This is a genomic window from Roseovarius sp. 10 (assembly GCF_033100315.1).
Taxonomy (GTDB): Bacteria; Pseudomonadota; Alphaproteobacteria; order Rhodobacterales; family Rhodobacteraceae; genus M30B80.
The window spans coordinates 404,820-461,190 of record NZ_JAWLVH010000003.1 but is presented as its reverse complement, the minus strand read 5'-3'; the positions used below and the strand labels follow the sequence as shown (position 1 = coordinate 461,190).

Sequence of the window (56,371 nt, the reverse complement as noted above, 5' to 3'; positions counted from 1 at the left end):
CCCGCGCATGGGGGGCGCATCGCGCGAATTTGCCCGCCGATGCCTGTGCCGCGCTGACCCAAAGCCCTAATTTGCCACCACAAATCATAGGCCCTGACTACGTTTTGCAGCTTGTTTTCGGGGATGCGCGCATGACATTACCCCAATGGGATGGGGTCGCAGATGCGTGGTTTCTTGACGGGTTTTCACCTGCCCAAAACCCCGAGCTTTGGGAAGATGATCTTATGCAAGCCGTGGCAGAGCATACCAAGCAGGGCGGCACTTGTGCGACCTACACCGCCGCAGGCGCAGTGCGCCGCGCCCTTGAGCGCGCGGGGTTTTCTATCACGAGGGCGCAAGGGTTTGGCCGCAAACGCCATATGACGAAGGGGCGCAAGAATTGATCGAGCAGAACACCCGCAAGGGCATTTTCCTAATGATTGCCACGACCATCGTCTTTGCAATTCAAGACGGGATCAGCCGCCATTTGGCGGGTGAATATAATGTCATGATGGTCGTGATGATCCGCTATTGGTTCTTTGCGGCATTCGTCATCGCCATATCCGCCCGCAAGGCAGGCGGGCTCAAGGCGGCTGCCGCCACCAACCAACCTTTTTTGCAGGCCTTCCGTGGGATTCTGTTAGCAGCCGAAATTTGCGTGGCGGTGTTGTCCTTCACGCTTCTCGGTCTGGTCGAAAGCCACGCGATCTTTGCGTGCTATCCGCTTTTGGTTGCGGCCCTATCTGGGCCAATCCTTGGGGAAAAGGTGGGCTGGCGTAGATGGGCGGCCATTGGCACGGGCTTTATCGGCATCCTCATCATCTTGGAGCCTGGCGTGACTGTTTTTGCCATTGAGGCGCTAATCCCATTGGCATCGGCGCTGATGTTCGCGGTCTATGGGCTTTTGACGCGCTATGTGTCCCGCCAAGACAGCGCGGCAACCAGTTTCTTTTGGACGGGGATCACGGGTGCGATCTTTATGACCGCAGTTGGCATCTGGTTTTGGGAGGCCATGGCCCCAACCGATTGGATCTGGATGGGGTTTTTGTGCATGACAGGCGCGCTTGGGCATTATTTGCTGATCCGCGCTTATGAGGTGGCCGAAGCCAGTGCCGTGCAGCCTTTCGCCTACTTGCAGATGCCGTTTTCCTCGATCATCGGGATATTAATCTTCGGCGATGTGCTGAGGGAAAACGTGGCACTGGGCGCAGGGCTTGTGGTTGCGGCAGGGTTGTTCACCCTCTTCCGCGCCCGCGCCAAAGAAAAAGCAGAGCAAATCAACGCCGTTGCAGCAGTTCCGACAAATGCGGACGCTGCAACGCCCCCGTCAGACGCGCCTCGTAAATCTGAAGGCTCTCCGTGACGCGCATGATGTAATTGCGCGTTTCGGTAAAAGGCACGGCTTCGATCCAATCCACAATATCAACGGAGGGATCGCGCGGATCACCAAATCGCTCGATCCAAGCGGTCGCGCGTGAAGGCCCCGCATTATAGGCGACAGCCAAAAGCACGGGGTTCGTCCCGAAATCTTCGCTAAGATATTGCAAATATCCCGCGCCAAGCCGCGCGTTATAGGCGGGGTCGCTCAGCAAGCGCTGCTCTTCATAAGCAATGCCTTGTCGGCGCGCCTCGGATTGGGCGGTTCGCGGCATCACCTGCATCAAACCGCGCGCACCTGCAGGGCTGATAACTGTGGGGTTAAACTCAGACTCGCGCCGCGCGATTGACAGAACAAAAGCAGGGTCAAACCCCAAATCTGCCGATGCCAAATCGGTCACGGGGAAATAGGCAGGCATGATCTCATGCCCATCCAAAGCCGCGCGTTTTGCAATCATGACCGCATAATGCGGCTCGCGCAGTTCAAGCGCGAATTGGGCCAGCGCACCTGCCTCGGCACGGCTCAGGCTTTCGGTCAAATGGGTCATAAAGCGTTCCGCCAAATCCCCCTCGCCGGCCTGATGTAACAACAACGCCGCGTGAAACACCGAAGAATTCGCAAAGGAAGCCTGCCGCCAATCGCCAAATTGCTCGCGGCCTAGGAACCCTTCATCTTGCGGGAAACCTCCGCGCTCTGCGGCCAATTGACCATAAAAACTCGATTGGAATTCAGCGCCATAGGCATAGGCAGAACGGGCCGCCTCTGTGTTGCCCAAGGCCTCATGCGCGCGCCCAATCCAATAGCCCGCACGCCCTGACGAAATGGGTGAATCTACAACCGATCTCATAGCCTCAAAATGGGTCAAGGCGCGGGCGGCATTGCCAGATTTCAGGGCATTATATCCTGCCAACCATTCCAATTCCGCGTAATCGCTTGCATCGCGTTCGGGCGAGAGGAAATGCGGCGCGGCCAATTGATAGGCCTGCGCAAAATCCCCTTCGCGCATCACATCGCGGGCCAATGAGGCACGCCGCCACGACCAATATTCAGGGCGACCCAATCCGTCTTGCGAGGTTGAGCGCGCCAACATCATCTCACGCGCGCCATCCCAAAGCCCCGCCTCCATGCGCCATCGAAACCGCTCAAAAGCAAGCCCCGCATCATCTGCATATTGTGCTGGAACAGCATCAATCAGCGCATTGATCCCATCACTGCGCCCAGCCCGAAGGGCCAAACGCGCCACCGCCAAGGCACGCGCCCCACTCTCCACTTCGGCCATCATCTGCTCGGCAAGGGCGGTTTCACCCTCCCAGAGCAACATATCAAGCCGCGCAAAATTCAGCGCGGCTAGATCCGAACGATGCCGCGCCAAGAGATCTGCAACCAAATCGCGGGACAGTGGCATGGTCACCCAAGCCTCACGCAGCACTTGTTGATAGGCTGTGTTGTTTCCACGCGCCTCATGGGCCGCCAACAAACCGCGCAGCCCATCGGTGGTCAGGGGCATAGCACCGCCAAAATAGGCAATAACCTGATCAGGGCTGCCCCCCTCGGCCATGGCCCCCTCACCTTGTTGGTGAAGATATGGCAGACCTGGCCAATCGCTACGGCGCTCTAGAAAATCGGGGTATTCTGCCGCTGTGCCCCCTTGGGCGCGCAAAATAACCCATTGCACAACATCGCGGGCAACAGCGTCAGCCAGACCCGATTGAAGCGCGCGCGCACGCTCAAAATCGCGCTCTGTTGCCGCCGCGATTGCCTCGCTGAGGGGGCTTTGGGCCAACGCAGCGCGAATTGGCATCACCAATGCGACCAAAGCCAAACCCACGGCCACAATGATCTTATGCCATCTACGTCCTGTGCCTATCGCGCCTGTCACGGGTGAACCCCTAAATTTTAAAAGTCAAAACCTGCTCGGGCGCTATTATGCGCCTCTTTGACCCCCAAGCTATATCTTCCCTCGACATCTGCAAGAGAGGAACTTGGCAATTCTGTCGAAGATCGCTAGTGTCCGCGCGGTCTTGCGCTTATGTTGGGATGGCAAGGCAGATCATCTGTCCAGAAACGAAAAAAGGAAGCGTGTCATGTTCAAAGGCTCTATGCCCGCATTGGTAACGCCGTTCACAAACGGCGCTGTTGATTTCGGCACGCTTGAAAAACTCGTGGAGTGGCAGATCACTGAAGGCAGCCACGGGCTTGTGCCTGTTGGCACCACAGGCGAAAGCCCAACCCTGAGCCATGAAGAACATGAGGCCGTGATCAAGGCGGTTGTGAAAACCGCCGCAGGGCGCGTGCCCGTTATTGCAGGGGCAGGATCCAACAACACAGTCGAGGCATTGCGCTTTGTGCAATTCGCCAAGGATGTGGGGGCGGAGGCCGCTTTGGTGGTAACACCCTATTACAACAAGCCCACGCAAAGAGGCATGATTGCCCATTTCGAGGCATTAAATGAAGTCGGCATTCCGATCATTATTTATAACATTCCACCCCGCTCTGTGGTGGATATGATGCCTGATACGATGGGCGCACTCGCCAAGTTGCCAAATATTATCGGGGTGAAGGATGCCACTGGTGATCTCAGCCGTGTGCCCAAGCAACGCATTACCTGTGGCACGGATTTCGTGCAGTTGTCAGGTGAGGATGCCACTGCGATAGGCTTTAACGCACAAGGCGGCGTGGGCTGTATTTCCGTCACAGCGAATGTTGCGCCCGCGCTCTGTGCCGCGATGCAAGAGGCAACTCTCCGCGGCGATTATGCGGCAGCGCTTGAATATCAAGACAAGCTCATGCCGCTGCATGAGGCCATTTTCCTTGAGCCAGGTGTCGCTGGTGCAAAATATGGGCTGTCTCTGTTGGGGCGCGCAAATGATGAGGTGCGGCTGCCATTGACCACGCTGAGCGATGCGACAAAAGCGCGGATCAAATCGGCCATGCAGCACGCGGGTCTGATCGCCTGATCGGCAAGAAGGGCCGATATGGCAAAGAAAGACGAAAATAAAAACTACAAGGTCATTGCTGAGAACCGCCGCGCGCGGTTTGACTATGCTATTGAATCTGACCTTGAGGTTGGAATCGTCTTGCAAGGCTCCGAGGTGAAGTCACTGCGCCAAGGCCAATCCAATATCGCCGACAGCTATGCGGCGGTTGAGGATGGCGAATTGTGGTTGGTGGCCGCCTATATCGCACCATATGCCCAAGCCAAAACTTGGGGTCATGAAGAGCGGCGCAAACGCAAACTTCTTTGCTCGAAGCGGGAGGTCGCGCGTCTTTGGAACGCCTCGCAACGCGAAGGCATGACCCTTGTGCCCTTGGTCATGTATTTCAACGATCGTGGCATTGTGAAGCTCAAGATTGGTATCGCCAAAGGTAAAAAAGTCGCCGATAAGCGCGAAACCAGCGCCAAGCGTGATTGGAACCGCCAAAAGCAGCGGATTCTTAAACAAAACGGGTAAGCTGTCATGCGCCCTTTGCCTGATCACCAATTTGGGCTAGGTCTTTTTGAAGGTCGCCTTGACCAACCGCGCCGTGGAGTTTGCTATGACTGATGATCCTAAAACCCTTGTCTCAACCGAATGGCTTGCGGCCCATCTGTCGGATCCTGACCTGCGGATTTTGGATGCATCTTGGTATTTGCCCGATATGAACCGCGATGCCCGCGCGGAATATGACGCGGGCCATATTCCCGGTGCTCGTTTCTTTGATATTGACGAGATTAGCGACACCCAATCTGCCTTGCCCCATATGGCACCACCCTCTGAGAAATTCATGTCGCGGATGCGCGCGATGGGTGTGGGTGATGGGCATCAGGTCGTGGTCTATGACGGGGCGGGCATATTTTCAGCCGCCCGCGTGTGGTGGCTTTTCCGCCTGATGGGCAAAACGGACATCGCCGTTCTTGATGGAGGATTAAAAAAATGGAAGGCCGAGGGTCGCCCCTTGGAGGATATGGCACCAATCCTGCGCGACCGCCACATGACCGCACAACGCCAAGCAAATTTGGTCAAGGATGTGACCCAAGTCGCTGCTGCCGTGAAATTGCGCGATTGGCAGATTGTTGATGCGCGCGGCCCCGCGCGGTTCCGCGGTGAGGAACCTGAACCGCGGGCAGGACTGCGCGCTGGCCATATTCCAGGCGCATTGAACGTGCATTATGCCACGCTGCTCAATTCCGATGGCACCATGAAAAAAGGCGAGGCTTTGCGCGCCGCTTTTACCGATCAAGGCGTTGATCTGGAGCGGCGGATTATCACAAGCTGCGGCTCTGGCGTAACGGCGGCTATTTTGTCCTTGGGGCTAGAGATCCTTGGGCATCGCGATCATGCGCTTTATGATGGATCTTGGGCCGAATGGGGCCAATTCGATCAGCTGAAAGTTGAGACGGGATGAGCCTGATTAAGGCAGGAACCAAGGTTCCCTATCGCGTCACTTTTTTGCGTATGACCGCGCGGCCTGATACCCAAACCGCGCTGCCCCAAGACATCACGCTTGAGCGCGCTATGGATCCGCCCCTTTGGTATTTTTTTGCGATCTATGACGCGGTGGGACGCGATTACGAATGGGTAGATCAACATAATCGCCCCGAGGCTGAACTGCGCGCCTTTCTCGAAAGCCCCTTGGTCGAGCTGTGGGTCGCCAAACGTGGCGGCGTGCCGCAAGGGTTTTTCATGCTTGATTTCACCGACCCGCCGATCTGCGATCTGGCGTATTTTGGCCTTATGCCAAATGCCGTTGGCCAAGGGTTGGGCCGCGCCCTTCTGAACCAAGCATTGGCGCAAGCCTGGGAGGGCGCAGGCGTCACATCCGTCACAATAAACACCTGCACGCTTGACCATCCGCGCGCTCTGGCGCTCTATCAATCGGCGGGTTTCGTGGCTGAGCGGTTCGAAGATCGCAGTCGCATCCTGACCCGCGACAGAGACACATCGCTTCACCCTGCCTAAAGGCCTATGATGTTTGAAACGCTGACCGCCCCCGAAGCTGATAAAATCATCCGTCTGATGGGAATTTTTGCAGCTGATCCGCGCCCTGAAAAAATCGACCTTGGCGTAGGGGTCTACAGAAACGGCCAAGGACAGACCCCAATCATGGCAGCGGTCAAAGAGGCCGAGCGGCGGATTTGGGACGCACAGAACAGCAAATCCTACGTCTCGCTTGCAGGCGATAAAGCCTATCTTGGGGCGGTCGAAGAGTTGCTATTTTCCACACGCGGGGCCAAAGCCACGATTGCAACACCTGGTGGAACGGGGGCGTTGCGCCAATGTTTTGAGGCGCTCAAATATCTGCGCCCAAACCTGACGGTATGGCTGCCAGAACCAACATGGCCCAACCACGCCTCAATCCTGCGCTATTTGGGTCTGCAGGTTCAGACCTATCGCTTCCGCGATGAGGCAACAGGCGGGTTGGATCACGCAGGCCTGATGGCGGATCTGGCACAAGTGGCACAAGGGGATGCCGTGGTCATCCACGGTTGCTGTCACAATCCAACGGGGATTGAACCAACCCCAGACACATGGCGCGAGATCGCCATTACACTGGCCAAGCGCGGGGCCTTGCCCGTGATTGACATGGCCTATCTGGGATTTGGCAGTGGGATAGAACAAGATCGCGCGGGTTTAGATGTGATCTGCACTGAATGCCCTGAAGTTTTGGTGGGATTTTCCGCCTCTAAATCCTTTGGGCTGTATCGGGATCGCGTGGGTGCGGTTCTGGCTCAATGCCACAGCCCTGCCATTCAATCTGAGATGCAAGGCTTGCTGACATGGCTTAATCGCCAGAATTATGCCTTTCCCCCAGATCATGGGGCGCGGGTGGTGCAAGTGATTTTGGATGATCCCGAACTGCGTGCCAACTGGGTGGCCGAGCTATCGGCGATGCGCCAAGAGATTGACGCGAACCGCCAATGCTTTGCCAATGATTTGCGTCAGCACCAAATGGGTCGCCTCGCAGATCAAATCGCGGAACAACGCGGGATGTTCTCGCTGCTGGGCCTCAGCCCCAATGACGTGCGTCAGTTGCGCGAAACGCGGGGGATTTATCTGGTTGAGGACAGCCGCATCAATCTTGCAGCAATGACACCCACGGCCAGCCGCATCGTGGCCGAAGCCATTTCAGCGCTTGCACAAGCTGGGCAATCAGCATAGAGCGCGCCCTGTCCCGCGATGCGCGCGGGGCCAAGTCTCCGACTACCTTGTCAAAACGGATGAACATTATGAAATCTTCCTATCTTCCTGGCATCCTTGCCATGGCGGCCATCGTTTTGGCCTCAAATATCCTTGTGCAGTTTCTATTCGGCAATTGGCTGACATGGGGTGCCTTTACCTATCCACTGGCCTTTTTGGTCACTGACATCATGAACCGCGTCTATGGTGTCGCAGCCGCGCGGCGCGTTGTGTTTGCGGGTTTTGTGACGGGCGTGATCTGCTCTCTGATCGGCACGCAAATCATGGGCGAGTTTGGGCCATTGGTGACGTTGCGTATTGCTCTTGGTTCTGGCCTTGCGTTCCTCGTGGCGCAGTTGATGGATGTGGCCATATTTGACCGCCTGCGCGCAGGCGCATGGTGGCGCGCGCCTGTCGTCTCGACCTTGGTTGGGTCTAGCCTTGATACCGCGCTGTTCTTCACCATCGCGTTTTCAGCAAGCCTCAGCTTCCTTGAACCTGCCAATGATGTCTCTTGGGCGGGCGATATCTTGCCCATCTTGGGCCACGGCCCCGAAGCGCCGCTGTGGGTATCCCTTGCCATTGCTGACTGGTTGGTCAAGCTCGCGCTCGCGCTGATCGCACTTGTGCCATTCCGCTTGATTACCCGCAAAGTTTTGGCACAGGTTGCGTAAAAACTTTTGACAAACACAAAATATGTGGCAACCTGTGGATAACAGCAACGTAATGAAAGGAGGTGATCCAGTGTCTAGAGAGGTATTGGAGAAAGGGTTCGGGACAGCGATGGAGGTGCGCCTTTAAGCAGCCTTAAGGGCGATAACCGAAATGGCTGGGCGATGATTTCCTAACCGCGCCCACCTCCTGATTTCTCGAAGGGCCGCTTGCAAGAGCGGCCCTTTTCGATGAGAGGTTTCCCATGACTGAGATAGATCATCTTGCATTGGCCCACCGCGAGGGCCTGCCCGATGCGCTGCGCATTCTGTTGCAGGATTACCCGCGCGAGACATGGCAAGCGCATCCAAATTTTGGAGGCTTGGTCGCATTCTGGTTGGATCGCCACCTTATGTTCCGCAGACTTGACGCCATGTTGACCGATGCAGTGCAACAGGCGCTAGATCGCAATAATGATCCGCAAAACTTTGCGCGCAACCTGTCGCGCTTTGGTGGGATGCTTCTTGAGCAATTGCACGGCCATCACATGATCGAAGATCAGCATTATTTTCCGTTGCTTGTGCAAAAAGAGCCCAAACTTGAACGTGGTTTTGATATTCTTGACCGTGACCACCACGCGCTTGATCCGCTGTTGACGGATTTTGCTACGGCAGCAAATGGGGCGATTACGGGCGCGCTTGCGGGTAAAGGGCCAGATGCAATTGCCCCTCTTGAGCGAGAGATGGCCCGCCTGTCCCGTCTGTTAGATCGGCATTTGCAAGATGAAGAAGAACTGGTGGTTCCCGTCATTCTAAAATTCGGCCCTTCGGGCCTAGACGGATAACCCAAAGCCCCCGCCAATGAGGGGCTTTGGGGGAAAGTTTAGAAATCTAAGTTCTCAACACTCAGAGCGTTGGCTTGGATGAATTCGCGGCGGGGTTCTACGACATCGCCCATCAGTTTGGTGAAAATGTCATCCGCATCGGCCAGATCGTCAATTTTGACCTGCAACAAGGTGCGCGCCTCTGGATCGAGGGTGGTTTCCCACAGCTGGCTTGGGTTCATCTCACCCAAGCCTTTATAGCGTTGCAGGGTCAGGCCCTTTTCACCCTCCGCCAAAATGGCATCCAGCAATTCGGTCGGGCCATGGATGATCTGGTTGCGTTCTTTACGGGCAAGATGCGCTGGCTTTGCAAAAATCTCGCGTGTTTCAGCGCTGACGGAGGAGAGCTTGCGCGCCTCACCAGACCGCAGAACCGCACCATCAAGGTTTCTGATTTCTTCCACCCCGCGCAAAACGCGGCTAAGGCGGATCCCATGATCTTGGGTGATACGCCCTTGCCATCCGCGCTCGTATTCCACGGCGACCAAGTCAAGGCGCGCCGCGATTTGATCCGCAACACCCTGAAGATCGCTGTTCAAGCGGTCTTGGTCAAAGCCGCCCGCAAGCGCGGCCTGTTCAAGGATGTGACGGGGATAATGGGTTGGGAAGGCCTCAAGAACACGGCGGAAGGCACGCGCGCCCTCAACAACACGCGCTAAATCTGCGCCTGCAATTTCTTCGCCAGAAGGCATACGCAGAACCGCGCCATCAACGCCCATTTGGATCAGGTAATCTTCAAGCGCTGCTTGATCTTTCAAATAGACCTCGGATTTACCGCGCGCCACCTTGTAAAGCGGCGGCTGCGCAATAAAGAGATTTCCCGCCTCAATGATCTGCGGCATCTGGCGGAAGAAGAAGGTCAACAACAGCGTGCGGATATGCGCGCCATCAACATCGGCATCTGTCATGATGACGATCTTGTGGTAGCGCAGTTTTGATAGGTCAAACTCGTCCCGGCCGATGCCTGTGCCAAGCGCGGTGATCAGCGTGCCGATCTCTTGGCTTGACAACATGCGATCAAAGCGCGCGCGCTCTACGTTAAGGATTTTCCCGCGCAGAGGCAGAACCGCCTGATTGTGCCGCGACCGGCCCTGTTTGGCGGAACCGCCGGCGCTGTCGCCCTCGACCAAGAACAATTCAGATTTGGCGGGATCTTTTTCCTGACAATCCGCCAATTTACCGGGCAGGCTGGCCACATCCATTGCCGTTTTGCGGCGGGTCAACTCGCGCGCTTTACGCGCAGCTTCGCGGGCCAAAGCCGCTTCGACAATCTTGCCCACGATATTACGGGCCTCTTGGGGATGTTCTTCAAACCATTCGCCAAGCTTTTCGTTGACCAAATTCTCCACCGCAGGGCGCACTTCTGAGGACACCAATTTGTCCTTGGTCTGGCTTGAGAATTTTGGATCAGGCACTTTGACAGATAACACGCAGGTCAGCCCCTCGCGCGCATCATCGCCGGTGAAATTAACCTTTTCGCGCTTAGCGATACCCGATGTATTGGCGTAGTGATTGATCGTGCGGGTCAGCGCACCACGAAAACCTGCCAAATGCGTACCGCCATCACGTTGTGGGATGTTATTGGTGAAGGGCAGCACGTTCTCATGATAGCTGTCATTCCACCACATCGCGACCTCAACGCCGATGCCATCGCGTTCGCCCGACATAAAAATTGGATCTTCCAGCATTCCTGATTTGGAGCGGTCGATATATTTCACGAATTCGCGCACACCGCCCTCATAGACCATCTCGCTGCGCAAAGGTTCGGCGGGGCGTTCATCCTCAAGCACGATTTTCACGCCCGAGTTCAAAAACGCCAATTCACGCAGACGCGTCTCTAGGGTTTTGAAACTATAGTCCAAGTTCGAAAATGTGGTCAGCGAGGCGAGAAAACGCACTTCCGTGCCCTTTTCACCATCGGAGTCCCCAACAACGCGCAAATGCTCGACCGTTTCGCCACGTTCAAACTTGGCGTAATGCTCTTTGCCATTGCGCCAAATGCGCAGTTCCAGCCAATCGGAAAGGGCGTTTACAACCGACACGCCGACACCATGCAGACCGCCAGACACCTTATAGGAGTTCTGGTCGAATTTGCCGCCTGCGTGCAACTGGGTCATAATCACTTCGGCAGCAGATACGCCTTCCTCAGCATGCATATCCACAGGGATACCACGGCCATTATCGCGCACGGAAACCGAATTATCGGCATGAATTTTGACGGATACTTGCGTGGCGTGACCTGCCAATGCCTCGTCAATGCCGTTATCGACAACCTCATACACCATATGGTGCAGGCCAGAGCCATCATCAGTGTCACCGATATACATACCGGGACGCTTGCGAACCGCCTCTAAGCCTTTGAGAACTTTGATAGAATCTGCGCCGTATTCCTGCGGCGCGGGCGCGTTTTCGGCCATGGGGACCTCTGCCTGTTTCTTATGCGGTTTTATAACGCGTTGTTGTGGGAATGTCACGCCTTTGCCACAATATTTAGCGGTTGAACACCGCAATCGCTATGGCCACCAAGATCAACAGGCCGCCCGCGATCTTGTTGATCCGTGTCAGCGCCACTGGGTTCGTCACAAGGCGGCGCGCACGATCCACAAAAAGCGCAAAAAACGTATTTCCAACCAATGGCACAAACATGGAGATGGCCCCAATCAGCGCGATATCGGTCGCGGTAATCGTGCTGAGATCAAAGAACCCCGGTAGCATCCCCATGTAGAACAAAATCGCTTTGGGGTTGGCTAAAATCACCGCAAGGCCTGCAATGAATCCTGCCCAGACCCCTCTGCGATTAAGGCGGCTATCAGCGCTGATTTGGTGGCCTGCATGACGGATCAGCATGACCCCCATACCTACAAAAACAACCACAGCGAGCCAACGCAGCGCCTCCATCACCCAATCATAGCTTGCGACAATCCATGCAAGCCCGACCAAGGCCAGAACTGACCATGCAGTATCGCCTAGTGCCACACCAAGCATCAGGGGAAACGCCCCGCGCATCCCATGTGCCAATGTGCGCGCGGTCAAGGCCAACCACACAGGGCCAGGGGTGAGAAAAAGCACGAAAAGCGCGCCCGCATAGAGCGCCATTTGGGCCAGCGTTATTGTCATTGTCCTACCTAATTGGCCGCTTCCACTCCGAGCGGCACCTCTTGCGCACGCGCGCCGAATTCCATGAACAATTCTGCGCCCGTGCCTGTCAAGAAAGCTTGGGCATTCAGCGCGCATATTTCGTCAAAGAGGGCTGCTCGCCTGTCTGCATCAAGATGTGCCGCCACTTCATCCAACAGCACCAAAGGGGCGCGGCCCGTGTCCTGCTTTAACGCGCGGGCATTGGCCAAAATCAGAGAGACCAAAAGGGCCTTTTGCTCACCCGTGGAGCATTGCCGCGCTGGAGCATCCTTGACGCGATAAATCGCACCAAGATCAGTGCGATGCGGCCCAACCAACGTGCGCCCTGCTGCCATGTCCCGTGACCGCGTGTCAGACCACAACGTGACCAAATCGGCGGGCGCGGTAAAACCCTCTCCCTCCTCTAAGGTCAGATCTGCGATAGGGAAACTGGTTTCCGCCTCCTCTTGCGCGGCAGCAATGCGGGTCAAGGCGGCGCTGCGATTGGCACATATTTGCTCTGCGGCACTCATCATCTGACGTTCAAGCGCTGCATACCAACCCGCATCGCGCACCTGATCCTTCAGCAAGCGATTGCGATCCCGCATGGATTTTTCATAGGCCAGAACCGCCTCACCATGATCTGGAAAGACGCTCAGCGTAATGCGATCCAAAAACCGCCTGCGGCCTTCGGCCCCTTCAATCCAAAGGCGATCTTGCGATGGCACAAGCCAAACCATCCGCAAAAGGCGCGCAAGCGCCAATTGGGGCGCGGATTTCTCATCTATCTCGACCTGACGGGGGCTGCTTGGCTCGGCGCGGGTAATGATCTCATGCACAGTGTCGTCAATCTGCAGGGTCGCCGCCACGCGCCACCCAATCACCTCTGGGCGGCGGATCAAATCCTCGGACGGGGCGCGGCGCAGCCCCCGACCAGGGGACAGCATCGAAATCGCTTCTAAGATATTTGTCTTGCCTGCCCCATTTGGCCCATAAATCGCAACAGGCCGCCCATCGAAAGACAGCCGCAAACCACGATGGCTGCGAAAATGCGACAGATGCAAATTCGAGATATAGGCACTCATCCCGCGCGCTCTTTCAATCTACTTGGCGCGCGCGGCGCCTCAGACCCGCATCGGCATTACAACATAGATCGCGCTGGTGTCGTTCCCTTCGCGCATCAAGGTTGGATCACCCGATGAATTGAACATGAACACAGCGTTCTCGCGATCCACTTGGCTGGCGATTTCAAGGAGGTATTTAGCGTTAAAGCCGATCTCGAGCTTTTCATCCGCATAGGCAACCGCCAACTCTTCCTCGGCCGCGCCTGCATCTGGGGCATTCACCGACAGAACCAAACGATCCTCATCAAGGGACAGTTTCACCGCGCGTGAGCGCTCGGACGACACTGTGGCGACACGATCAACTGCACGGGCGAATTCAGAGGCATCCACCTCCAATTTGCGGGTGTTGCCCGATGGTATCACGCGCTGATAATCTGGGAAGGTTCCATCAATCACCTTCGAGGTCAGCGTGATCTCAGGTGTAGCGAACCGAATTTTTGTCTCAGATACGGAAACCGCAATCACCGCATCGTCATCTTCCAACAATTTGCGGATTTCACCCACGGTTTTGCGCGGCACGATCACGCCCGGCATGGCCTCGGCACCTGTAGGCAACTCAGTGTCCACGCGCGCCAAGCGGTGACCATCTGTGGCAACCGCGCGCAGCATCCGTCCCTCTTCACCTTCGGCAATATGGAAATAAACGCCGTTGAGATAATAGCGTGTTTCCTCAGTGGAAATCGCGAATTTGGATTTATCGAACAAGCGGCGCAGCGCCGGCGCTTTGGCCGAGAAATTTGCGCTATATTCGGACGAAGACATCACAGGAAAATCTTCCTTGGGCAATGTCGCCAAAGAGAAATTCGATCGGCCCGCCTGAACGATTAAGCGACCCGAGGCTGCATCATCACTGATTTGCACCAAGGCCCCGTCAGGTAATTTGCGCGTAATTTCATGCAGTGTGACCGCCGAAACCGTGGTGGCACCCGCTTGTTCAACATGGGCATCCACCTTGTCGACCACCTCAATATCAAGGTCAGTGGCACGAAAGGAAACATGGCTACCATCCGCCTCGATCAACACATTCGCCAAAATAGGGATCGTGTTACGGCGTTCGACAACAGATTGGGCTTGGCTGACAGCTTTGAGCAGGGCCGCGCGCTCGATCGAAAATTTCATAGCCTCGTCTCCAACATATAGCGGGGCGCAGAGGTTACTATCTCTGCGCCGCAGCACAAGTATTTTATCAGCAATGTTTCGATTGGCACAGTCGGGGTCAATGACAATCTTTCGATTGGCATGGCTTAGTGCGGAAAATCACGCCTCCAATAGACGGCGCAACAATTCTGCATCTTCCACGAATTGGCTGTCCGTGCTCATCAATTCTTCGATTTTGCGGACACCATGCAAAATGGTCGTATGATCACGGCCCCCAAATTTGCGCCCGATTTCTGGCAAGGATCGCGTTGTGTATTTCTTGCACAAATACATCGCCATTTGCCGAGGACGCACAATATTGCGCGCGCGATTGGGGCTCATCAAATCTGCTGGACGCACTTTGTAATAGTCGCAGGTTTTTTTGATGATTTCATCCATCGTCACCTTGCGGCTGGTCGCGCGCAAAATGTCAGAAAGGCATTCTTGGGTCAGATCGAGCGTGATCTCAGCACCCACCAGATCAGCAAAGGCGCAAAGACGCGTCAAGGCTCCTTCAAGCACCCGCACATTCGATGAGACACGATGCGCAATGAATTCCAAAACCCCGTCTGCGATTTTCAAATCACGATAGCGTTGGCGCTGTGTCTCGAGTTTGGATTGCAGGATACCAAGGCGCAATTCGTAATCGGTTGGATGTAAATCCACCACCAAGCCGCATTGCAAACGCGAGGCGATCCGACTGTCGAGATCCTCCATATCAACGGGCGCACGATCCCCCGAAATGATAATCTGTTTACCAAGTTCCACCAAAGCGTTGAACGTGTGAAAGAACTCTTCTTGTGTAGAATTCTTGCCGGCGATGAATTGCACATCATCAACCATCAAAACATCAACCGAACGGAACATCTGCTTAAAGCCGATCGTATCTTTTTCCCGCAACGCACGCACAAAGCGATACATGAACTGTTCAGCAGATAGGTAATGAATGCGCTGATTGGGCTTGTTTTTGGTCAACTCCCAAGCAATCGCATGCATCAAGTGGGTCTTGCCAAGGCCAACACCGCCGTAAAGAAACAGCGGGTTGAACGCCACGGGGCCACCTTCGGCAACACGGCGCGCGGCGGCATGGGCCAACTCATTCGGTTTGCCCACGATAAAATTCTCGAACGTATAGGCAGGGTTCAAATTAGACAAAGGAATGTCCGCATCGGCGCTGATCGCGGCCGAGAGGTCAGGCGCAGACTGCACTGGCGCCTCAACTGCAGGCGTTTGCGGTGCATTAGGTGTTTGGGGCGCGCTCTGCACCAAGAATTCCAAGCGGTCTACCGCAAGCCCTGCGCCATGCAGGTGGCGCAAAATTACATCCCCAAATTTTTGCGAAACCCAAGTGCCAAAGAAATTCGTGGGGACACGGAAACGCGCGATGCGGGCATCGATGCGGTCAAACTCAATCGGCTCAATCCAAGATTTGAAGTTATTCTTTCCAATCGCCGATTGCAGTTCATTACACACATCCACCCACTTGTCGTTCGTCATCATGCACCTACGCTTATTTTTAATTTTGCCACATGAGAACCACCGTTCTGGCAACTCCCACGCGGATCATCCCCGCTTAACGTTTTCAGAAAATCTGCCTGACCCATTGCAAGTCCAACGGCATAATTATGCCCGCTTGCAACGCCCAAACCGCGAGAGTGAACCGTCTTAAACGATTTTTGCAAAAAAGGTGCCCACCCGCAGTTTGCGAGATCCTATTTTGCCGTTTTAAAAATACGGTCACTCTCTCGAGGGAACACAAACACCTTCGGTGCAGACGCTTGGCATCTAAGCCATAGGTCACAACGATAACCATGCGTAGAAACGCAAAGGCATCACTCAACCTTTAGGCAGATTAATCCACCCTGCGCCGCGCACAAAAATTTGCGCGCGTTGGTTCTTACACCTGTCAGCTGTCCCCCCAGACAATCTGAATCACCTTGCGAAGCTAGCGGGAGTCGCGCCCCCCTCGCAATAGAACTTCACGCTTGACACAATTCTTTTTCAAAGCCGAATCTGATGCATCCGCAGAACGGCCTTGATCGGCAAAGATTTTCCCAAAAAAAACGCCCGCAGAAGCGGGCGAATTTGTCATAATAATTAGGTCAAAGCCCAATATTACTTGGCCGAAAGCGCCTTCACACGGGCCGACAGGCGCGACATTTTCCGCGCAACCGTGTTTTTATGCAGGACACCTTTTGTCACACCGCGCATCAGCTCAGGCTGTGCATCGCGCAACGCGGCTGCAGCAACAGATGCATCGCCTGTTGCAATCGCTTCTTCAACTTTGCGCAGGTAGGTGCGGATACGCGAACGGCGCGCTTTATTTACTTCATAGCGGCGCTCATTCTGGCGGGCGCGTTTTTTGGACTGAGGCGTATTTGCCATCGGTTGATCCCTTCTCTCAGGCTCGTATCAATTAAAATGCAACGCGCGCCTGTCCAGCACCAACCACGGGTTTATAACCGGGTCCTCTGGCCAAAGCGGGCCTCACACGCATGTCTGAAGCGCGCATTACGGGAATTCTGACAGAATGTGAAGCCCTGAATCACTTGTCGCGAAACTGGGCTTCGCGCTTTTCAAGAAAGGCTGCCATGCCTTCCTTTTGATCTTCAGTGGCAAATAGCGCATGAAACAGGCGGCGTTCAAACAAAACGCCCTCGCGGAGCGTGGTTTCATAGCTGCGATTGACCGATTCTTTGACAGCCATCACAGTAACCATGGATTTCTCAGCAATCTTGGCCGCCGCACCCATGACCTCTTCCATCAATTTTTTGGCAGGGACAACACGGCTGACAAGACCTGCCCGCTCTGCTTCTTCAGCGGTCATGAAGCGGCCTGTCAGATGCATATCCATCGCTTTCGACTTACCCACAAAACGGGTGAGGCGCTGCGTGCCGCCGATCCCCGCGACAATGCCCAAATTGATCTCAGGCTGTCCGAATTTTGCAGTATCCGCTGCAATGATGAAGTCGCACATCATCGCCAATTCGCATCCCCCGCCCAAGGCATAACCCGCAACGGCGGCAATAATGGGCTTGCGACAGCGCAGTAATTCTTCAGTCTCAGTTGTGAATAAATCACCTGCGAATACATCGACAAAGCTTTTCTCGGACATTTCTTTGACATCTGCCCCAGCGGCAAAGGCCTTATCCGAGCCCGTAATAACGATCACGCGAACCTTATCATTAGAATTGGCGGATTTAATGACCTTGGACAATTCGCCGAGTAACTGAATGTTCAGCGCGTTCAACGCATCGGGTCTGTTCAGCTTGATTAGGCAGACATGGTTTTCAATGTCCACAATCAGGGTTTCATAGGCCATCGCCAGTCAATCCTCGCAGGTTCGCATTCGCGGCAGGGTTAACAGGATAAGCCAAAAGTTGAAACTACCTTTGGCAGGCAGGGCAGTAGAAACTTGACCGCCCCGATTGCACAATACGGCGGATCACGCCCGCGCATCCCGACTTGAGGCAAGGCTGGCCTTCGCGGTCATAGGCTTGGAATCCATGCTGGAAATATCCTAATTCCCCATCTGCTTGGCGATAGTCACGCAAGGATGACCCGCCCGCTTCAAGTGCCTCGGATAAAACCTCGCGAATGATTGGGACAAGGGACGCAACACGCGCAGGTGCAATTCGACCTGCTTGACGGGTTGGGGATATCCCCGCGCGAAACAGGGATTCGCAAACATAGATATTTCCCAAGCCCGCCACGATCCGCTGGTCGAGCAATGCCGCCTTGATCGGTGTTTTGCGCCCAGACAGCGCATAGACCAAATAGCGTTCATCAAACTGATTACCCAAAGGTTCTGGGCCGATCTCGCGGATCAACCAGTGATCCGCCTCACCTGCAGTCGCAAACAAATCCATCGCACCAAATCGGCGTGGATCGTTAAAGGTGACACGCGCGCCTTGTGCCATTTCGAAAACAACGTGATCATGTTTTTGAGGGGCAGGATGGCCATGCACAAACTGCGCAAGCGTCTCGCGTGCGCCTTCAGGCAGCGAAATCAACATTCGCCCCGACATGCCCAAATGGATCAAGACAGTCGTGCCGCGATCTAAATCCATCAAGATGTATTTCGACCGCCGCCGCAGACTTAGGATACGCGCTCCAGAAACATCCCGCGCCATATTGGCAGGGAATGGCCAACGCAAACCCTCACGATTGAGGCGCAATTCTGTGATCACCTGCCCCTCCATGACGGGGATCAGACCACGGCGCACTGTTTCCACTTCGGGAAGTTCTGGCAAATTCTTCACTCCTTGTTCCAAGCGTCGCATTGTCAGGCGGCCCTTGCTGCCTATAAGAGAGGGGAGTTGAGAAGGAGGGCAAGGCCCGATGACATCGAAAGATGAAAGCCAAGACAGCCGCACCACCCATTTCGGTTTCCAAACCGTGGGCGAGGATGAAAAGGCAGGCATGGTGCATGGCGTGTTTTCCAATGTGGCAAGCCGCTATGATGTGATGAATGATGTCATGTCCGCAGGTATTCACCGCGTTTGGAAAGATGCGATGATGGATTGGCTTGCCCCGCGCGCGGGTCAGGACTTGCTCGATGTTGCGGGCGGGACGGGCGATATCGCTTTCCGCTTTCTCAAACGCGCGCCTTCTGCAAAGGCAACAGTGCTTGATATGACGCAATCCATGCTGATCGAGGGGCAAAAGCGCGCTGAAGCCGCGCATATGGCCGACAGCCTGAATTGGATTGTGGGCGATGCCATGGCGCTGCCCTTTGAAAACAATCGTTTTGACGTCTACACCATCAGCTTCGGCATCCGTAATGTGACCCGAGTGCAGGATGCACTGAATGAGGCGTTTCGTGTCCTCAAACCTGGTGGACGCCTGATGGTTTTGGAATTCAGCCAATTGCCGAATACGGGCCTGCAAAAGCTATATGATCTCTATTCATTCAATGTGATACCGCGCATGGGTCAGATGATCGCCAATGATCGCGACAGCTATCAATATTTGGTCGAGTCGATCCGTAAATTTCCCGATCAAGAGACCTTTGCAGGGATGATCCGCACCGCTGGGTTTGAGCAAGTATCCTATCGCAATCTCAGCTTTGGCATCGCCGCGCTGCATTCTGGTTGGAAAATTTAACCGATGCGCGGGCCACATAATATTTGGCGTGTTATCCGCACAGGCGCCACATTCGAGCGCACAGGTGCAATGCGTGTGGCGCTTGAGGCGCTGAAGGCACCGCGATCCTTGCGCATTGCAGCACGGGTTTTGGGCCTGCCGTTTGCATGGCTGGGGCATCGCGGCGACCCCGCCCTACCACCTGTAACACGCGCGCTGACGGCCCTTGGCCCTGCCTATATCAAATTTGGGCAAATTCTATCGACACGCCCTGATGTGGTGGGTTCAGAATTGGCACAACAATTGCGCGTGCTGCAAGATAAGCTGCCACCCTTCTCGACAGAGCGCGCCAAAAAGGTCATTTCTGATGAATTGGAAATTCCTGTCGACCAATTATTCAGCGCCTTTTCCGAGCCAGTCGCAGCCGCCTCTATCGCACAAGTGCATCAAGCGACCTTGGCTGAGACAGGACAAGAGGTTGCAGTTAAGGTGTTACGCCCCCAAATCGGGCGCGCCTTTCGCAAAGATATCGATGCCTTTTACCTGATCGCATGGTTGGTCGAAACCCTTGCGCCTGCCACGCGGCGGTTGCGTCCGCGTGAAGTGGTCGAGCATTTCGAAGGTGTGGTGCTGCAGGAACTTGATCTGAGGATCGAAGCTGCCGCAGCAGGGGAATTTGCGGCCAACACGGCAAATGACGAAGGCTTTGATGTGCCCCAAATTCAATGGGGCCTGTCATCACGGCAGGTGATGACGATGAGTTGGGCCAAAGGTGTGCCGCTTGGCGATGTCGCGGCGATTGACGCGGCAGGCTTTGACCGCCGCGCCTTAGCCGCGCGCGTGCTGCAGATGTTCCTGCGCCACGCGCTGCGGGATGGCTATTTCCATGCCGATATGCACCAAGGAAATCTCAAAGTTTCACCTGTAGGTGACATTGTGGCCTTGGATTTCGGAATCATGGGGCGGCTCGATGAATACACGCGCCGCGTCTATGCCGAAATTTTGATGGGCTTTATTCGCAAAGATTACCGCCGCGTGGCAGAGGTGCATTTTGAAGCGGGATATGTGCCCGCCGATCGCGATGTTGATCAATTCGCGCAAGCCCTCAGATCGGTTGGCGAGCCAATTTTCGGCATGGATGCAAGCCGCATTTCCATGGCACGGCTTCTGTCATATCTCTTTGATGTGACTGAAAAATTTGGCATGGAAACGCGCACGGAACTGATCTTGCTGCAACGCACAATGGTTGTTGTTGAGGGGGTTGCGCGCTCCCTTGATCCACATATCAATATTTGGGATGTGGCAAAGCCCGTGGTCGAAGATTACATCGCCCGCAACATTGGGCCTAAAGCCGTAATCGCCGACCTTCTGAAAACGGCAAAGGTTCTCGCGCGGTTTGGCCCGCGTTTGCCAGATTTAGCTGAGGCGGCGCTGCTTGCGCAGGTCAACACCAAACCCACAAAGCCTGTCTCAAGGTGGAAGGAGCGTGTGGCCTATGGTGCGCTCGGCTTTGGTTTGGCGGGGGGGATTTTGGCAATCGCTGAATTTCTATAGGCGTCTTTATGGCATGCGTAGCGCCTCCACCTGATCGGCGGCGATTTCAACCCCACCTGCCATAACCAGGCGCAGTTGGTCCCCCTCCATCCGCGCCAACAACCTTTTTCCGTTTAATGATAATGGGGCGATTTTTCAGATCCTCAGCCATAGGCAGCATCCACATTCCCAAAGACAAAGCCTCACGAGCCCATAGCGCAATGCGAGAAACTTTAGGATCGGGTAAACGGCTTTTGCACTTCCCCCAAAGCCGTGGTTAACTGCGCAAAAGAACAATCTGCTCATATAGGATGGCATAACGATGGCGCGGATGATTTACATTCTCAATGGCCCAAACCTTAATCTCTTGGGCAAGCGAGAGCCGCATATTTACGGGCATGAAACCCTTGAAGATGTTGAACGGCGGTGTAAGGCGCTGCTTCCCGAAGGGTTTGATCTCTCTTTGCGCCAATCAAATCACGAAGGCCAACTCATTGACTGGATCCATGAGGCGCGCGAAGCCGCCTGTGGTATTATCATCAATCCAGGCGCTTATACCCATACCTCAATCGCAATTTATGATGCGCTTTGTGCCTATGAGGGGCCGGTGATTGAGGTGCATATATCGAATGTTCATAAACGCGAAGCGTTTCGCTATCATTCCTATGTCTCTGGGCGTGCCGAAGGCGTGATCGCAGGGCTTGGGCTTGACGGATATGAGGCCGCCACGCGGCGCATCGTGACCCTAAATGGCGCGTAATTAGCCCACGCGGCGGTCATGCCATAGCTTTCGGATATAGGTTTCCACAGTCGCGCCAAGCACATCATTGCGGCGGGGCAAATCTGACTGCGTGTCCCCTGTTGGCGCTGTTTCAATCAACTCAAGCTGGCCATTTTCATGTTCGGCAATCGCGTGATGCGGCCCGTCACGGCGCACCCATGAGCCACAATTTGCGAACACACCCCCGCCGGCTTGGCTCAATTCAGGCATATGACTGTGGCCGCAAATGATGCCGTCCAACCCGTCACGCGCAGCGCGCTCAAGCGCGAGCCGTTTGAAGGACTGACCCAAAAGCGGCATCCCTCCTTCAATGGATTTGCGCAAAGACCATCGTTTCTTGCGGCTGGCCACCTCTGAGGCGCGGCGCGGGTTGATGGGCTGAACATAGCCTTTCTCAGTCAACCAAGACCAAAGATTATCCAAGGATTTAGACGACCCTTTGACCAGACGATTGTCAAATTGATCGCCATGCATGACCAAATACCGCCTCCCATCAGCCGCCAAATGGATCACCCGCTCCTCAATCCGAAGCCCGAATTTTCGCAAAATCAATGGTCGGAGAACCGTGGGCAAAATCTCGCGCAACTTTTCGTCATGATTGCCCGTGATGACCGTCACGCGCACACGTTCATCGCGGCGCAGGCGCAGTATCTCGCCCAACACGTTCTGACAATCCTCATTCCAGAACCAACGCTTTTCTAATTTCCAGCCATCAATCACATCGCCAACCAAAAACAGGTTGCGGAATTCATAACGCGCCAAGAGCCGCCGAACGGCCGCAAGATCAGCCGCTTTGTGGCCCATATGCAGATCAGAGAGAAATAAGCTTCTGATCTTGATTGGCTGAGGGCGCGGATCAGCCATGGCTCTCGCAGACAAGGTTCTTGTGGAACACATCGGCCACTTCGGGCCATGAATAGCGCGCCTTGGTTTTTTCATGCCGTTCTTGCGGGCTACCTTTGGCAGCAAGAGCGCGGCGCACAGCATCCGCAAGATCAGTGTCACTGATCGCCCCAAGGGTCGGATCGTGGCCCATAATGTCCGATGGGCCTGGTTCATCAAAAGCCGCAATTGGCAGGCCTGAGGCCAACGCCTCAATCAAAACAATTCCAAACGTATCAGTGCGCGAAGGAAATACGAAAACATCCGCATCCCGATAGGCATCGGCCAAAGCGCGCCCTGTTAAGCTGCCTGTAAACCGCACGCTGCCATAGGCTTTGCGGAGATGTGGCAAAAGCGGGCCATCTCCCACAACGATTTTTTCAGCTGCAATGGGAAGCGCAAGGAAAGCTTCGATATTCTTCTCTTTAGATACGCGCCCCACATAGAGAAGCCTCGGAGGCTCGGCGCGCTTTGGAAGGGGGGCGGGATAGAACAGATCATAATCCACACCACGCAACAACCGCACCATCGGCGCGGTAAACCCGCTATCTCGCAACTGCTGCTCAATCCGCGCAGTCGCAACAAATACGCAGGTCGAGGCATTGTGAAATTTACGCAAAACGGCCATGACGCTCCGCTCAGCGAAACTGCTTAAAAATTTGGGAACGCGTAGCGCAATATATCGGGCAAAATCGGTGTGGAAGGCCGTGGTGAATGGAACGCCGCGCGCCGTGCAATAGCGCCAAGCCGCCCAACCGAGTGGGCCTTCAACCGCGATATGGATTGCATCTGGCGCATAGTCTTCAATCAATCGGCGGAGAGGGCGCGCGGGTAAGATTGCCAGTTCAATCTCTTTGTAAAACGGCAGCGCGATCCGCCGAAAATCTTCTGGGCCAACGACCCGAACATCCACATTGCGCGCTTCAAGCGCAGCGATGATATTTTGGTAAGTGCGCACCACACCATTGATCTGGCCGCCCCATGCGTCCGAAATGATTAAAACCCGTTTTGGCATTGGCGCTGTTGAGGTGCCGCCCATAGTCGCCCCGCTGATCCGCCATCAAACTTCGTCTCAGATGGCGCGTCTTTGTGACAGGTGCGTGTCAACTTGTGCAAAAAGCCAAAAATTTCTGAGATTTGCTATATCTTCACAACAGCGCAGGCTTCGGTCTTTATGGGGCAACCACATTTTGCGAGATGGATCATGACGACAGCTTATCGCCCCGCCCATGAATTGATGGATGAAATCGCCAAGGGCAGTCTTTCTCCAAGCGCGCTGATGGAAGAAAGCTTGGCGCGCATCGCGGCGATCAATCCCAAGATCAATGCCATCGTGGCGCTCCGTGATGAAGCTGCCTTGATGGACGAGGCCCGCGCCATGGACGCGGCCCCTCTAAAAGGGCCACTGCATGGCCTGCCTTTTGCTGTGAAAGATTTGGTTGCCACCAAAGGGATCACAAGCAGCTGGGGATCACCAATTTTCAAAGATTTCGTGCCAAGCAAAGACGACCTTCTTGCAGCGCGCCTCAGGGCCGCTGGTGCGATTTTAATCGGCAAGACGAATGTGCCTGAGTTCGGTTTAGGATCGCACAGCTTTAATCCCATCTACGGCACAACCAAAAACCCGTATGATTTAGAAAAATCGGCAGGCGGGTCATCGGGCGGCGCAGGTGCGGCTTTGGCGGCGGGTTTGGTCAGTCTTGCCGATGGATCAGACATGATGGGCAGCCTGCGCAATCCGGCCGCATGGAATAATCTATATAGCCTAAGGCCCACGCATGGTCTGATACCCGCCGAACCCCAAGGCGAAATGGTCATGCATCCCTTGTCTACCGATGGGCCAATGGCACGCAACCCACAAGATTTGGCACTTTTGTTGAATGTCCTTGCAGGGCCTGATCCGCGCGTGCCGTATCATTGGCCCAAATCTGACTTCCAAAACCTGCCGCATTTCTCTGGCGCCAAAATTGCATGGCTTGGCGATTGGGGTAGGGCCTTAGCTTTGGAGCCTAGCCTGATCACCCATCTCGAGGCCTCTTTGGCAATTCTGTCCGAAGCAGGTGCCACAGTTGCGCCAGACAAACCACCTTTCCCATTCGAGAAGATTTGGGCCTCATGGTGCAGGCTTCGGCATTTTGCAATCTTGGGAAAATTGGGGGGCTATGCGTCCAATCCTCTCCAACGCGACCTGCTAAAACCCGAAGCGATTTGGGAGATTGAGGGAGGTCAGTCTCTAACCCCCGCCGATATTCTCGCCGCAAGTGCGGATCGATCTGACTGGCTACGGGCCGCTGCGCGCAGCTTTGAAAGCTTTGATTTCCTAGCCCTCCCCGCAACGCAGACATGGCCCTTTGCGGCAGAGCTACGCTATCCCAAGGCGATCAATGGGCGCGCAATGGATACCTATCACCACTGGATGGCGGTCGTCACACCCGCAAGCCTTGGCGGCTTACCCACCCTAACCCTGCCAGCTGGTTTCGGTGAAACAGGCCTTCCCGCGGGCATTCAAATCATCGGGCCAAAAGGATCAGACGCGCAGCTTCTGGCGCTTGCCAATGCCTATCACAGCGTCAATCCGTGGAAGGACAAACGCCCCACCCTGTAACCGCCGCCACTCAATCAAGTTCCGCGGCAAGCGATGAAGGCAATATCTAACGCCGCCTTGCGACCCATCCAACTGGGGCTTTGGATTGGGGGCAACGAAGATATGGGCCATATCACTTTCAGGCCGCCGTAAACCGAAGTTATAAATTCAAAGTTTGGATCAAAACATAACCATAGTCCAATAGCCCGCGGCAGGCCTAAGCCGCAAATCTACACGAGGCGACTCAAGCTTTGGGTCTTTCGGCCAGATGGAGGCCATCTCGTGAATACACTTCTGATTGAACAAAATAATATCCGCACTGCGCCGCTTTATGAGTCTGGACTGGTGCATATGCGTGACAGCTATCGCGCGGCATTTGGCGCAGAGATATCCTTTCGACCACCGCGCTTGGTTTTAACCATGGCCGATGCCAACCAAATCACCTGTGCAGCGGGCATTCGCACCCATGACGAAGGGTTCTTTTCACAGCATTATCTTGATCAACCCATTCATGAACGCCTGAGCCTGCAAACGGGATGCAATGTTCAACCGCACGATGTCCTAGAGGTCGGGGGGCTTGCCTGTCGGTCACCTTTTGCCATTTACCCAACCTTGCGCACAGTGTTCCAATGGGGTCAGTCACAGCAGATTGGCTGGGGTATATTCACGGCCACCCGCCAGATTAGGCGACTTTTGTCGCGCGCCAAAATCACCCCGATCCTGCTGAGCAAAGCCGAAGCTACCTGCGTGCCGCATGCGTCCCAATGGGGCTGCTATTATGAGCAAGACCCTTGGGTCTGCGCGTTCCGTGATCCTGCCCAAGTCGCGGGTCACGACCTGACCACGGCGAGGGCTGTGTAATGGTCGCGTCAGTCTTTGCAGCCATCGCCACCACGGCCAGACAAAGGCCTGAGGCCATCGCACTTGGCCAAGGGGCGCGGACAATTACCTATGGCGCTTTGCAGGGTTTCCTTGCCGCCTGCCGCCACCATTTGCAGGGGCCACAACAGGTGATTGGCATTGCCACATCTGATCCACTAGAGGCTGCATTGGCAGATCTGGCGCTAACCGCGTGCGGTCATATCAGCGTGCATCTGCCCCCGTTTTTTTCCACCACGCAAAAAGCGCATATCATCCAAGCCGCAGGCCTGACCGCGGTTATTGGACAAGACCAGCCTGACCTTCCCCAGATTACCCTACCCGCGCCACCTGCCGCGCATGATGATCTGGAAGATTTTCAGCCAATCGCGGGTGCGAAGCGGATCATTTTCACCTCAGGCTCTTCAGGGACGCCTAAAGGTGTGGTTATCGGCGAAACACAAATGCAAACCGTGATCACAGGGCTACGCGATGCGATCGCGCCTGATGCACGGGATGTGCATCTTTCGCTTTTGCCAATGGCGCAGCTTTTGGAGCAAATCGCGGGTCTTTATGTGCCGCTCTTATGTGGCGCGCGCATTGAATTTTGCGCAGCAGCGCTCGCAGCCCTGTCGGGCGGCGATCCACAGCCCGTGATCACGGCGATGATAAACAGCAAACCCAGCACAACCATTCTTGTGCCTGCACTGCTATCGGTCATCGTGACACATCTGAAATCCAAAGGCATCAAAGCGCCCGACAGCTTTCGCTTTGTCGCAGTCGGGGGCGCGCATACGTCCCCCTCATTGCTCGAACAGGCTGCCGATCTCGGACTTCCCGTCTACGAAGGTTACGGCCTGTCAGAATGCGGCTCGGTCGTGGCGATGAACCGCGTGGGTGCTTCGCGTCAAGGCACAGTTGGAAAAATCCTATCAGGCGTGAACGCTTGGATTGATAACAGTGAAATCGTTGTGTCTGGCCCAAGCGTTATGGAGGGCTATCTTGGCGCCCCTGCCCCTGAAGCCCCATGGCGCACAGGCGATTTGGGGCGCATTGAAGATGGGTATCTTATCATCGAGGGCCGCAAGGACTGGCTGATCGTCACCCCGGCGGGCCGCAATATAAACCCCGAATGGGTCGAAGCCTGCCTTGGTGCGGATCCGCGCATAGTTGCAGCAGGTTTATGGCAGACCCCACAAGGCGAGTTGGAAATTCTTGCCGCTTTGCGCGGGAACATCACCCCAGAGCATATCGCAACCCATCTCGCAGCATTGCCAAGTTACGCCCGCCCAAATTCGGTGATCATGGTTCCTGCCAATCTGCCAAATCTATTGAAAGCAGGCGGCGGCATTGCCCGCAATATGCTGTCCGAATTGTCGAAAACCGCCCCGAAATTTCCCCTCACCTACCCAGCAAAGGAATATGCTTAATGTCGTCCCATCCACCCTTAGCTGTCATCACAGGCGCAGGTTCTGGCATTGGCCGCGCCCTTGCCCTCGAAGCGGGGCGAGCAGGCTACGATTTGGTTTTGGTTGGTCGCCGTCTTTCTGCACTTGAGGAAACAGCGGCACAGATCACGGGCGTTTCCATAGTTGTAGTCGATGCAGACATCACCCGTTCCGAAGATCGCCTTCGTATCTGTGATGCAATCGGGGATGGGTTGGATCTGCTGATCAACAATGCAGGTTGTCTCAGCGTAGGACGGATCACCGATCAACAAGATCACGACATTGCGCGCGTGATGGAGACAAACCTAATCGCACCGATTTTGCTCACGCGCGATCTGATCCCTGCCTTGGCGCGCCGTAAAGGGCATATCGCCAATATCGGCTCAATGTTTGGGATGATCGCTTTTCCTTATTTCACAAGCTATTCCGCAAGCAAATTTGCCTTGCGCGGTCTGTCCGATGCACTTCGCCGCGAATTAGAGGAATATTCCATCACCGTCAGCTATATCGCGCCGCGCGCCACACGGACACCAGCGCAATCGCAATTTGACCACCTCATCGCACCCTTTGAGATGAAATTAGATAGTCCCGAACAAGTCGCGCGCAAAGCATGGCACGGCATCACCAAACGGCGCAGCACTGTTTACCCAGGCATGGCTGAACGGATTTTTGCAGGGCTCAATGCGCTCATTCCCGCGGTGGTGGATAACGCCCTTATCAAGCAGTCCAAACGGATCCCCACGCATCCCTTGCCCTATGTGCCGTCAGAAAACGAAAAGGTCTGATCCATGAGCTATAATATCATCCGCCCCACAGCCGAGGCGCAAACCCTCACCGACCCAGCTGTTCTGACACAGCTGCGCGAAGATCTCACCCGTGACGGGTGGGTCATTCTCCGCGGGTTTGACGCTGATATGTCCAAATTCAGTGCCCTCACGACCGCCTTGTGCAAGAAGATCACGTTTGACCCCGCCCGCGAGTATGGCGACAAAAACACGCAAAAGGTTGATGCAGGCACGGGGCCTATCGGTCTGCATACGGAAAACGGCAACACACCTGTTTGCCCTGATATTGTTGCATTCTACAGCCCAATCGCCGCCTTTGAAGGCTCGCAAACAACTATTTGTGACGGGCGCGCCGTGTTTGAAGGCATGACCGAGGATCAAAAAGCCCGTTGGCAACAACCGATGGTGGTTGAACGCTATTTGCCTGAGGCTCTTTGGAAACGCTATCTTGCCAACGAGCATCCCGCGATTTCCAGCCCTGACGAAGTGACCGAACGTCATATTGAGGAATTCCGCGCCTTTATTCCAAACCAAGATTTTGACCTCTTGGAAGATGGCGGGATGAATTACCGCCTGACCGTATCGCCAGTGCGCCCCTCAAACCTGTCTGGGGGTCAGGGTTTTGCCAATGCGGTGCTTGGCCCATCTCACAACTATGCCCCCCCACGCTATTACTTCGCAGCAGATGATGTGGTCAGCGCAGAAGAAATTGGCCAATTGGCTGAATTGGCTGAGACGCATACCCACGAGATCAACTGGCAAGATGGCGATATCGCCATCTTGGACAACACCCGCGTGATGCATGGGCGGCGTGAGATTGTGGATACAAACCGCCAACTCTTTATCGGAATGGGCAGCGTATGACGCGCGCAGAGCCTCACCTTTAGCCTTAGGAGACTTCCCAACATGAAATATCTTAAACAAGCGACAATGATCTTTCTTTTGGCCACAGGCGCAGCTTCGGCTGACCCGATCGAGGGGCTGTGGCGCACCGCGCCCGATGATCATGGCGATGTTGGCTATATCCGAATTAGCGCCTGCGATGCGGCCTATTGCGGAAGATTGGAGCGCGCCGAAAACAGCGCAGGCCAAGCCATTACGCCCGACACGATTGGCACCATGATTGTCTGGGATCTAACCCCTGCGGCCAATGGCGCCTATGAGGGACGCATCTACGCGCCTGATCGTGATAAAGAATATATGTCGCGGCTTGAATTGGCCACGAACCAGATCACTGTTAACGGCTGCGTCTTAGGCGGCCTGATCTGCCGCAATGGTGGCGAATGGGCACGGGTCGAATAACGGCACGAAAGCGCCAGCCAACACCCAAATGCACAGAAGCGGCATGCTGAGCATCCAATGGCGGTGCAAATGGGGTAGACATGTATATTGGCCATCTGGCCAATATACTTATATTTCGTGATAATTTGCCAAAGAGTGGCGCCGCTGAAGAGAAATGCTACGCCTTCATCATCAAGCAGCATCCAAGATGCATGCAAAAGGCAATCGTTGACGCCCTGGACACAGATAAAGGATCGGTCTCTCGGGCGGTCGCCAAGCTAATTGAGCGAGGATTGGTCGAGAAAGATCAGCGTGACGCGTTGATGGCAACGTCCTGAAGATACTTGCCAACCCTGCCAACCTGGCCAACTACTTAGTTGACGGGGTTGGTGGGGTTAGCAGACTTGACCTAGCAAGGTCGCCCAACCAACGTGCGGTATGAGGAATGCGGGCCATATCATCACGCACTTCGATGATTAGATGAGGGGTTTCATCAAGGGCATCAATCGCTTGAAAAAGAGGCTGCCAATTCAGCCGTCCCTGTCCAGGGTGCCAATGGCGATCTGCGTAACCATCTGCATCTTGAAGATGAACATGACCCAAATAACCTGCCGCTGCGGCTATAAAATCGACCACAGGCGGCGCAGTAAATTGACCATGCGCCAAATCGGCGTGTCCTGTGTCGATTGACACTTTTAGGTTCCGATGCCCGATTTCCTGAACAAGCGCTACACGCATGGTCGGGTCAGTGTCTTCAATATTCTCGATGACAAGATCACACCCAATATCTGCTGCGCGCGGCAAGACGCCAGCAAGACAGTCTGCTGCTGCAGCATTCATGGATGGAATGGAATTTGGGTAATTATAACGATTGAGCAAGTCCCAATAAGAAAACGGGCTGTGAACAACCATATGTTTTGCCGACAGGGCCTCAGCGATCTCTAAGCCTTTCAAAAGCCGCTGCTGCACCAGTTTTCTCATATCGTAATCTGGATTTGCCAAATCCAAACCAAAAAATGGGCCATGGATCCCACGATGCCCCTTATGCTCTGAAAGCGCGCTTTTGTAATGTGCTATAATTGCAGAACAATCCCCCGCAATAAGATCAGGCGCAACGAAGTCTTGAATTTCAATGGGACGATCTTCGCTACAAATCCAATCCTTCAAGTGATCGAAGCCGTCACGGGTTACGGCCACACCAATCGTGGAAAGCGTCATGACTGCGCTCCTTTGCTCGCATAGGGATGCACTCTGCACCAGATGGCATCGTGATCTGACAAAACATCGCCCTCTTGTGTAACGGATGGAATGATGCGTCCGCCCTCGCCCCGCATGCCACGCAGAGCAAACCAATCGAGCTTCATTTTTCTTGTCGGATGGGGGGTCAGCAAACTTGGGCGCGTGGTGTCCCCTTCTGGGTTGATATCCCATGAATAGCCTTGCGACCGCGCAAGATCGAACAATCCTTCCCGCTGCCACGCAAAGTCAGGTGGCATGTGATTACCTGTGTTCAAATCCCCGCCAATCACCACAGGCAGATCAGGCGCAAAATCATCAATCGCATCCAAGAGATGCGCGAATTGCGCCATCCGATGCTTACCATCAGCATTGCTTTCCAAATGGGTGGAGACAGCACAAATCGGGTCTGCATCGGTTTCAATCACAGCTAGAAGCGCCATACGCCCCCCAACGCGCGGTTGGTTTGGATCAACATTTGGGCCTGTGACAAACCAATGACCATGACTGTCAAGGCGCAGCATGGCGACCCGTGTCATGGGCGCACGTGATAAAATGGCGTTTCCATGCCATCCGCGCGCGTTTTCGGTATCCTCGCAATAGGGCAGCTCAGTTTCACCGCCCAATCCCATTTCGAAGAATTCAACCCCATAGGCGTAGGCCATGCCCATTTCTTTTGCCATTTCGGCGGTTGTATGGCGCTGAGCGGTGCGCGCCATACCACAATCCATCTCTGAGAGCAGAACCAAGTCAGGAGCAAAAGGCGCAAGATGGGCGGCTGATTGTTCGGGGAACAAACAACGCTCAAGGTTCCATGCAACAACCGATATTTGCGCAGGTAACTTTGAGGATGCAGCGATCCCGCCGAGTTCGACAGAATTCATCGCCTCAATTTGGCTCAGCAACTCGATATGGGCCTGCCGCGTCTTGGGCGCACGCAGAATACGGGTGCGCATTTGCTCCTCGATAATGGGTAATTCTGACACAATCATCATGACAGTCGCAGCCCCGATTTTGCATCAAACAAAGACACCGCATGGAGTGGCATCGAAAAGCGTGATACGCCCGTCATGACATCATGGTCTTTTGGCACATGAACCGTGATGGGTTGTTCATCCAAGCGCCCATGCAGCAAGCGATGCGCGCCTAGTTCTTCAATTATGTCCACATGGATCGACAAAGATCCATTTGGGTCTGGCACGATGTCCTCGGGACGGATGCCCAAGGTCACTGTTTCATCAATGTCAGTTGCGGCAATGTTCAAAACCTGATCAGCGAGACGCAGGCCTGTCCCTTCGCGCGTCACCTGCAACAGGTTCATGGGCGGCGCACCCATGAAGGATGCAACAAAGGTAGAGGCAGGGTTTTTGTAAATCTCAGCAGGCGTCCCAATTTGTTCGATAACACCACCGTTCATAACGATTATACGATCAGCCATTGTCATAGCCTCGACTTGATCATGGGTCACATAGACAGACGTTACGCCAAGGCGGCGTTGTAGGGCCTTAATCTCGATGCGCATTTGATTGCGCAATTTAGCATCTAGGTTTGACAAAGGTTCATCGAACAGGAACAGCGCGGGGTCACGCACAATCGCGCGTCCCATTGCAACGCGCTGACGCTGGCCACCTGACAGTTGGCTTGGCTTGCGATCCAAATACTCGGTGAGGTTCAGCATGCTTGCTGCCTCATCGACTTTTTTTGCGATCACATCACGCGGCACTGCTCGGTTTTTGAGTCCGTAGCCGATATTATTGCGCACAGTCATATGCGGATAGAGCGCATAGTTTTGGAAAACCATCGCAATGTCACGATCTGCAGGATCAATATCATTTACAACGCGATCCGCGATGCGCAGCACACCGCTTGAGATTTCTTCAAGACCCGCAATCATCCGCAGCATTGTTGATTTGCCACATCCAGACGGGCCAACCAGAACCACAAATTCACCATCAGTGATTGTAAAGCTTGCAGGTTTGACTGCCTCAAACCCATTGGCGTAAATTTTCTGAACTGCTTCAAAATGGACATGAGCCATTCTTTTATTCCCTTATTTATCGCTTTCAGTAAGGCCTTTGACGAACCAGCTTTGGAAAAACACTACGATCAAAACAGGCGGGATCACTGCAATCATTGCCAACAGATTGCCACGCCCATATTCGGGCAAATTCGTGCCTTCAAAGACTTGGATGATCTGCTTGATCCCCCGAACCAGCGTATACATATCCTCATCGGTGGTGATCATGGTGGGCCAGAGATATTGGTTCCACCCGTAGACGAACATGATGATAAACATTGCCGCAATCATTGTTCGCGACAGCGGCACGAGGATATCGACAAAGAATTTCACGGGCCCCGCCCCGTCAATACGCGCGGCCTCAACCAGTTCTTCAGGAACCGACATAAAGAATTGCCGAAAGAAAAATGTGGCCGTGGCAGATGCGATCAAGGGAACAATCAAACCTTGATAAGTGTTTAACATCCCCAAAGATTGCACGATCTCATAGGACGGTAAGATCCGCACCTCGAGTGGCAAAAGCAGCGTGGTAAAAATCGCCCAAAAAGCCAAGGTTGCAAACCGAAGGCGGAAATAGACAATTGCATAGGCGGCCATCATCCCTAAAACAATCTTGCCAATCGCAAATCCTATTCCGAGGATGAACGAGTTCATCAACATCGAAAGCCCAGTGTTTTCCCCCGAAAAACCAGATGCCTCGAACATGGCTTTGATAAAATTATCGTCTAATTGATCCCCGATATGCAGGCTTGGACCGCGTTGGATGATCTCCGCATCAGGCACACTGGCCAACTGCAAAACCATCAGCATCGGCACCAACATGAATAGCGCACCTAAAATCAAAACAAGATGATCCATGACCGTGCTGATACGGATGCGCTTAAGGGGTTTTTGTGAGAATTTCATTGATCCGCCCTTAGGTGTAATGAATGCGCCGCTCGACCAAGCGGAATTGCACGAAGGTCAGCGCGAGAACGAGGGCCATCAACACAACCGACTGTGCGGATGAGCCACCTAAATCATTGCCACGGAAGCCATCGACATAAACCTTGTAAACGAGGGTCATTGGGTTGTTGCCTGGCTCACCCTTCACAACCGTGTCCACGATCCCAAACGTATCGAATAAAGCGTAGGTTATGTTGATGATCAGCAGGAAAAAACCAGTCGGTGCCAACAGTGGGAATGTGACTGTCCAAAACCGCCCTGAAGCAGACCGATTATCAATCAACGCCGCCTCCCGCACAGAACGTGGAATGGATTGCAAACCTGAGAGGAAAAAGATGAAATTGACAGGAACCTGCTTCCAAATTGAGGTCAGGATCATTGCGAAGGCGGTGTCATTGAAATTCACACCGACCTGAAATCGATAGCCAAAGAGAGCGAAAAATTCGGTCAGTGGCCCCCAGCTTTGGTTGAACATGATCACCGCGATGAAGCCCGCAACGGGCGGTGCGACGGCATAGACCCACATCAACAGCGTGCGATAGGTCTTTGCGCCACGGATCACGCGATCAGCTTTGACCGCTAAGACCAACGCAATGGCGAGTGAAAAGAAGGTCACAATCGCCGTAAACCAAACTGTGAAATTTGCAATTTTCAAATATTCGCTGTTGCGAAAGAGGCTTTGATAATTGCCCAAGCCTACGAAACTAGAGCCAAATCCAAAGGGGTCTTGTAGGTAAAAGGATGACTGCACCGCGTATCCTGCAGGCCAATAGAAGAACACCGCGATAATGGCCAATTGTGGCAGCAATAATGCAACGGGCAGCCAGATATTTGAAAAAAGTGCGCGTTTCATAAAATGACCTCACGAATGGGAAACGGGCGCATCAAAAATGCGCCCGTCCCGAGGAATGTCAGGAATTAACCCTGTGTCTGCGCAAAACGAGATAGAAGTTCGTTTGCTTCAGTCTCAATTGCGTTGAACGCATCTTCTACAGAAGTTTCGCCCGTCAGGATGCGGCCATATTCACGGTTCATCACATCACGGATCTGAACATAAAAGCCCATACGGTAGCCGCGTGTGTTATCGCCCGATGGCAAAGAAAGCTGCTGAATGCCAACCTCAGCTGCAGGGAAGCGATCGTAATGGCCATCTGCTTTCGCCATGTCGTAGGCTGCAGTAGTGATTGGCACATAACCCGTCTCGCGGTGCCACATATACTGCACCTCAGGCGAGGTCAGATACTCGAAGAAAGCTGCAGTTGCCGCATTTTCGGCATCAGATTTGCCTGCCATTGCAAACAAAGACGCGCCACCAATAAAGGTCTGGGTCGGCGCCGTAGTAACAGCTTCCCAATAAGGCAAGAAACCTGCCGAGAAATCAAATGGCAAATCAAGCTGCGACAGGCCACCGAAAGACCCCGAAGAGCCGAGCCAAATCGCAACCTTACCCTCTTCGAATGGGGTCTGGTTATCGCCCCAACCTGTGCCATACCATTCAAAGAACCCGCGCTCTTGCCAGTCAGTCAGAGCGGTGAAATGTGCGCGAATTGCTGGGTTGTTCACAAGGATCTGGGTGTCGATACCATCATAACCATTGTTGTTGGTCGCGAAGGGCAGGTTGTGACGTGAGAAGAAATTCTCAGTAAAAATCCAAGGCAGGTGAGATTGGGCCAAAGGAATATAACCCGCTTCAACCAGCGCTGGTGCAGTCACATCTTGAAATTCTTCCCAAGTGACAGGTGGGGTGACGCCTGCTGCTTCCAAGGCCTGAACATTGTAATACATGATCGGCGAGGAGGAGTTGAACGGCATCCCGATCATCTTGCCATCGCTGTCCGCATAGAAATACCGCACACCCGAGATGTAATCTTCGATATCGAAGTTCACACCATTGGCTTCCATCAAATCCTGAACGGGAACGGTTGCGCCCTGCGCTGCGATCACAGTTGCTGCACCTGCGTCAAACACCTGAAGGATACTTGGCTGTTCACCCGCACGGAATGCTGCGATACCTGCTGTTAGCGTTTCTTCATATGTGCCCTTGAAAACAGGGGTGATCACATAATCGCTCTGACTTGCGTTAAAATCTTCAGCAATTTGGTTGACGGTTTCACCCAGAGCGCCACCCATGGCGTGCCAGAATGTAATCTCAGTTTGCGCAACAGCGGCAGTCGACATCATCGTCAAACCAGTTGCAGCAGACAAAATTAGACGTTTCATTTGTTTTTCTCCAACAGAAACGCTGCAGGCATGCGCCTATTTGCTAGGACTAAACACAGCCCTGCCCCCACAGCATGAAAGTATCAGTGCGTCAGGCACTGAAGCGATCGATGATCCGAGGACAGAAAAAAGCCCCTGTCCTTCGGTCAGGGGCCAAGTGCCAATTCAATGTTAAACTTAGTTAACGCTATCATTTCAAATTTGTGAAAATAGGCGCCAAGATGATTTAATTCGCGAGACCGCCTCAATTCCAGAAAAATACGTCCAGAGCTCCCAATTGCCACTTAAGGTAGCAGCATTGGTTGAGCGGTATCTGCAAAGATGTAGAGCACACAGCCACGGGCGGAACGCTCTCGAAAAAAGTAAATAAAAGGGTAGATCCTAGCCCGTGAAGATTACATAGTAATTTGTTAAATATAGATTTTTTGGCTTGGAGTGGTGCCGCTGAAGGGACTCGAACCCCCGACCCCATCATTACGAATGACGTGCTCTACCAGCTGAGCTACAGCGGCCACGGGCGCGCTCTTAGCAAGGTTGTGCGCGCTTGTGTAGACCTAATGTGATCCGTGTTTAATTTACGCCACGGGCGGCCTGCACCGCGTCTGCGCCCTTACTGGCGTCCTCCTCATCATCAATTCGGAATTCAGGGCCCAAAGTTAACGTATCCTCGCCCGATACGGGCTCGACCACAGGCTCTGATGGGGCTGACTGCTGCGGGGTCGCAACTGTTTCAGGCGTTTTCACCGCAGCGGGGCTTGGGGCATCTAAGGCACCCACGATCAAAGGCAGCATTTGTTCAGGCCCTTGGAGCGCGGCCTCACTTTGCGGTGGCACCGCCCAATGCAACGTATCGAACCCATCACAATGAGTGCAGGTTGGGCGCCATTCAGCGTGAACATGACCACAGGCCTCGCACAGCCATTGCGGCCCACGCGATGCTGTAACTGCTTTTGCAAGCCAAGCCCGCACCAGACGATCTTCACCGCCTTCGCCGCGCTCAATTGCGGCCATAACAGTCAGGCTGCGCGCATCTGGCTCATCCTGTGCCAAACTGCCAAGGGCCTTGCGGGCCTCGCCAAATTCCTTCGCGGCGATTTGCAATTCCGCCTCCAAAAGGCGTGCCTCGCGGTGGCCTTGATGCTGCTTTAACAAAGGACGGAAGCGTTTGATCCGCGCCTCTGGCGTTTCTTCGGGAACGATTTCGGCAAAAGCTGCGGCTAGATCAGGGTGCGGCGCAAGACCCCATGCTTTTTGGATCACCGATGCGGCCTGCTTTGCCTTACCCTCGGCAATCGACATGCGCGCCGCCATCACTGCGGCGGGCACAAGGCTAGGAGATTGGCGATTGGCGGATTTTGCCAGCTCTGTCGCGCGGGCAATTTGGCCATCTGCCAAAGCCTCACGCGCATCGGCAAGGGCCAAGACAGCGTCACGGCGCTTATGCACATCGCGCGGCAAAGTGCCTGACCGCAGTTTTGCATTCAATGTGGCCCGTGCCCCTGCCCAATCTTCATATTGCGCCTGAAGACGCAGCAAGGTGTCCTGCATATCCGCATTTTTGGGCCGCAGGGCGAGGGCCTTTTCAGCGAGTTTCAACGCCGTGTCGGTGTCACCTGCGGCCAATTTCTGCTGCAACAAGCCCCGAACACCGACAAAACGGGTGCGCTCATCTTGAACCAAGGCTTTGAATGCTTCGGTCGCGCGGGCCTTGTCGCCCGCCATTTCCGCCCCTTGGGCAATCAATAAATTCGTCACCTCTGGCCGCGCCAGCAGCTTGGCTGCGCGCTCTGCCTTACGGATGGCCAAATGCCCTTCACCCGCGGCAAGGGCGAGGATCGAGTCCGACAATGCCTCAAACCCGCGTTTTTCGCTGCGGCGATTGAAATAACGGGTCAATGCAGTTTCATCGCCATTGAGGAAACGAATACCCGCCACGACCAGCCCTGTGAGGCGCATCAAAACCCACACCAGAACCAAAGCGGCCAGCGCCAACAACACCGACACAAAAGGTGTCAGAACAAATTCGCGCCCTGCCACCGTGATCAGCGCCACATCACCGATCTCGAGCAAATAGGTGGCCCCAATCGCCAAAAGGGCGGTGGCGGCTACGAAAATCAGCGCCTTGAGCATGGACCACAACATCACATCGCCCCCCTTAACCCGCTTGACCGATTGCGGCGCGATAGGTTTCGAAGGCCTCAGTCACAGAGAGACGCGCCTCAACCTGAGCGACCCAATCCGAAAATACGGCTTGGGCAGGGGCAGGCAGGGCCGAAAGTTCGGCCAAAGCCAAAGACAAATCGCCTTGATCAACGGCCCCTTGGGCACGGGACAAGATTGCATCTGGATCATCCCCGTCACGCGGGCTGAGCGACCGACCGCCAATTTGGCCTTGCAGGAACGCCCCGACGCGCGCGCTTAGTGTATCGCCTGCTGTTTCGCGCAAGGCAATTGGCAGCGCATCACGCGCCAAGGGCGCAAATTCCGTGCGGAGCTGCGACAGGCGCACCAGTCCCGTCTCGGCCGCAGTGTGCAACAGGGCGGGGGCGGAGATGCCTGATCCTGCCTCCGCATCAGATAGCGCCGCTGCAAACGGCGCACCGCTTTCCATCGCCAATGTCAGGCGCACAATCGCGCTGCTGGCCTGCAGGCGCGCCACTTCATTGGTGATCGTCTCACGCAATGAGGCGAGTTCGGTTTCAGCATCTTGTGAAACGGCCTCAAGCGCGCCCCGTTGGCTGTCTACTAGGGCCTGCAATGTGGCAATCTGCTGATCCAACGCGACACCATTTGCCCCCAAAAGTGAAACATCTACACCTTCGGGGCGGGCTTCAAGCGTGGCAATGCGCGATTGCAGATCGGAGAGCGCGTTGGCTTGCGCCGCAAGATCGGCGTCAAGCCCATCAAGCTTGGTGGTGATTGGGGTCAAATCAACCTGCGGCACCGAGACTGCATCAAGATCCGCACGAAGATCGGCCAAATCCGCCTCAAGCGGTGCAAGATCGACTGTGGCAGCCCCTTGGTCCGCGAGGCCTGCGCGCAGTTCATCCTGTGTTGCTTCAATGGCAGAGAGACGCGCGGCAATATCATTGGAGGGCTCCGCGCTTGGCAGAAGACTGGCCGCAGCGAAGCCAAGCCCGGCAGCAAGACCACCCCCTAAAACCATCGGCCAGACCGAATTGCGTGGCTTTGGTAAAGTCGTGGCAGCAGGCGCTGTTTCGGATTGGCTTGGCACAGCATCCGTTGCGGGCTTGGTTGCCGCTTTCGGCGCAGGTTTTGCCGTGGTCTTTACAGCCGCTTTGGGTGTCGCCTTCGCTGAGGTCGATTTGCGCGCCTGTGATGGTGTTCGTTTTGAACGCGACCCTGTGGAAGCCTGCGAAGATGTTGATTTTTTTTCCGCCATACAGACCTCTTACCCGTCAGAATCATGCTGTCCAGTTACATTGACAGCGTTTTCCAGCAGCTTAGAGCAGCCATCCCATGCGCTCAAGCCTTGCAGGCCACCCGATCGCGCCTTTAGCGAAGATATCTCGCTAGCGCATCAATCATCGCGCCTGCATTAGGGGATTGTGCCACAGATACCTGCGCCTGAAACGCGGCAGGGATGGCATCAGCGGTTGCTGCACTGATCGCAACAAGCCGCAAGTCCGCGCCCCTGTTTTCTGGCAAGGCCGCAAAAAACAAAGCTGCAGAGCGGGGTGAAAACAGCGGGACAACAATCGATCTATCGCTTTGAAAAAGTGAGGTAAATTCAGCATCAGGGGCCAGTGCAACCTGCGCGTATATCGCCAAGTGATCAGCCGTCTGGCCTGCGGCTTGCAATGTCGCGCACAGATCGCCCGCTTGGTGGCGCCCATGCAGATGGAGCACCCGCGCCGAGCGCGGCAGATCCGCCAAGATCAACGCTGAAAGATCAGTAACATCACCCTCAGCAGATCGCGCCACGAAACCCAAAGCCCGCGCCGCTTGCGCGGTTTTTTGCCCAACACAATAGGCTGTGACCCCCAAAGCCGCGTCAGGTTCCTTTGACAATTCAGCAAAGGCAGAAACCCCGTTTTCCGAGGTGAACACGACCGCATCATAGCGCGAGATATCCACATCCACGGGGATCACAGACATCGTCATCAGGGGATGGATCGAAAGCGCGGGCCGCTGCCCCAAAGCCGCCGTCATCTCATCAGCAAACCGCTGCGATTGCGCAGCAGAACGGGTCAGAAGGATCAAAGGGCAAGCATTGTCAGCCATAGCCTGCAATGATACCTGCCTTGCGAGGCGCTTACAATTGGCTTCCATCGCAGATATCTTTGGTCTGCAATGGGCGAAGGATCCACGGGGCATGACCGCAGGGCAAAGACTAACCATCTTGGGGCTGGAATCGAGCTGCGATGATACGGCCGCTGCGGTGCTGCGCCGCGAGGCTTCGGGGGATCTTGTTCTTCTGTCATCTGTTGTGGCAGGTCAAACATCCCTGCACGCCGAATTTGGTGGCGTGGTTCCTGAACTGGCCGCGCGCGCCCATGCTGAAAAATTGGATCACATGGTCGAAGAGTCCTTGGCGCAGGCAGATATCCCCTTAGCCGATATAGACGCCATCGCGGTCACTGCGGGCCCTGGTCTCATTGGGGGCGTTTTGTCAGGCGTCATGGCCGCCAAAGGATTGGCTTATGGTCTCGGCAAACCCTTGATTGGGGTTAATCATTTGGCAGGCCATGCCCTGACCCCACGCCTGACAGATGGGATGCGTTACCCCTATCTGATGCTCTTGGTTTCAGGGGGGCATTGCCAGTTTTTACATGTCAAAGGCCCTGACGATTTCACGCGCCTCGGGGGCACAATTGACGATGCCCCAGGCGAGGCCTTCGATAAGGTTGCACGGATCATGGGATTGCCCCAACCTGGCGGGCCATCAGTGGAAAAGGCGGCACAATCTGGGGATGCCCGCCGATTTTCACTTCCCCGTCCGCTCTTGGATCGCGAGGGCTGCGATATGTCATTTTCAGGCCTAAAAACGGCCGTGCTGCGCCAACGTGATCAATTGGTTGCCGCCCAAGATGGGCTTTTTGAACAAGACCGCGCGGATATTTGTGCCAGTTTCCAAGCTGCAATGCGTGATGTTTTGGCCGAGAAATCACGCCGCGCCTTGGCCTTGGCAGATGGGATCACAGGATTTGCTGTGGCGGGTGGGGTGGCCGCAAATCAAACCCTGCGCAAGGCGCTTGAGGCTGTCTCGGATGAGGCCAATACGCCATTTGTCGCGCCACCATTGGCCCTATGCACAGACAATGCTGCTATGATCGCTATGGCGGGGCTAGAACGCTATCTCGAAGGGGCGCGGGATGATATGACATTATCCGCCCGCCCACGCTGGCCCTTGGATCAAAGCGCCCATGCCATGCTTGGCTCAGGAAAAAAGGGGGCGAAGGCATGATTGATATCGCAGGCGCAGGCGCCTTTGGCACAAGCCTTGCCATAGCATTGGCCCGTGCGGGTCGGCCCGTGCGCCTTTGGGCCCGCGAGGGTGCCGAAAACATGCGCCAATCCCGCGAAAATGCGAAACGTCTGCCCGATATCCGCTTGCCTAACCAAGTAGAGGTCACGGATGATTTAGACGCGCTAAGAAGCGATATTTTGCTACTGGCCATTCCCACGCAAAAGCTTGGGTCATTTTTAGATGGCTATAGGCCGCGCGCGGGTCATCTTGTTTCCTGCGCGAAGGGGATTGATTTGACCACGGGTCTTGGCCCTGCATCACTGCTGAGCGCGCGATTTCCAGACAAAGTCGCGGCACAGCTCACGGGTCCCAGTTTCGCGGTCGATATCGCGCGCGGCCTACCAACCGCCCTGACCTTGGCGTGTCAGGATGCGACCGCCGTGACTACGCTGCAAAAGGCGCTATCCACGCCCAATCTGCGCCTTTACGGAAGCACCGATGTTATCGGGGCAGAGATGGGGGGCGCCCTTAAGAATGTAATCGCCATTGGGGCAGGTGCAGTCATGGGGCGGGGCTTGGGCGAGAGCGCGCGCGCCGCCTTTATGGCCCGCGGGTTTGCCGAAATGCGCAGGATCGCACGCGGGTTTGGCGCGATGGATGACACGCTTTCAGGACTGTCGGGACTTGGCGACTTGATCCTGACCTGCACTTCGGAAAAATCGCGCAATATGCGCTTTGGCATGTCCCTAACCCAAGGCACAGCTTGGTCGGAGGACAGCACAGTAGAGGGGGTTGCGACCGCGCGGGGCTTGGCCGCGCGGGCTGAAATTGACACACCCCTTGTCGATGCCGTGGCGAGGCTCAGCGCAGGTGAAGTAGAGTTTGACGAAATAACAGAGGCGCTTTTGGCGCGCCCTTTGACCATGGAGTAAAGAAAATGCGTTACGCGTTGATGTGCACAGACAAGGCCGAAGCCCTACAAACCCGCCTTGATAACCGCGAGGCCCATTTGGCCTATATCGCCGAGACAGGCGTGGTTGAAATGGCAGGCCCACTTTTGGATGAGGCAGGCAAGATGATCGGATCGCTCGTCATTATCGAGGTCGAAACCCGCGCAGACGCCGAAGCTTGGGCCACGAATGATCCTTACGCAAAAGCAGGGCTTTTTGCGAAAACCCGTATCGAAGCATGGAAAAAGGTCATCGGCTGATGGCGTATTGGCTGTTCAAATCCGAACCCGACACGTGGAGTTGGGCGCAGCAATCTGCCCGCGGGGATCAGGGAGAGGAATGGAACGGCGTGCGCAATTATCAGGCGCGTAACTTCATGCGGCAAATGGAAATCGGGGATCAGGGGTTTTTCTATCATTCTCAGACCGAAAAGGCCGTGGTGGGCCTTGTCGAAGTCATCGCCACAAGCCACCCCGACAGCACCACGGACGACCCGCGTTGGGACTGCGTGGATATCAAAGCCCTCCGCCCCATGCCCCGCCCTGTGAGTTTGGAAATGGTTAAGGCCGAGCCTCGTCTTGCAGAAATGGCCTTGCTGCGCCAATCGCGCCTCTCGGTGCAACCCGTGACACCAGAAGCCTGGGATATCATCTGTAAAATGGGTGGGCTGGAATAAAGAAGGAGGGCCCCGATCAGATCGGAACCCTCCGCCACCCACGCGCTCTTCTCGCTCCGCACGTGTTCGAATGAGGGCCCGCCATACTGATCAGGCAGGGTGTGGATAACATAACCCCCTGCGAGCAATCAAAGAAAAAGCACGTCGAATTTTATCGATCACATAAGAAGGCCCCCAACACCGCCGTGGCAGTTGGGGGCCTGTTTGACTGATAAAGCGGTCAGGGTCAGCGATAGACGCTTTCTTTGCCAAAATGCTTGACCAACATGTAATAGATCACCGCGCGGTATTTGTTCCGCTCTGAGCGACCATAGGTTTCGATGACGCTATTGATCGCATCCATCAACTGAGGGCCATCGGCCAGACCCAGTTTCTTGATCAGAAAATTATTCTTCACCGTTTCCAATTCGGACGGTTGGCTGCCTGCCACTGTTGAGGCATCTGCATTATAAATGGACGGCCCTAGACCAATCGTCACCTTGGTCAGAAGATCCATATCCGCATCCATGCCGCATTTGTTTTTCAAATCGCCCGCATATGTGGCGATTAAATCATCACGTTTGCCCATCACAAACTCCCCCTAAAGACACATTGGCCCGAAGGGTAATCCCATCGGGCTAAGGGTAGACTGGCAAGTCACGGATAAAAAATAAACCTAAAAATAAAAGATCGAGCATTTTTGCCCGATCTTTCAATCTTTTCAGCCATATCGCGCAGGGTCGCGCGTCAGTAGCGGTAATGCTCTGGCTTGAATGGGCCTTCAGGCTGAACACCGATATAATCCGCTTGGGATTTATCCAGCTTGGTCAGCTTCACGCCAATCCGATCCAAATGCAGACGGGCCACTTTCTCGTCCAAATGCTTGGGCAGAATGTAAACCTCGTTCTTATAATTCCCGCCATTCTTCCACAGTTCAATCTGCGCAAGCACCTGATTGGTGAAAGAGGCAGACATCACGAAAGAGGGGTGGCCTGTGGCATTGCCAAGGTTCAACAAGCGGCCTTCAGACAAAAGAATGATGCGGCTGCCCGAGGGCATTTCGATCATATCCACCTGCTCTTTGATATTCGTCCATTTGTGGTTTTTCAAAGCCGCAACTTGGATCTCATTGTCGAAATGGCCGATATTGCCCACGATGGCCATATCCTTCATCTCGCGCATATGTTCGATGCGGATGACGTCCTTATTGCCCGTGGTGGTGATGAAGATATCCGCGCTTGCGACCACATCTTCCAAAAGCACCACTTCGAACCCGTCCATGGCCGCCTGCAGCGCGCAAATCGGATCAACCTCCGTGACTTTGACGCGCGCGCCCGCGCCGCGCAAACTCGCGGCGGAACCTTTGCCCACATCGCCGTAACCACAGACGACAGCAACCTTACCTGCCATCATTGTGTCAGTCGCGCGGCGGATGCCGTCAACGAGCGATTCCTTGCAACCGTATTTATTGTCGAATTTCGACTTGGTGACGCTGTCATTGACGTTGATCGCGGGGAAGGGCAACTGACCCTCACGCACCAATTGATAAAGGCGGTTGACGCCTGTGGTGGTTTCCTCAGACACGCCCTTGATCTGGTCGCGCACTTTGGTGAACCAGCCCGGGCTTTGCCCCATGCGCTTTTTGATCTGCGCTTTGATCACTTCTTCTTCTTCGGATTGCGGGACGGGGATGATGTCCTCGCCCGCTTCAGCACGCGCGCCCAAAAGAACGTAAAGGGTCGCATCACCGCCATCGTCCAAGATCATGTTGGGGCCATCGGCAAAGAGGAAGGATTTATCAAGATAATCCCAATGCTCTTCCAAGGTTTGGCCTTTGATGGCGAAAACAGGAATGCCGGCCTTGGCAATCGCGGCGGCCGCGTGATCTTGGGTGGAGAAGATATTGCAGCTGGCCCAACGCACATCGGCACCCAAAGCCGCCAATGTTTCAATCAGAACGGCAGTCTGAATGGTCATATGCAAAGAACCGACAATGCGCGCGCCTTTGAGGGGCTTTTCGGCGCCATATTCCGCACGCAATGCCATCAGGCCTGGCATTTCCGTTTCAGCAATGTCCAATTCTTTGCGGCCATAATCGGCAAGGGCGATATCTTTGACGATGTAATCGTTCACGAGTGCAGCCTCCTTGAGGGCGGATAATCATGTCTCTAAGTTGGCGTGGCCATAGCAGCCTTGCGGCCCCACGGCAATGGCACTGCGTCCATTCGCGTGGGATGCGTTGCATCTGAAGCGAAGGGCTATATGGTTTCGTAAAACGTGAAGGACAAAAGAACCTATGCCGCGCTCAACACCCATCCGTGCTTGGCAACGAATGTTATCGGGTCGAAGGCTAGACCTGCTTGACCCCACACCCGTTGATATCGAGATCGAGGACATCGCCCATGGCCTCGCATTCGTAGCGCGTTGGAACGGTCAAACGCGCGGCGATTATCCTTATTCCGTGGCTGAGCATTCGCTGTTGGTTGAACAGATTTACGACCTGCAACATCCCAACGGCCCCTTGAAATGGAATCTGGCTGCGCTTTTGCACGATGCGCCCGAATATGTGATTGGCGATATGATCAGCCCCGTTAAATCCGCCGTGGGGCCTGGATATGCGGAATTGGATGCACGCTTAACCGCTGCAATTCATCTGCGATTTGGCCTGCCTGCCGAATTGCCCAAAACGGTCAAAACACGGATCAAACAAGCGGATCGCATCAGCGCGTGGATCGAGGCCGTGCAAATCGCGGGCTTTTCAGAAACCGAAGCAGATCAATTTTTTGGCAGGCCCGAAGCCAAGCTTCTGTCGCAAATCACCCTTGCGCTGCGCCCGCCCGCAGAGGTGCGCGCAGATTTCACCGCACGGCACAACGCGCTCATCGCGCGGATTTAAGGCTTACTTCGGGCTGCGCTTCGCCAAAATCCGTTGCAACGTGCGGCGATGCATATTCAAGCGCCGTGCCGTCTCGGACACATTGCGATCACAGAGCTCATAAACGCGTTGAATATGTTCCCAACGCACGCGGTCAGCACTCATCGGGTTTTCGGGCGGTGGGGGGAGATCATCATCACTGGCCAAAAGCGCGGCGGTGATGTCATTTGCATCCGCTGGTTTCGACAAATAATCAGTCGCGCCAATCTTTACAGCAGCGACCGCAGTTGCAATCGCGCCATAACCCGTCAAAACAACAATCCGCGCATCGGGCCGTTTCGCGCGGAGCGCTTCCACAACATCCAAGCCATTGCCATCTTCAAGCCGCAAATCGACAACCGCATAAGCAGGCGGGCGGGCCATCGCGATTGCTTTCCCTGCTGTCACAGTTTCAGCGGCTTCAACCTCAAACCCACGCTTTTCCATGGCGCGCTGCAATCGGCGCAGAAACGGCTCGTCATCATCCACCAAGAGAAGTGACTTATCAGGCCCGATATCCCGTAAACTGCGCTCTTGCGACATTGGCGTTCCTCCCATGGAGCCAGTCTGCCCAAGGCTCTGGCGGCCAAAATTGGTCTGTATAGCTTAATTAGGGAGAAAATCTGCGCGGGTCAAATGCACGATGTCCATGACCCACGCAAAGTGATTTGCAAGCAAAGGTTTAGCTGCTTGCATCGAGGAAACACTGCACCGCATCTGCCATCTCTGCAGGGGCGGTATCGCGGCGGAAGAATTCGACAAACCCTGCATCAGGCAACACCAAATAGGTAAAAGTCGAATGATCCACCAAATAATATGGATCGCTCCCATCATCATGGCTGTTGTAATAGGTGCGATAAGCACGGCTTGCAGCGGCAACTTGTGCGTCACTCCCCGTCAGGCCGATCATATCAGGGTGGATGTTTTCGGTAAATTCGCGCAACCTTTCGGGCGTGTCGCGCTTGGGATCAATTGAAATGAAAACAGGCAAGACGGCTTCACCGCGTGCGGCAAGAATATCCACGACTTCTGCATTGCGCACCGTGTCCAGCGGGCAAACATCAGGACAAAACGTGTAGCCAAAATAAAGCAAGGTTGGCTCAGTGATCAGCGACTCACTTGTGACCAACGCGCCGTCCTCGGTGATCAATTCAAACGGGCCGCCAATGGTATCAGACCCGCCCGCGATAACGGTTGAGCGGCATTGCGCATAGGCATCCTCGTTTTGAACAAGCCCCGCGCCGCCAAGCGCGCTTGGTTGTTGAAACAATGTCAAAGGCGAGCGCCCTTGCAAGATCAATGCCGTTGTCCCGCCCAAAACCAGAACGAGAATTGCAAAGGCACCAATTGCAAAATACCGTGTCATGAAGCAGCCTTTCACCGCGTTAGTCCCATGTGGGGCAATCTATGGCGAGACCCGCAGAAATTCATCCCCACCCGACTGTGACAGAAAGCCCCAATGACCAAAGACCCCGCCCAAAGATTATTTGCCGATGATGCGCGCAGCGATTGGGTGCGATTAGAGACGCTGTTGCTGTTGCGCTGGTTGGCGATCATTGGCCAGACGATCACTGTCGCAATTGCCGCCTATTTCATTGGCCTTCGGGTGGAATTGGGCCTGTGCTTTTTGGCCATTGGCGCGAGTGTCATCTCTAATCTTGTCGCGATGGCTATTTTCCCACGCAGCCAGAGATTGTCTGATCGCGATGCGATGCTTACCCTTCTTTTTGACCTTACACAGCTGGGGTTTTTGCTGTTTCTGACAGGGGGGTTAAACAATCCTTTCGCCTTGTTGATCTTGGCGCCTGTAACCATTTCGGCCACCGCACTGACGCTAGGCTCAACTGTCATGCTTGGCGGGATTGCCATTGGTTTGATTACAGTTTTGGCCTTTTACCATGTGCCACTGCGCAGTTTGGACGGATCAGTTCTACAAATCCCCCCGCTTTTCTTGCTTGGGTTTTGGATTGCGATTGTCATCGGCATCGTCTTTCTATCCTCCTATGCGCGGCGCGTGACCAAAGAGACGCATTCGATGAATCAGGCTCTCTTGGCCACGCAAATGGCCCTTGCGCGGGAACAAAAGCTCACCGATCTTGGGGGCGTGGTCGCTGCAGCGGCCCATGAACTGGGCACACCCTTAGCCACGATAAAACTTGTCTCTAGCGAATTGGCCGATGAACTGGCCGAGGCGCTATCAAGCCGACCCGATCTGTTCGAGGATGCAAAATTGATCCGTGACCAAGCGGATCGGTGCCGTGATATCCTTCATTCCATGGGGCGTGCGGGCAAGGATGATTTGCAAATGCGATCCGCCCCCTTTGGCGAAGTGCTCCGCGAAGCGGCGGAACCCCATGCTGATCGGGGTATTGACCTGCTCTATGATCTGGCGCCCGCCCTACCCGATGTAGGCGATGAGGACAGTGCCCCGCCTGTGATCTATCGCAAGCCTGAAATCATCCACGGCCTTCGCAATCTTGTCCAAAACGCGGTAGACTTTGCCAATGCGACAGTCTGGATTGAGGCAACATGGGATTTGGCCGAAATCCGTCTTTGCGTCATTGACGATGGCGCGGGTTTTCCCTCTGAGGTGTTAAGCAGGCTGGGCGATCCATTTTTACGCCGCCGCACCAGACAATCCAACAGCCCGCAACGTGTCGGGTATGAAGGCATGGGACTTGGCCTATTTATCGCCAAAACCCTATTAGAGCGTTCGGGCGCGCGGGTTAGCTTTCGCAATTCCAGCGACCCATTCCTGACAGCGGCGGAAAAAGGCGCAAAGCGCGGCGCGGTGGTTGAGGTTGTTTGGCCAAAGTCGCGGATTTGTTTGTCTGAAGAGGAACGAAATACGCCCCTCGGACAAAACAAACCTTTTTCTCCGTGAAAAACCCTCAAAATTTACGATAATTAACAGAATATTAAGATTTAATCCCCAGTGTTATCCCCAAGGGGTGTTTATGCCCTTCACGCAGCGCGCGTTCATTCTGAACAGTGAGCGCGCCAATATTAATTGGACGATGCACATCTCTGGGGGGTGAGGGTATGGCCGCAATCGGCGCAAACCCGCTATTCATTGTCGGTGGTGTCAGCTTCTTGGCGGCTTTGGTGGCCAGCCTGATGGTTCAGTTTGTCATTTTGCAACAAGGTCGCAAACTGGGGGGGCGGATGGATCGCATCCCGCAAGATGCGATGCGGGAATATGTGTTTCGCGAAAATTACCTGATTTCAGATGTCGAAGCCACTGATTGGTATTTGGCCGATCCCGAGGATCGCGCAGGCGCTTGGCGCAATCTTGCCCTAGGCTTAGAGCATCTGCACCCAGATATCCGCCGCAAGATGGATCGTTTGTCACGCCATGGCGAGGGGTTCCTGCTGATCGGTCGATTGGGGCAAGATGAAATCTCGCTCAGTGGCGGGTTTGAAGATGGGCAGATCACCATAACTGTCTCGCCGCTCACCCATAGCGGTCAGCGCAGCATTGTTGACCATGACAGCCTTGAACGCCTGCAAGAAGAAACAAAAACATTGCGCCACGCTATGGAAGCAAACCCCTATCCGATTTGGCGCCATGACGTGGACGGGAAAATTATTTGGGCCAATGCCGCCTATTTTGACCTTGTCGAGCGTTTGCGCGGTGAAACGGGGGTGGTGTTATGGCCAATCCCCGATGTGTTCTGCGACAGTCTGGCCGAGGCCGGCGCACAAGAGGACAAAGCGCGCGTTGGGTTGCTGCCAGACCATCCTCCCAGCGGGGGCACAGGGCCTGATGGCAAATTGTGGTATGAGGTGCGCCAACATCGCACCGCGCCCGTAGGTGAAACCGCAGAATTGGAACCGCCAACAGATGGGTCACTCTATATCGCCACGCCGTGCAATCGTCTTGTCGCCGCAGAACGCTCTTTGCGGAACTTCGTTCAGACCCTGTCGAAAACCTTTGCCCATCTGCCTGTTGGTTTGGCCATATTCGACCGAAAGCGCGAATTAATCTTGTTCAACGCTGCCTTGGTTGAGCTTTCCACGCTTGACCCCCGTTGGCTTAGCGGGCGACCCAGCCTCTTTGAATTTCTTGATCAATTGCGTGACAACCGCCGTATGCCAGAACCACGGGATTACCGCGCGTGGCGCTCAAGCCTGATCGCGTTGGAAAAAGGCGCAGAAAACGGCAATTACGAAGAAATCTGGAACCTACCTGATGGTCAAAGCTTTCGCGTCTTGGGCCGTCCCCACCCTGATGGAGCGGTTGCGCTGATCTTTGAGAATATAAGCTCGGAAATGTCGCTTACACGAAAATTTCGCGCAGATATGGAGATCTACCAATCCGCCTTGGATCATGACGAACAGGCAATTGCGATTTTCAATGGCAATGGTGAGCTTGAGGTTTCCAACGCCGCCTATGCGATGCTGTGGGAAGATGACCCGCGTGAGCGGTTGACGCGCGATGATTTTGCGCAAGCCCTCCAAATCTGGGAGGGGCGCTGTCTGCCGCATCTTGTCTGGGAGGAGTTGCGCCAAACCATGACACAGGCGCAAGGCGAAGTGCGCTCTAGCATGAGTGATGTGGTCTGGATGTCGGATGGCAGACGGCTCAATATCTATCTCACGCCCCTGAAATCGGGGCGCACGATGATAAAATTCCGCACGAGTCTGCAAAAATCAGGGCAACGCCCCCCACCCCCACAGGCGGTTGAGCCCAGTACCGAGACACGGGCAACGTCACCAATCACAATGCTGATGAATTACGCCACATCACAAAACGGGTAAATATCGAAGGCCGATCCCTTCTCTATGGCTTGCGCCCCGTCTGATCCCTTGTAAACTTGGCGCAATGTCTGATGGATCCGCTGCACCCCTCTCTGATTTACCACCTTGCCATGCGCATCTGCGCTTGGCTTCGCCCGAAGCCATGTCAGAATTTGCAGAGGCCCTCGCGCCGCTTTTGGAGCCAGGTGATGTTTTGGCGCTTTCTGGTGATCTTGGCGCAGGTAAAACCCATTTCGCGCGTGGGGTGATCCGAACCCGACTCGCGCAAATCGGACGCGTGGAGGACATCCCCTCCCCAAGTTTTACGCTGGTGCAAATCTATGAGGCCTGCCCCTGTGAGATTTGGCATGTTGATCTGTATCGCCTCGGTGATCCGCGTGATGTGGATGAGTTGGGCCTTATAGATGCGTTTGAAACCGAAATATGCCTGATCGAATGGCCCGAACGGATGATAGCCGATCTGTCAACGCGCACAATCTGGCTTTCGTTCCTCTATGACCAAAGCGCGCCTGATCAGCGGCATATCAGGCTCTGTGCGTCCCAAGATCATCCCAAACTTCCGCAACTTTGCGCCTTGGCCGAGAGGTATCCATGACCACGCTCTCACCAGAGGCACGCGCTTTTCTCGACCGCATGGGATGGGGCATGGCCAAGCCAAGCCCAGTTGCAGGCGATGCTTCGGCGCGCAACTATACCCGCCTGCATCTCACAGACGACTATAGTGCGGTTCTGATGCAGACGCCCAAGAGCGAAATCAAAAGCCAAGCAGCGTTTCGCGATGTGGCCGCCTATTTGCGCGGCTTGGGCTTGTCGGCGCCCACAGTTTTTGGCGAAGATGCTGATGCAGGTTTCCTCTTGGTTGAGGATTTTGGTGATCAAACCTACAGCGCAATTTTGGATCAAGGCCTGACCCATGAGGTTGAGATTTATCGCACCGCGCATGATCTTTTGGCGGTTTTGGCGCGGACGGGCGCAATGGGTGGGTTACCCATTTTGGCCGCCGCTGAATTGGCGCGATTGACCGCAGTCACCTTTGAAGAATTACCCGAAGATCACGCGCTGAAATCTGAACAAGCCGCCTTTCAAAACGACCTGCAAGGCCTTTCAACATGGATCTTGCGGGGCGTGCCTGTGACGGTGTTGCGCGATTTCCATGCGGGAAATCTGATTTGGCTACCTGACCGTACAGGGCTGCAACGTGCGGGCGTGATTGATTTTCAAGACGCACTCTGCGGCCCCAAAGGCTATGATCTTGTCTCGCTGATTGATGATGCACGCCGCGATCTGTCGCTGGAATTGCGCACCACATTGATCCGCGATCATGCGCATATTTTGAACATCAGCGAAGATGATATGATCCTGAGGACAAGCCTGCTCTCGCTGCAACGCAACTTCCGTATTTTGGGGCTGTTCCGCCGCCTCGCGCGGACAGGGAAAACAGGGTATCTGCGGCATATGCCACGGGTTGCCGCCCATATTCTTCGCGCTTTAGACCATCCAACGCTTGCGCCTTTGGCCACAACAGCGCGTGCGATCTGCGCGCATTATCTGCAATCCAACGCCGATCACGCCCCCCGCGGTGCAATGATCATGGCCGCAGGGTTTGGCACGCGTATGGGGGCGTTAACCAAAACCACGCCAAAGCCGTTGCTGCGGGTGGCGGGACGGGCCTTGATTGACCATGCGCTTGATGTTGCGCGCGCGGGGCATGCCGCGCCATGCGTGATCAACACCCATTATCACGCCAATCAAATGCGCCACCATCTGCGCAAAGACGAGGTTATACTCAGCGAAGAGCAGCCAGAGATTTTGGAGTCAGGCGGCGGTATTCGCCATGCCCTGCGCTACTTCTCGGATACTGCGATTTTTACACTGAATTCTGACAATGTTTGGACGGGCCCAAACCCCTTTGCCACGCTATCTGCTGCTTGGCGGCCCACAGAAATGGATGCGCTGATGCTGCTCATCCCACGGGACAAGGCCACAGGCCGTCAGGGGGATGGTGACTTGGGCCTTGATGCATCGGGGCGGATTTTGTTTGACGACCCCCAAAAGCCCTATGTGTTCACAGGCGCACAAATCCTAAAGACCGCACCAATCGCCGCCATGGATATCCCCAAGTTCGGCCTTCGGATGCTGTGGGAAACCCTTGCGCGAGAGGGAAGGCTATTTGGTGTCATCCATCAGGGCGGATGGGCCGATGTTGGGCATCCAGAGGGGATCACGTCAGCAGAAGAATTGCTTGCCACCGAAAAGGTCGCCCTCACATGAGCGGGAGAAGCCTCTTTGCCACCCCCATCGGGGTAGAGTTTACCTCAGCATTGATTGCAGGGCTGGACGCACGGCTTGCAGGGCAACCACCCGAGGCGATTGCGCACGTGGAAATTTGGGTGAACTCCGCCCGAATGGAACGAAATCTGCGCGCCCAATATCTGCGCAAAGAGGCGGCGTTTTTGCCCCGCATTCGGCCCTTCGAGGCCATGGCGCATCTGCCTGATTTGGGTGGTATGGCACAACCTGCCTCAGATTTGCGGCTGCGTTTGCATTTGGCGCAACTGGTCGGGCGACTTTTGGATGCAGCCCCTGATTTAGCACCGCGTGCCTCGATCTGGTCGCTTGCCGATAGCCTTGCCGATTTATTGGCCGAAATGCACGAAGAACGAGTCGCGCCCGAGGTGCTAGAGCGTCTGAATGTCGAAGGACATTCAGAACATTGGCAGCGCAATCTAGAGTTCATCAAAATCCTGCGGCACTATTTTGAGGACAACCCCGAGCTGCTCACCCAAGCTGCACGCCAAAGCAGTTTGATTGATCGTTTAGCGCAACATTGGCAGGACAACCCACCTGACCATCCCGTGATTATTGCGGGTTCAACAGGGTCACGCGGGGCCACCGCGCGTCTGATGAAGGCGGTTGCAGGGCTTAATCACGGCGCGGTGGTTCTGCCAGGATTGGATTATGATCTGCCGCATGACATTTGGCAGGCGCTTTTGTCGGGCGATGGCCCCACGGGCGGCCTGACGGGGCAAGACCATCCGCAATACCGATTGGCGAAATTTGCGCATGACTTGAATGTGAACCCTTGGGAAATCCCCCGTTGGATTGAAACCACGCCCCATAATGAAAACCGCAATCGCCTTGTATCCCTTGCCCTAAGACCTGCCCCACAAACGGATCAATGGCTTGAGGAAGGGCCAAAACTTAGCGATCCCCAAGGCGCTCTGCGCGATGTAACCTTGATTGAAGCTGAAACCCCGCGCGAGGAGGCGATGAGCATCGCCCTCGGACTGCGTCACGCCATCGAGGCGGAGAAACGGGTCGCGTTAATATGCCCTGATCGGATTTTGGTGCGTCAGGCCTGTGCCATTCTTGCCAGATGGTCGCTCTATCCTGACGATTCTGCGGGCGTGCCCTTGGGGGAAACGGCAACGGGGCGCTTCTTGCGCCATGTCAGTGATCTAATGCTTGCGCCTTTAACGGGCGAGCAGTTGTTGATCATGCTCAAACACCCCCTTTGTCATTCTGGCGGCGAAGATCGGGGCGCGCATCTGCGCCGCACCCGTGAGCTAGAACAAAAGATGCGGCGGTGTCTGTGGGCGTTCCCAAAACGATCTCAGATTATGGATTGGGCAGCGAAGCAAACCGATGATCCAGACCTGATGATCTGGGCGGACTGGGTTTGCCGCGAATTGATAGATCGGCCCGTGTTGCCACAATCGGGTGCGATGGTTGAGTTCGTGCGCGCCCATATCGCCTGGGCCGAGCGTTTGGCAGCGGGCCCTCAGGCCACAACCGAGGCCGAAGCATCGGGCGCACTTTGGCGCCAAAATGCGGGCGAAGAGGCGCTACGCCTGATGAACCGCTTAGGCGAAGAAGCCGATGCCGCAGGCGCAGTGAGCTTGCGTGATTATCGTGACCTCTTTTCTGGCATCCTCAGCGAGGCCCTTTTGCGCAACCCCGTTCGACCACATGCAGATCTGTTGATCTGGGGGCCGATGGAGGCGCGGGTGCAAGGCGCAGATCTTTTAATCCTTGCAGGGCTGAACGAAGGGGTTTGGCCCAATTCAAGCGGCGCTGATCCATGGCTTAATCGCGCCATGCGGGCTGAGGCGGGGTTGCGCCTCCCAGATCGGCGCATCGGCCTTGCCGCGCATGATTTCCAACAGGCACTCGGCGCGCAGGAAGTTTGGCTCACCCGCGCCAAACGCGATGCAGAGTCCGCCACCATCCCGTCCCGATGGCTCAACCGCTTGGTGAATCTCCTTCGTGGCAGCAGCGATGCAAGCCGCACGGCCTTGAGGGAAATGACCGAACGGGGCGCGTTTTGGTTAAGCCTTGCCGCAGAGATCGACAAACCAGAGGCACAAGACCTAAAGCCACGCGCCAAACGACCTGCCCCAAAGCCCCCCGCCGATGCGCGACCAAAATCCCTTTCGGTGACGCGCATAGAGACCCTCGTGCGCGACCCTTATGCGATTTACGCCCGCTATGTATTGGGTCTTTATAAATTGGGCGAATTAAACGCCCTGCCCAGTGCCGCAGATCGGGGAACCGCGCTGCACCGCGTGTTGGAACGCTTCGTTGACCAATGCCGCAGTGCCGAAGATTTCAGCGACCTGACATCCGCCCGAACAAACCTTTTGACCTTGGCCGATGAGGTATTCGCCACAGATGTCCCATGGCCCTCGGCCCAACGGATGTGGCGCGCCAGAGTCGTTAAATTCGCCGATTGGTTTCTTGAAGGAGAAGCGAAGCGGCGCCAAACCCAAACCCCTGAATTGCTTGAGGCCAAAGGATCTTGGCCGATTGCCGAAATTGATTTCACCCTCACAGGCAGTGCAGATCGAATTGACCGCGATCAAAACGGGAATTTATGGATTTACGACTATAAGACAGGATCCGCTCCAACGCCCAAGCAAGAAGCGAACTTTACGAAGCAACTTTGGCTTGAGGCTTTGATGGCCGAAGCGGGCGCTTTTACGGGCAAACCTGAAACCGTTGCAGGGCATGGCTATCTTGCACTTGGGAAACAATCAGATGGCAGCGATTACATCACTGCAGATGATCTGCGCGGCATGTATGAAAGCTTCCTGACACTCATCCGCGCCTATCAGTCGCCCGACAAAGGCTATATCTCGCGGCGCGCTGTGTTTGATCAGAATTTTGACGGCGATTATGATCACCTCGCACGCTACGGGGAATGGGACGAAACAGAGCTTCCACCACAGGAGGCTGACCCAGAATGACCCTGACCCCGCAAAAATTTGACGAAGCCACACTGGCGCAGGTGATTTCAGCGGATCCTTTGCGCTCGACTTGGCTGTCGGCCAATGCTGGATCCGGAAAGACGCGGGTTCTGACAGATCGCGTATCGCGCCTCTTGCTGCAATCTGTGCCGCCTGAACGGATTTTATGCCTGACCTATACCAAGGCTGCCGCGGCGGAGATGCAAAATCGCCTTTTTGCACAACTTGGCAAATGGGCGATGTTAGCCGATGCCGAGTTAATCAAAGCCTTGGCGAAATTAGGGGTAGCCGAGGACGACCTTGGCACAGACACGCTCGCCCATGCCCGCACG

Annotated in this window: 54 protein-coding genes and 1 tRNA gene (2 of these 55 only partly in view); 30 read left to right on the top strand and 25 right to left on the bottom strand. The window is 55.0% G+C overall.

Annotation, left to right across the window (positions count from 1 at the left end; translation table 11 throughout):
- Both mnmD and RYZ18_RS12665 read left to right on the top strand, forming a co-directional pair.
- Nucleotides 1-383 carry the 3' portion of a tRNA (5-methylaminomethyl-2-thiouridine)(34)-methyltransferase MnmD gene (gene mnmD / locus RYZ18_RS12670; protein WP_317657224.1) on the top strand. Its footprint begins 295 nt before the window's first position, so only the last 383 of its 678 coding nucleotides appear in the window; its start codon lies off the left edge, out of view; it ends in the stop codon at nt 381-383.
- Nucleotides 380-1,342 carry a DMT family transporter gene (locus RYZ18_RS12665; RefSeq protein WP_317657223.1) on the top strand — a complete coding sequence of 321 codons (963 nt, stop codon included), beginning with the start codon at nt 380-382 and terminating at the stop codon, nt 1,340-1,342. The genes mnmD and RYZ18_RS12665 overlap by 4 nt, the downstream gene beginning before the upstream one ends.
- Here RYZ18_RS12665 and RYZ18_RS12660 read toward each other — a convergent pair.
- Nucleotides 1,257-3,236: a lytic transglycosylase domain-containing protein gene (locus RYZ18_RS12660; protein ID WP_317657222.1), complete on the bottom strand. Its 1,980-nt coding sequence runs from the start codon at nt 3,234-3,236 to the stop codon at nt 1,257-1,259. The genes RYZ18_RS12665 and RYZ18_RS12660 overlap by 86 nt on opposite strands.
- 205 nt (nt 3,237-3,441) lie before the next feature.
- Here RYZ18_RS12660 and dapA point away from each other — a divergent pair, with 205 nt between their 5' ends.
- The 7 genes from dapA to RYZ18_RS12625 all read left to right on the top strand — a co-directional run bounded on the left by dapA (nt 3,442) and on the right by RYZ18_RS12625 (nt 9,010).
- Nucleotides 3,442-4,314, top strand: a complete 873-nt coding sequence (gene dapA, locus RYZ18_RS12655; protein WP_317657221.1) for a 4-hydroxy-tetrahydrodipicolinate synthase — start codon at nt 3,442-3,444, stop codon at nt 4,312-4,314.
- A gap of 18 nt (nt 4,315-4,332) precedes the next feature.
- Entirely contained in the window at nt 4,333-4,809 is a 477-nt protein-coding gene (gene smpB, locus RYZ18_RS12650; protein WP_317657220.1) for an SsrA-binding protein SmpB, read from the top strand.
- Nucleotides 4,810-4,894: 85 nt separating this feature from the next.
- Nucleotides 4,895-5,743 (top strand): 3-mercaptopyruvate sulfurtransferase, encoded by an 849-nt coding sequence (gene sseA, locus RYZ18_RS12645; RefSeq protein ID WP_317657219.1) that lies wholly within the window; start codon nt 4,895-4,897, stop codon nt 5,741-5,743.
- A complete protein-coding gene (locus RYZ18_RS12640; protein ID WP_317657218.1) occupies nt 5,740-6,297 on the top strand; it encodes a GNAT family N-acetyltransferase in 558 nt (185 codons plus the stop codon). The genes sseA and RYZ18_RS12640 overlap by 4 nt, the downstream gene beginning before the upstream one ends.
- 9 nt (nt 6,298-6,306) lie before the next feature.
- Nucleotides 6,307-7,497 carry an aromatic amino acid transaminase gene (locus RYZ18_RS12635; RefSeq protein ID WP_317657217.1) on the top strand — a complete coding sequence of 397 codons (1,191 nt, stop codon included), beginning with the start codon at nt 6,307-6,309 and terminating at the stop codon, nt 7,495-7,497.
- 68 nt (nt 7,498-7,565) lie between these two features.
- Nucleotides 7,566-8,189 (top strand): queuosine precursor transporter, encoded by a 624-nt coding sequence (locus RYZ18_RS12630; RefSeq protein ID WP_317657216.1) that lies wholly within the window; start codon nt 7,566-7,568, stop codon nt 8,187-8,189.
- Between the two features lie 242 nt (nt 8,190-8,431).
- Nucleotides 8,432-9,010 carry a hemerythrin domain-containing protein gene (locus RYZ18_RS12625; RefSeq protein WP_317657215.1) on the top strand — a complete coding sequence of 193 codons (579 nt, stop codon included), beginning with the start codon at nt 8,432-8,434 and terminating at the stop codon, nt 9,008-9,010.
- 38 nt (nt 9,011-9,048) lie between these two features.
- Here RYZ18_RS12625 and gyrB read toward each other — a convergent pair whose 3' ends face one another.
- From gyrB to mutM, 8 genes are all read right to left on the bottom strand, one after another.
- Nucleotides 9,049-11,466 carry a DNA topoisomerase (ATP-hydrolyzing) subunit B gene (gene gyrB / locus RYZ18_RS12620; protein WP_317657214.1) on the bottom strand — a complete coding sequence of 806 codons (2,418 nt, stop codon included), beginning with the start codon at nt 11,464-11,466 and terminating at the stop codon, nt 9,049-9,051.
- Between the two features lie 73 nt (nt 11,467-11,539).
- Nucleotides 11,540-12,166, bottom strand: a complete 627-nt coding sequence (locus RYZ18_RS12615) for a LysE family translocator (protein WP_317657213.1) — start codon at nt 12,164-12,166, stop codon at nt 11,540-11,542.
- 8 nt (nt 12,167-12,174) lie between these two features.
- Nucleotides 12,175-13,251, bottom strand: coding sequence for a DNA replication/repair protein RecF (gene recF / locus RYZ18_RS12610; RefSeq protein WP_317657212.1), 1,077 nt, complete (start codon nt 13,249-13,251; stop codon nt 12,175-12,177).
- Between the two features lie 39 nt (nt 13,252-13,290).
- A complete protein-coding gene (dnaN, locus tag RYZ18_RS12605; protein ID WP_317657211.1) occupies nt 13,291-14,409 on the bottom strand; it encodes a DNA polymerase III subunit beta in 1,119 nt (372 codons plus the stop codon).
- A gap of 138 nt (nt 14,410-14,547) precedes the next feature.
- A complete protein-coding gene (gene dnaA / locus RYZ18_RS12600) occupies nt 14,548-15,924 on the bottom strand; it encodes a chromosomal replication initiator protein DnaA (protein WP_317657307.1) in 1,377 nt (458 codons plus the stop codon).
- A gap of 618 nt (nt 15,925-16,542) precedes the next feature.
- Nucleotides 16,543-16,812, bottom strand: coding sequence for a 30S ribosomal protein S20 (rpsT, locus tag RYZ18_RS12595; RefSeq protein ID WP_317657210.1), 270 nt, complete (start codon nt 16,810-16,812; stop codon nt 16,543-16,545).
- A gap of 160 nt (nt 16,813-16,972) precedes the next feature.
- On the bottom strand, nt 16,973-17,749 hold the full coding sequence (locus RYZ18_RS12590) for an enoyl-CoA hydratase (protein WP_317657209.1): 777 nt from the start codon (nt 17,747-17,749) through the stop codon (nt 16,973-16,975).
- A gap of 64 nt (nt 17,750-17,813) precedes the next feature.
- Nucleotides 17,814-18,680, bottom strand: a complete 867-nt coding sequence (gene mutM, locus RYZ18_RS12585) for a bifunctional DNA-formamidopyrimidine glycosylase/DNA-(apurinic or apyrimidinic site) lyase (protein ID WP_317657208.1) — start codon at nt 18,678-18,680, stop codon at nt 17,814-17,816.
- 88 nt (nt 18,681-18,768) lie between these two features.
- On the opposite strand from mutM, the gene ubiE reads away from it, so the two are divergent.
- The 3 genes from ubiE (at nt 18,769) to aroQ (ending at nt 21,805) form a co-directional block, all read left to right on the top strand.
- The gene (gene ubiE, locus RYZ18_RS12580; RefSeq protein ID WP_317657207.1) at nt 18,769-19,533 is read left to right on the top strand and encodes a bifunctional demethylmenaquinone methyltransferase/2-methoxy-6-polyprenyl-1,4-benzoquinol methylase UbiE; all 765 of its coding nucleotides are present in this window, start codon (nt 18,769-18,771) and stop codon (nt 19,531-19,533) included.
- Nucleotides 19,534-19,536: 3 nt separating this feature from the next.
- A complete protein-coding gene (gene ubiB, locus RYZ18_RS12575) occupies nt 19,537-21,066 on the top strand; it encodes a 2-polyprenylphenol 6-hydroxylase (protein WP_317657206.1) in 1,530 nt (509 codons plus the stop codon).
- Nucleotides 21,067-21,367: 301 nt separating this feature from the next.
- Nucleotides 21,368-21,805 (top strand): type II 3-dehydroquinate dehydratase, encoded by a 438-nt coding sequence (gene aroQ, locus RYZ18_RS12570; protein WP_317657205.1) that lies wholly within the window; start codon nt 21,368-21,370, stop codon nt 21,803-21,805.
- On the opposite strand, the gene RYZ18_RS12565 is transcribed toward aroQ, so the two are convergent.
- Together RYZ18_RS12565 and RYZ18_RS12560 are read right to left on the bottom strand one after the other, a co-directional pair.
- A complete protein-coding gene (locus RYZ18_RS12565; RefSeq protein ID WP_317657204.1) occupies nt 21,806-22,690 on the bottom strand; it encodes a UDP-2,3-diacylglucosamine diphosphatase in 885 nt (294 codons plus the stop codon).
- Complete coding sequence (locus tag RYZ18_RS12560; protein ID WP_317657203.1) at nt 22,683-23,747, bottom strand: glycosyltransferase family 1 protein; 1,065 nt, start codon at nt 23,745-23,747, stop codon at nt 22,683-22,685. Before RYZ18_RS12560 ends, RYZ18_RS12565 begins: the two co-directional genes overlap by 8 nt.
- A gap of 165 nt (nt 23,748-23,912) precedes the next feature.
- On the opposite strand from RYZ18_RS12560, the gene RYZ18_RS12555 reads away from it, so the two are divergent.
- The 7 genes from RYZ18_RS12555 to RYZ18_RS12525 all read left to right on the top strand — a co-directional run bounded on the left by RYZ18_RS12555 (nt 23,913) and on the right by RYZ18_RS12525 (nt 30,002).
- Entirely contained in the window at nt 23,913-25,313 is a 1,401-nt protein-coding gene (locus RYZ18_RS12555) for an amidase (protein WP_317657202.1), read from the top strand.
- Nucleotides 25,314-25,574: 261 nt separating this feature from the next.
- Nucleotides 25,575-26,153 carry a thermostable hemolysin gene (locus RYZ18_RS12550; RefSeq protein WP_317657201.1) on the top strand — a complete coding sequence of 193 codons (579 nt, stop codon included), beginning with the start codon at nt 25,575-25,577 and terminating at the stop codon, nt 26,151-26,153.
- Nucleotides 26,153-27,580, top strand: coding sequence for an AMP-binding protein (locus tag RYZ18_RS12545; protein ID WP_317657200.1), 1,428 nt, complete (start codon nt 26,153-26,155; stop codon nt 27,578-27,580). The genes RYZ18_RS12550 and RYZ18_RS12545 overlap by 1 nt, the downstream gene beginning before the upstream one ends.
- Complete coding sequence (locus tag RYZ18_RS12540; RefSeq protein ID WP_317657199.1) at nt 27,580-28,383, top strand: SDR family NAD(P)-dependent oxidoreductase; 804 nt, start codon at nt 27,580-27,582, stop codon at nt 28,381-28,383. Before RYZ18_RS12545 ends, RYZ18_RS12540 begins: the two co-directional genes overlap by 1 nt.
- A gap of 3 nt (nt 28,384-28,386) precedes the next feature.
- A complete protein-coding gene (locus RYZ18_RS12535) occupies nt 28,387-29,247 on the top strand; it encodes a TauD/TfdA family dioxygenase (RefSeq protein ID WP_317657198.1) in 861 nt (286 codons plus the stop codon).
- 42 nt (nt 29,248-29,289) lie between these two features.
- Nucleotides 29,290-29,685: a DUF2147 domain-containing protein gene (locus RYZ18_RS12530; protein WP_317657196.1), complete on the top strand. Its 396-nt coding sequence runs from the start codon at nt 29,290-29,292 to the stop codon at nt 29,683-29,685.
- 80 nt (nt 29,686-29,765) lie between these two features.
- Complete coding sequence (locus RYZ18_RS12525; RefSeq protein ID WP_317657195.1) at nt 29,766-30,002, top strand: helix-turn-helix domain-containing protein; 237 nt, start codon at nt 29,766-29,768, stop codon at nt 30,000-30,002.
- A 31-nt stretch (nt 30,003-30,033) separates the two neighbouring features.
- Here the strand turns inward: RYZ18_RS12525 and RYZ18_RS12520 are convergent, their stop codons facing one another.
- The 10 genes from RYZ18_RS12520 to RYZ18_RS12475 form a co-directional block, all read right to left on the bottom strand.
- Nucleotides 30,034-30,882: a sugar phosphate isomerase/epimerase family protein gene (locus RYZ18_RS12520; RefSeq protein WP_317657194.1), complete on the bottom strand. Its 849-nt coding sequence runs from the start codon at nt 30,880-30,882 to the stop codon at nt 30,034-30,036.
- Nucleotides 30,879-31,895 carry an endonuclease/exonuclease/phosphatase family protein gene (locus RYZ18_RS12515; protein ID WP_317657193.1) on the bottom strand — a complete coding sequence of 339 codons (1,017 nt, stop codon included), beginning with the start codon at nt 31,893-31,895 and terminating at the stop codon, nt 30,879-30,881. Before RYZ18_RS12515 ends, RYZ18_RS12520 begins: the two co-directional genes overlap by 4 nt.
- Nucleotides 31,892-32,938: a sn-glycerol-3-phosphate ABC transporter ATP-binding protein UgpC gene (gene ugpC / locus RYZ18_RS12510; protein ID WP_317657192.1), complete on the bottom strand. Its 1,047-nt coding sequence runs from the start codon at nt 32,936-32,938 to the stop codon at nt 31,892-31,894. The genes RYZ18_RS12515 and ugpC overlap by 4 nt, the downstream gene beginning before the upstream one ends.
- A gap of 12 nt (nt 32,939-32,950) precedes the next feature.
- Nucleotides 32,951-33,823, bottom strand: a complete 873-nt coding sequence (locus RYZ18_RS12505) for an ABC transporter permease subunit (protein WP_317657191.1) — start codon at nt 33,821-33,823, stop codon at nt 32,951-32,953.
- A 10-nt stretch (nt 33,824-33,833) separates the two neighbouring features.
- Nucleotides 33,834-34,715 carry an ABC transporter permease subunit gene (locus RYZ18_RS12500; RefSeq protein WP_317657190.1) on the bottom strand — a complete coding sequence of 294 codons (882 nt, stop codon included), beginning with the start codon at nt 34,713-34,715 and terminating at the stop codon, nt 33,834-33,836.
- Nucleotides 34,716-34,780: 65 nt separating this feature from the next.
- A complete protein-coding gene (locus RYZ18_RS12495; protein ID WP_317657189.1) occupies nt 34,781-36,082 on the bottom strand; it encodes an extracellular solute-binding protein in 1,302 nt (433 codons plus the stop codon).
- A 436-nt stretch (nt 36,083-36,518) separates the two neighbouring features.
- A tRNA-Thr gene (locus tag RYZ18_RS12490) sits at nt 36,519-36,594 on the bottom strand.
- A gap of 58 nt (nt 36,595-36,652) precedes the next feature.
- Entirely contained in the window at nt 36,653-38,224 is a 1,572-nt protein-coding gene (locus RYZ18_RS12485) for a heme biosynthesis protein HemY (protein ID WP_317657188.1), read from the bottom strand.
- Nucleotides 38,225-38,237: 13 nt separating this feature from the next.
- Nucleotides 38,238-39,485 (bottom strand): COG4223 family protein, encoded by a 1,248-nt coding sequence (locus RYZ18_RS12480; protein ID WP_317657187.1) that lies wholly within the window; start codon nt 39,483-39,485, stop codon nt 38,238-38,240.
- Between the two features lie 113 nt (nt 39,486-39,598).
- On the bottom strand, nt 39,599-40,327 hold the full coding sequence (locus RYZ18_RS12475) for a uroporphyrinogen-III synthase (RefSeq protein WP_317657186.1): 729 nt from the start codon (nt 40,325-40,327) through the stop codon (nt 39,599-39,601).
- A gap of 91 nt (nt 40,328-40,418) precedes the next feature.
- Here RYZ18_RS12475 and tsaD point away from each other — a divergent pair, with 91 nt between their 5' ends.
- Genes tsaD through RYZ18_RS12455 form a run of 4 tightly spaced genes read left to right on the top strand, consistent with a single transcriptional unit; the run spans nt 40,419 to nt 43,139 of the window.
- Nucleotides 40,419-41,510, top strand: coding sequence for a tRNA (adenosine(37)-N6)-threonylcarbamoyltransferase complex transferase subunit TsaD (gene tsaD, locus RYZ18_RS12470; RefSeq protein ID WP_317657306.1), 1,092 nt, complete (start codon nt 40,419-40,421; stop codon nt 41,508-41,510).
- Nucleotides 41,507-42,445 (top strand): NAD(P)H-dependent glycerol-3-phosphate dehydrogenase, encoded by a 939-nt coding sequence (locus RYZ18_RS12465; protein ID WP_317657185.1) that lies wholly within the window; start codon nt 41,507-41,509, stop codon nt 42,443-42,445. Before tsaD ends, RYZ18_RS12465 begins: the two co-directional genes overlap by 4 nt.
- Before the next feature lie 5 nt (nt 42,446-42,450).
- Nucleotides 42,451-42,723, top strand: coding sequence for a YciI family protein (locus RYZ18_RS12460; RefSeq protein WP_317657184.1), 273 nt, complete (start codon nt 42,451-42,453; stop codon nt 42,721-42,723).
- Nucleotides 42,723-43,139, top strand: coding sequence for an EVE domain-containing protein (locus RYZ18_RS12455; RefSeq protein WP_317657183.1), 417 nt, complete (start codon nt 42,723-42,725; stop codon nt 43,137-43,139). The genes RYZ18_RS12460 and RYZ18_RS12455 overlap by 1 nt, the downstream gene beginning before the upstream one ends.
- A 226-nt stretch (nt 43,140-43,365) precedes the next feature.
- Here the strand turns inward: RYZ18_RS12455 and RYZ18_RS12450 are convergent, their stop codons facing one another.
- Both RYZ18_RS12450 and ahcY read right to left on the bottom strand, forming a co-directional pair.
- Nucleotides 43,366-43,707 carry a DUF2853 family protein gene (locus RYZ18_RS12450; RefSeq protein ID WP_317657182.1) on the bottom strand — a complete coding sequence of 114 codons (342 nt, stop codon included), beginning with the start codon at nt 43,705-43,707 and terminating at the stop codon, nt 43,366-43,368.
- Nucleotides 43,708-43,865: 158 nt separating this feature from the next.
- A complete protein-coding gene (gene ahcY, locus RYZ18_RS12445) occupies nt 43,866-45,251 on the bottom strand; it encodes an adenosylhomocysteinase (RefSeq protein WP_317657181.1) in 1,386 nt (461 codons plus the stop codon).
- A gap of 163 nt (nt 45,252-45,414) precedes the next feature.
- Here ahcY and RYZ18_RS12440 point away from each other — a divergent pair, with 163 nt between their 5' ends.
- On the top strand, nt 45,415-46,014 hold the full coding sequence (locus RYZ18_RS12440) for an HD family hydrolase (RefSeq protein WP_317657180.1): 600 nt from the start codon (nt 45,415-45,417) through the stop codon (nt 46,012-46,014).
- 3 nt (nt 46,015-46,017) lie between these two features.
- Here the strand turns inward: RYZ18_RS12440 and RYZ18_RS12435 are convergent, their stop codons facing one another.
- Entirely contained in the window at nt 46,018-46,575 is a 558-nt protein-coding gene (locus RYZ18_RS12435; RefSeq protein ID WP_317657178.1) for an ActR/PrrA/RegA family redox response regulator transcription factor, read from the bottom strand.
- Between the two features lie 139 nt (nt 46,576-46,714).
- Nucleotides 46,715-47,398, bottom strand: a complete 684-nt coding sequence (locus RYZ18_RS12430; RefSeq protein WP_317657177.1) for an SCO family protein — start codon at nt 47,396-47,398, stop codon at nt 46,715-46,717.
- A 93-nt stretch (nt 47,399-47,491) separates the two neighbouring features.
- On the opposite strand from RYZ18_RS12430, the gene regB reads away from it, so the two are divergent.
- The 6 genes from regB to addA all read left to right on the top strand — a co-directional run.
- Nucleotides 47,492-48,916: a sensor histidine kinase RegB gene (regB, locus tag RYZ18_RS12425; RefSeq protein WP_317657176.1), complete on the top strand. Its 1,425-nt coding sequence runs from the start codon at nt 47,492-47,494 to the stop codon at nt 48,914-48,916.
- A gap of 158 nt (nt 48,917-49,074) precedes the next feature.
- Complete coding sequence (locus RYZ18_RS12420) at nt 49,075-50,793, top strand: PAS domain-containing protein (RefSeq protein WP_317657175.1); 1,719 nt, start codon at nt 49,075-49,077, stop codon at nt 50,791-50,793.
- Between the two features lie 64 nt (nt 50,794-50,857).
- The gene (gene tsaE / locus RYZ18_RS12415) at nt 50,858-51,388 is read left to right on the top strand and encodes a tRNA (adenosine(37)-N6)-threonylcarbamoyltransferase complex ATPase subunit type 1 TsaE (RefSeq protein WP_317657174.1); all 531 of its coding nucleotides are present in this window, start codon (nt 50,858-50,860) and stop codon (nt 51,386-51,388) included.
- Nucleotides 51,385-53,064 carry a phosphotransferase gene (locus RYZ18_RS12410; protein ID WP_317657173.1) on the top strand — a complete coding sequence of 560 codons (1,680 nt, stop codon included), beginning with the start codon at nt 51,385-51,387 and terminating at the stop codon, nt 53,062-53,064. The genes tsaE and RYZ18_RS12410 overlap by 4 nt, the downstream gene beginning before the upstream one ends.
- On the top strand, nt 53,061-56,039 hold the full coding sequence (gene addB, locus RYZ18_RS12405) for a double-strand break repair protein AddB (protein ID WP_317657172.1): 2,979 nt from the start codon (nt 53,061-53,063) through the stop codon (nt 56,037-56,039). The genes RYZ18_RS12410 and addB overlap by 4 nt, the downstream gene beginning before the upstream one ends.
- Nucleotides 56,036-56,371, top strand: the 5' end (the start) of a protein-coding gene (gene addA, locus RYZ18_RS12400; RefSeq protein WP_317657171.1) for a double-strand break repair helicase AddA. The gene runs 3,126 nt beyond the window's last position; 336 of the gene's 3,462 nt are visible here — the first part of the coding sequence; the start codon lies at nt 56,036-56,038; the stop codon falls past the right edge of the window. The genes addB and addA overlap by 4 nt, the downstream gene beginning before the upstream one ends.

What these genes read in the sequence shown, in the direction of transcription:
- dapA (WP_317657221.1), top strand. Translation starts at nt 3,442, where the DNA reads ATGTTCAAAGGCTCTATGCCCGCATTGGTAACGCCGTTCACAAACGGC.
- smpB (WP_317657220.1), top strand. Translation starts at nt 4,333, where the DNA reads ATGGCAAAGAAAGACGAAAATAAAAACTACAAGGTCATTGCTGAGAAC.
- sseA (WP_317657219.1), top strand. Translation starts at nt 4,895, where the DNA reads ATGACTGATGATCCTAAAACCCTTGTCTCAACCGAATGGCTTGCGGCC.
- RYZ18_RS12640 (WP_317657218.1), top strand. Translation starts at nt 5,740, where the DNA reads ATGAGCCTGATTAAGGCAGGAACCAAGGTTCCCTATCGCGTCACTTTT.
- RYZ18_RS12635 (WP_317657217.1), top strand. Translation starts at nt 6,307, where the DNA reads ATGTTTGAAACGCTGACCGCCCCCGAAGCTGATAAAATCATCCGTCTG.
- RYZ18_RS12630 (WP_317657216.1), top strand. Translation starts at nt 7,566, where the DNA reads ATGAAATCTTCCTATCTTCCTGGCATCCTTGCCATGGCGGCCATCGTT.
- RYZ18_RS12625 (WP_317657215.1), top strand. Translation starts at nt 8,432, where the DNA reads ATGACTGAGATAGATCATCTTGCATTGGCCCACCGCGAGGGCCTGCCC.
- gyrB (WP_317657214.1), bottom strand. Translation starts at nt 11,466, where the DNA reads ATGGCCGAAAACGCGCCCGCGCCGCAGGAATACGGCGCAGATTCTATC.
- RYZ18_RS12615 (WP_317657213.1), bottom strand. Translation starts at nt 12,166, where the DNA reads ATGACAATAACGCTGGCCCAAATGGCGCTCTATGCGGGCGCGCTTTTC.
- recF (WP_317657212.1), bottom strand. Translation starts at nt 13,251, where the DNA reads ATGAGTGCCTATATCTCGAATTTGCATCTGTCGCATTTTCGCAGCCAT.
- dnaN (WP_317657211.1), bottom strand. Translation starts at nt 14,409, where the DNA reads ATGAAATTTTCGATCGAGCGCGCGGCCCTGCTCAAAGCTGTCAGCCAA.
- dnaA (WP_317657307.1), bottom strand. Translation starts at nt 15,924, where the DNA reads ATGACGAACGACAAGTGGGTGGATGTGTGTAATGAACTGCAATCGGCG.
- rpsT (WP_317657210.1), bottom strand. Translation starts at nt 16,812, where the DNA reads ATGGCAAATACGCCTCAGTCCAAAAAACGCGCCCGCCAGAATGAGCGC.
- RYZ18_RS12590 (WP_317657209.1), bottom strand. Translation starts at nt 17,749, where the DNA reads ATGGCCTATGAAACCCTGATTGTGGACATTGAAAACCATGTCTGCCTA.
- ubiE (WP_317657207.1), top strand. Translation starts at nt 18,769, where the DNA reads ATGACATCGAAAGATGAAAGCCAAGACAGCCGCACCACCCATTTCGGT.
- ubiB (WP_317657206.1), top strand. Translation starts at nt 19,537, where the DNA reads ATGCGCGGGCCACATAATATTTGGCGTGTTATCCGCACAGGCGCCACA.
- aroQ (WP_317657205.1), top strand. Translation starts at nt 21,368, where the DNA reads ATGGCGCGGATGATTTACATTCTCAATGGCCCAAACCTTAATCTCTTG.
- RYZ18_RS12565 (WP_317657204.1), bottom strand. Translation starts at nt 22,690, where the DNA reads ATGGCTGATCCGCGCCCTCAGCCAATCAAGATCAGAAGCTTATTTCTC.
- RYZ18_RS12560 (WP_317657203.1), bottom strand. Translation starts at nt 23,747, where the DNA reads ATGGGCGGCACCTCAACAGCGCCAATGCCAAAACGGGTTTTAATCATT.
- RYZ18_RS12555 (WP_317657202.1), top strand. Translation starts at nt 23,913, where the DNA reads ATGACGACAGCTTATCGCCCCGCCCATGAATTGATGGATGAAATCGCC.
- RYZ18_RS12545 (WP_317657200.1), top strand. Translation starts at nt 26,153, where the DNA reads ATGGTCGCGTCAGTCTTTGCAGCCATCGCCACCACGGCCAGACAAAGG.
- RYZ18_RS12540 (WP_317657199.1), top strand. Translation starts at nt 27,580, where the DNA reads ATGTCGTCCCATCCACCCTTAGCTGTCATCACAGGCGCAGGTTCTGGC.
- RYZ18_RS12535 (WP_317657198.1), top strand. Translation starts at nt 28,387, where the DNA reads ATGAGCTATAATATCATCCGCCCCACAGCCGAGGCGCAAACCCTCACC.
- RYZ18_RS12530 (WP_317657196.1), top strand. Translation starts at nt 29,290, where the DNA reads ATGAAATATCTTAAACAAGCGACAATGATCTTTCTTTTGGCCACAGGC.
- RYZ18_RS12525 (WP_317657195.1), top strand. Translation starts at nt 29,766, where the DNA reads ATGTATATTGGCCATCTGGCCAATATACTTATATTTCGTGATAATTTG.
- RYZ18_RS12520 (WP_317657194.1), bottom strand. Translation starts at nt 30,882, where the DNA reads ATGACGCTTTCCACGATTGGTGTGGCCGTAACCCGTGACGGCTTCGAT.
- RYZ18_RS12515 (WP_317657193.1), bottom strand. Translation starts at nt 31,895, where the DNA reads ATGATGATTGTGTCAGAATTACCCATTATCGAGGAGCAAATGCGCACC.
- ugpC (WP_317657192.1), bottom strand. Translation starts at nt 32,938, where the DNA reads ATGGCTCATGTCCATTTTGAAGCAGTTCAGAAAATTTACGCCAATGGG.
- RYZ18_RS12505 (WP_317657191.1), bottom strand. Translation starts at nt 33,823, where the DNA reads ATGAAATTCTCACAAAAACCCCTTAAGCGCATCCGTATCAGCACGGTC.
- RYZ18_RS12500 (WP_317657190.1), bottom strand. Translation starts at nt 34,715, where the DNA reads ATGAAACGCGCACTTTTTTCAAATATCTGGCTGCCCGTTGCATTATTG.
- RYZ18_RS12495 (WP_317657189.1), bottom strand. Translation starts at nt 36,082, where the DNA reads ATGAAACGTCTAATTTTGTCTGCTGCAACTGGTTTGACGATGATGTCG.
- RYZ18_RS12485 (WP_317657188.1), bottom strand. Translation starts at nt 38,224, where the DNA reads ATGTTGTGGTCCATGCTCAAGGCGCTGATTTTCGTAGCCGCCACCGCC.
- RYZ18_RS12480 (WP_317657187.1), bottom strand. Translation starts at nt 39,485, where the DNA reads ATGGCGGAAAAAAAATCAACATCTTCGCAGGCTTCCACAGGGTCGCGT.
- RYZ18_RS12475 (WP_317657186.1), bottom strand. Translation starts at nt 40,327, where the DNA reads ATGGCTGACAATGCTTGCCCTTTGATCCTTCTGACCCGTTCTGCTGCG.
- tsaD (WP_317657306.1), top strand. Translation starts at nt 40,419, where the DNA reads ATGACCGCAGGGCAAAGACTAACCATCTTGGGGCTGGAATCGAGCTGC.
- RYZ18_RS12465 (WP_317657185.1), top strand. Translation starts at nt 41,507, where the DNA reads ATGATTGATATCGCAGGCGCAGGCGCCTTTGGCACAAGCCTTGCCATA.
- RYZ18_RS12460 (WP_317657184.1), top strand. Translation starts at nt 42,451, where the DNA reads ATGCGTTACGCGTTGATGTGCACAGACAAGGCCGAAGCCCTACAAACC.
- RYZ18_RS12455 (WP_317657183.1), top strand. Translation starts at nt 42,723, where the DNA reads ATGGCGTATTGGCTGTTCAAATCCGAACCCGACACGTGGAGTTGGGCG.
- RYZ18_RS12450 (WP_317657182.1), bottom strand. Translation starts at nt 43,707, where the DNA reads ATGGGCAAACGTGATGATTTAATCGCCACATATGCGGGCGATTTGAAA.
- RYZ18_RS12440 (WP_317657180.1), top strand. Translation starts at nt 45,415, where the DNA reads ATGCCGCGCTCAACACCCATCCGTGCTTGGCAACGAATGTTATCGGGT.
- RYZ18_RS12435 (WP_317657178.1), bottom strand. Translation starts at nt 46,575, where the DNA reads ATGTCGCAAGAGCGCAGTTTACGGGATATCGGGCCTGATAAGTCACTT.
- RYZ18_RS12430 (WP_317657177.1), bottom strand. Translation starts at nt 47,398, where the DNA reads ATGACACGGTATTTTGCAATTGGTGCCTTTGCAATTCTCGTTCTGGTT.
- regB (WP_317657176.1), top strand. Translation starts at nt 47,492, where the DNA reads ATGACCAAAGACCCCGCCCAAAGATTATTTGCCGATGATGCGCGCAGC.
- RYZ18_RS12420 (WP_317657175.1), top strand. Translation starts at nt 49,075, where the DNA reads ATGGCCGCAATCGGCGCAAACCCGCTATTCATTGTCGGTGGTGTCAGC.
- tsaE (WP_317657174.1), top strand. Translation starts at nt 50,858, where the DNA reads ATGTCTGATGGATCCGCTGCACCCCTCTCTGATTTACCACCTTGCCAT.
- RYZ18_RS12410 (WP_317657173.1), top strand. Translation starts at nt 51,385, where the DNA reads ATGACCACGCTCTCACCAGAGGCACGCGCTTTTCTCGACCGCATGGGA.
- addB (WP_317657172.1), top strand. Translation starts at nt 53,061, where the DNA reads ATGAGCGGGAGAAGCCTCTTTGCCACCCCCATCGGGGTAGAGTTTACC.